Genomic DNA, 57671 nt, shown 5'->3' on the forward strand with positions numbered 1-57671 from the left:
GGCAATTGTACTGATTCCGGTTCATGGAAAACCCCGTTTACTGGCCAAAGTTGCAGGTTCTCGGGATATTCCTTCTGTCAGTGTGTTGACCTGGATTGACGATATTAAACCGGCACAAAACATCACCGGGGAGATTGAGCTGTTCGTTAGCGAAGTCGCAGAAGATGGGCAGCCCGTCATAGGAATTTGCGGGAAGGCGGAGATGAGGCATACCGTATATACAGAAATTGCGGCCGGATGCCAGGGGAATTCATTAAAGGACATGGATATCCCCTTTGATCAATTGTTACGACATAAACGCCCCCGTGAGATTAGTGTGATGCGTGAAGCCAGCGGGATCTTAAAATCCGTGGTGGAAGCGATGAAGGAGATTCAGCGCAGAGGCGGCAGTGTGGTTACAACAGCTGTGGAAGCGGAACGTGTCGCCAGATATCTGGGAGCCCATGACGTGAGAGTGTTATACAGCACGAATCACGGGAAAACCTTAGAGCCTTTTGAGACGCTGTCTGATGTGCGTAACGATCGCCTGGTTAGCTATGTGGCAGTCGAATGTCTTGGATATTGGGTGGAAGCGATGGTGACATTATCACAGCAAGCTAGCCCCATTGATCTTCGAGCTGCTGAATTACTACAATTCTTAACCCAGTCATTAAAGCCAGGTGCGAAAGTCGGGGATTTGGTCCATCAAGCAGAGAAAATGGCTCAGCCCTATCAACTTCATCCGCTGCTTCAAAATGGATTTGGACACAGCATTGGATTATCGATAGTAGAAGCACCGTTGCTACATGCATCCCGTTCAGAAAATAAAGTTGAAGCAGGAACCGTCTACTCCTTGCACGCTGGACTGACAGACAACAAAGATAATAACGTATTGCTATCGTCTATGATGCTGGTAACAGAAAATGGAAATGAAATCTTGTGGTCGTCGGTAGGGCAGTGAGGTGCTTTCATGACAAAATTACATTCTCTTGCTGAATATGTGGTTCATGCACAGTTCTCTACCGAAAGGAGCGAGCTTTCTGCCCATATCCTAGATACCGTGACAGCGTGGATTTGTGGTCAGGCTACTCCTGAGGGAGAACAATTAGGCAAGAAATTAAATGAAGAGCATCCCATTTTGCGGGGGGTGCTTCAAGATGATGTTTTGAACCAAGTCATAGTGAACTGCGCGATTACGCGTTTATCAGAGATTGATGATATCCATCTTGCTTCCTGTATCACCCCGGGCTCCGTGATTATCCCTACGGCATTGACCCTATGTTCTAATTTAAAGGTAGACTTTTCGCTTACAACCTTTACGGATGCGGTAATTGCAGGGTATGATCTCATGACAAGATTAGGAAAAGCAATTAAGGGTACGGAGCTGCTGTACCGGGGGATTTGGCCAACTTATTTTTGCGCAGCCTTTGGAACTGCAGCAACGAGTGCCCGAATACTTGGATTATCGGAAAAGGAAACGGTCCATGCCCTTGCTCTCGCCCTCAATTTATCGACCGGTGGAATAAGCAGGGGGAGTGAAATGCCATTTCGCTGGTTTACTCTTGGTTATGCAGCGAGATCCGGGTGTATGGCATCTTTAATTGCAGCGAAAGGATTTACTGGAAGTTCGCAAATGCTGGAGGGGAATTGGTTTGAACACACATACGGGATCGAAGCGGATACTGCGGCTATAGTTGAGGATCTTGGCCAGGATGGAATCTTAAAGAGGATCAGCATGAAACCGTTTTGCTCGGCAAAACAAGTAATTCCTTCGATTTATGGATTTACCAAATTGCTAGATCAGGGGATTTCACTGGATGACATCACGGAGGTTAACTTATTTGTTCCCCTTCCGTTTGTATCAATGATTAAGAACCGACCGACCAATAGACTCTCATCTCTATCAAGCGCACCCTATCAGTTAGCGGTAGCAGCGTATCATCCTGCTGGATTATATGATATTTCCCGCAATGAAATCCTTAATTCCGAGGAAATTCGATCGTTTATGGATAAAGTTCATGTTATTGGAGATTCCACTTTACTTTCGTATTATCCTGAAAAATGGCCTACAAGGATCGAAATCAAGACTTCTTCACATGGAATAGCAAGCGAGATGGTTACGGACTCACCCGGGGACCCCGAAATGAAGTTAAGTTCAGAGGAAATAAAGCGAAAGGTTCATTCTTTTCTCGATCCGATTCTTGGAGCCCGGCAAGCAGCAGAAGTGATCGAATTTGGCAGGAATTCCGTGTTTGATAAATGCTCCCTTTTAAACTTATACAAAACCATCAGGCGATAGTTTAAGGGTGTAACTTTCTGTCCTATCCATTCAGCACCTCATGACTTGGACCAAAGAAAAAAGAGACTCTCCGGAGTCTCTTTTTTCCTGTTCTGCAATGGCTTTTATCGCGTTCTATTCCGTTTTCCAACCTCACTGAAAACGTAATCAATTCAGCAATCCCTAGGCTGCCGGCATGTATTGGCACTCTCGTTACGCTAAAGGGCAGCAGCATAGTTGAAAAGATACCTTCGCTGTTTATAATATGACATAAGTTGGCATATTTAAGGTTTATAATGGGCGGTAGATCAACGAAAGGAGTGACAGATCATGAAACCTCTAATTGGAAAAGTGGCTTTGGTGGCAGGTGCAACACGCGGCGCTGGTAGAGGAATAGCTATCGAATTGGGAGCAGCAGGGGCCACTGTTTATGTGACAGGACGCACGACACGAACACGACGCTCCGAGTACAATCGTCCTGAAACTATTGAAGAAACCGCTGAACTTGTAAGTAATGCGGGTGGTCGAGGAATAGCGGTTCAAGTGGATCATCTGGATCCTTATCAGGTTCAGGCTCTTATTGCTCGCATTGAGAATGAACAGGGGAGACTGGACATCCTGGTCAACGATGTGTGGGGGGCTGAATATTTGGCACAGTGGAACGTGCCCGTGTGGGAGCATTCCCTTGAACGGGGGCTTCGCATGCTTCGGCTTGCGATTGACACGCATATTATTACAAGCCACTTTGCAATACCCCTGTTAATCCAAAACAAGAATGGACTGGTCATTGAGATAACGGACGGCACGGCAGAATACAACGATAAAAACTACCGTTTATCACTGTTCTATGATCTAGCCAAGACGTCTGTCATTCGTATGGCTCAGTCTTTAGCCCATGAACTTTCACCATACAAATGCACCGCAGTAGCAGTGACTCCGGGTTGGATGCGTTCTGAAATCATGCTTGAACACTATGGTGTTAAGGAAGAAAACTGGCGTGACGCCACTGTGAAGGAACCTCATTTCAGCATCTCGGAATCGCCTCGTTTTGTAGGGCGCGCCGTTGCCGCGCTAGCTGGAGATCCGGAAGTTGCCCGATGGAACGGTGACTCTGTTTCAAGCGGTAAGCTCGCGCAAGTATATGGTTTTTATGATCTTGACGGCTCACAGCCAGACTGTTGGCGGTATCTCGTAGAAGTTCAGGATGCAGGCAAACCGGCGAATGCTGCTGGTTACCGTTAATATTCAATAAAATAGACCGGATTCAAGGTTCTATAGGAAGAGAACCTCACATATTGACATTATATCTTGTGGTAACTATAATGGTTACAACGGTGGTGATACAAGTGAAGCAAATCAGTACGCGCTTTTCGATTGCAGTGCATACCCTTTCCCTAATTGCCGTCAGCCCGAAGGATTGCACCGGGGACTTTATCGCGAGGAGCGTTAATACGAATCCCGTGGTAATCCGGAGAATTATGGGGATGTTAAAAAAGGCGGGGTTAGTGGACGTTCGCCCAGGCGTAGGGGGCGCTACCTTGCTTAAGGATTCCGACCGGATTACGCTTCTTGATGTTTATCGTGCCGTGAACGCGACAGAGGAGAATCAACTGTTTCGCATTCACGATAACCCAAATTTCGATTGCCCGGTTGGGCGGAATATCGAGCAAGTCCTTCAAGCGGAATTGAGAGACGCCCAATCCGTGATGGAACAAAGGCTGGCACAAACGACGTTAGACCAACTAATCGAAAAGTTCAAATAAAAGCTCCCATCAGAGCTTTTATTATATGCACTTGTTGTAATAATAATTGTTATAACAGTAGTGATTACAAAAAAATGGAGGAAACAGCGATGAAAATTTTAGTGACTGGTGCAACAGGGAAACTGGGAACGAAAGTAGTGAACACGTTATTGAAAACCGTACCGGCGAATCAACTAGCTATCAGTGTTCGCAATCCGGAGAAAGCGGAAGACTTTCGCGCGAAAGGCGTCGATGTTCGGCAAGGAGACTTTGATCGTCCGGAAACTTTGGATGCCGCCTTCGCGGGGATTGATCGGATCTTGATCATTTCCGCTGACGGGGACAATGACACCCGAATTCGTCAACATACGAATGCAGTAGAAGCCGCTGCCCGTGCGAAAGTCGGTTTCATTGCATATACGAGCATCGCGAATGCAAGCGAAAGCAAGAATCTCATGGCTCCGCCGCATCAAGCCACGGAAAAGGCCATTCTGAAAACAGGAATTCCTTACGCATTCCTGCGGAATAATTGGTATCTGGAGAATGAAATTTCGAGCATTCAAGGCGTACTGGCAGGAGCGCCTTGGGTGACGTCCGCAGGTTCTGGAAAGGTAGGCTGGGCCCTCCAGCAAGATTATGCGGATGCAGCAGCAACCGTTCTTACAGGAAACGGACATGAGAATAAGACTTACGAGTTGTCCGGCAAGCCGCTCACGCAGGAACAATTGGTGTCTGCTCTTAGCTCTGTACTGGATAAGGAAGTTCCCGTGCAGCAAGTCGATGATGGCGCCTATGCCGACATCATGAAAAATGTTGGTGTACCGGACTTCGTCATCCCGATTCTTGTCGGGATCCAACAAGGAATTCGTGAAGGCACATTGGATGTCGAAAGCACCGATTTCGAAAAGCTGCTTGGTCGGCCGCTAACGCCAATTCACGAGGCGCTTAGCCAACTTGTACGAGCAAATTCCTAAACACCGTAAGGAAATTGACACGACCGACCTCTTCTGGAAGCAAGAGAGGTCGGTTTTTTACGCGGTAACTAAGTCCCGTCGAGGTCAACGGTAAGCGGGGCCACGACTTCCCGGCGATCGTCGTAGCCGAAGGGGATGGGGTCAAGCTCCGCTTCTGGCACGGACGAGGCGCCGAGCACCCGATGCCATCCTTGACGGAACGGGCAAACAACTCCCATTCGATTTACAAATTTTATGTTCCGGGTATTGACGTGGGTAACTTCAGATACTATTGTAGCAGAGAGCGGACCGAATACAGGGTCTCGTACAAATAGACATTTTTCTGATGAGGAAGTGGGAGCGATGAAGAAACAATACAACACGCGGGCCATCATGGCGTCGCTGCTCATATGCGGCTTCGTCGGCATGTTCAGCGAGACGGCGCTCAACATCGCGATCAGTAATTTAATGGACGTGTTCCGAATTTCTGCCGCGACCGCTCAGTGGTTGACGACAGGGTTCCTGCTGACGCTCGGTATTCTGATGCCGATGACCGGGCTGCTGCTGCAATGGTTTACGACGAGACAGCTGTTCATCGGCTCGCTCGTGAGCTCGATCATCGGCACATTGATCGCGGCGCTCGCGTTCAATTTCGAAATGCTGATGGTCGCTCGCGTACTGCAGGCGGCCGGTATGGGCTTGTTGATCCCGCTCATGTTCAATACGATTCTCGTCGTCTATCCGCCGGAGAAGCGCGGGGCTGCGATGGGCTTTGTCGGTCTCGTCATTATGTTCGCGCCGGCGACCGGCCCGACCGTGGCGGGTCTCCTGATCGAATATTTAACATGGCACTACATCTTTTGGCTCTCGCTGCCGTTTTTGGTCATAGGGCTGTTGATAGGGCTGAAGTATTTGGAAAACGTCACCGACGTTACGAAGCCCCGCATCGATCTGCTGTCCGTCACATTGTCCACGATCGGCTTTGGCGGCGTCGTCTTCGGCTTCAGCAAGGCAGGCGAAGGCGAAGAAGGCTGGACCAGCGCGATCGTGGTCACATCGATCGTTATCGGGCTGGCAGCGCTCGCGCTGTTCACGTTGCGGCAGACGTTTATGCGCGAGCCGATGATGAACCTGCGCGTCTTCAAGTACCCGATGTTCTTAGTGGGGCTGCTTATGGTGCTGTCGTGTATGATGATTATTTTGTCGAGCATGATTATTCTGCCGATGTATCTGCAGAACGGCATGAGACTTTCCGCGTTCGCCGCCGGGCTCATGCTGCTGCCGGGCAGCGCGCTGAACGGCATCCTGTCGCCGCACATGGGGCGTTTGTTCGACAAATATGGGCCGAAGTGGCTCGTCATTCCCGGCCTCGTCGTCGTTGCAGCGATGTTATGGTTTTTCTCCGGCATTACGCCGGCGTCTTCGGTCGGTTTCATTGTCGCCTTGCATATCGGCCTAATGGTCGGCATCTCCATGGTGTGGATGCCGGCGCAGACGAACGGCCTGAACCAGCTGCCACCGGAGCTGTATCCGCATGGCACGGCGGTCATGAACACGCTGCAGCAGGTCGCAGGCGCGATCGGCACGGCGATCGCGATCAGTATCCTTATGAGCGGCATGGAGAATTATTTGCACGACTCCCCCGCGCCGACCGAGCTGACCGAGATGGCCAACGCGATGACGTTAGGCTCCCAGAACGTGTTCTTGTTCGCGATGATTGTGACGCTGATCGGTCTGGCCACGGCGTTCTTCATCCGCCGCGTCGTCGTCAACCATGCGTCGATGAATCCGATGCATTGATGTTACGAAAGGGTACCCCTGCAAAAATCCGGTATTCCTGAAGGAAAACATATTTGGAGGATTCCCGGTAAGCGGAATATTTATGGTGTGTCTGTTCCGCATCTTGACACAAGATTTATCGAAAATAAAAAATCGTTGCTATTTGGACCGTTATAGTATTGATTGGATTGGACTAGATTATCTAGTCCTTTTTATTTTACAAATCCCAAACAGGGATCTGGCACTTATTTTTTACTAAATCAAAATAGCACTAATATTTGTGTATAACAATATAAGAAGAAGGCCAAGACATATGTGCAAATACAATGTAACACCTATTTTTACAAAAACTAGCTATAGTGGAAGCTGATTTGCACGCTATAAGGATTATCCGGTAAGGTTTCTTTGCCGCACTTCTTGTCGTATACCTTATAACTATCATATAATAGTATATAAATATTTTAATCTATAGGATTATAATCGAGACAGAAAAGGTGTATGACTAGATCGCGCCTTGGCTTGGTGTGACTCCTAAGCAGGAGCGCCTGCATCCTTTCTGCGAATTTTAAAGGTATAAGGAAGGTAAAAATGAGCAACAGAGAAACTAAAACAGACGTTATCTTAATTGGTGCCGGAATCATGAGTGCGACTTTGGGGACACTTCTGAAAGAATTAGTACCGGACTGGGAAATTACAGTATTTGAGAAGCTCTCAAAATCAGGAGAGGAAAGCTCTAACGAATGGAATAATGCGGGAACGGGGCATGCGGCACTGTGCGAGCTTAACTACACGGTCGAAAAACCGGATGGATCTGTAGATATTAGTAAAGCTATCAAAATTAATGAACAGTTTCAGGTTTCAATGCAGTTCTGGTCTTATCTTGTAAGCAGCAAGCTGATACATAATCCACAGGACTTTATCATGCCATTGCCTCATATGAGTATGGTCCAAGGGGAACAAAATGTAACGTTTTTAAAGAAACGTTTTGAAGCGATGTCAAATAATCCTCTGTTTCAAGGGATGGAATTTTCCGATGACCCTGGAAAACTGATGGAATGGATTCCGCTTATTATGCAAAACCGTCCATCGAATGAACCTATAGCGGCAACAAAAATCGACTCTGGAACTGATGTCAACTTTGGTGCTTTAACGCGTATTTTGTTTGACCACTTAAAGAGCAAAAACGTCGATATAAACTACAAACATAGTGTTAATGATATTAAACGTACTAGCGACGGCTTGTGGGAATTGAAAGTGCGGAATCTCGATAGCGGTAACGTCGAACGCCATACTGCAAAATTCGTCTTTATCGGAGGCGGGGGAGGAAGCCTGCATTTACTGCAAAAATCCGGTATTCCTGAAGGAAAACATATTGGAGGATTCCCGGTAAGCGGAATATTCATGGTGTGTAATAATCCGGAAGTTGTAGCGCAGCATCATGCAAAAGTATACGGCAAAGCTAAGGTTGGAGCCCCACCAATGTCTGTACCGCATCTTGACACAAGATTTATCGACAATAAAAAATCGTTGCTATTTGGACCGTTTGCCGGCTTCTCACCAAAGTTTTTAAAAACCGGTTCCATGTTTGATTTGGTAACTTCCGTAAAACCGGATAATCTCGTAACTATGTTGTCGGCAGGTGCAAAAAACATGTCATTGACAAAATACCTGATCGAGCAAGTAATGTTATCGAAAGAAAAGCGCATGGAAGAGTTACGAGAGTTTATCCCGAACGCCAAAAGCGAGGATTGGGATTTAGTAGTAGCGGGCCAACGTGTGCAAGTTATCAAAGATACTGAAGCTGGCGGCAAAGGTACACTTCAATTTGGTACGGAAGTTATTAGTGCCGCCGATGGCTCGATTGCAGCATTACTAGGTGCTTCTCCAGGTGCTTCTACTGCTGTTCACGTTATGCTTGAGGTAATAAAAAAATGCTTCCCGCAACATATGAAAGAGTGGGAACCGAAAATTAAAGAAATGATTCCTTCTTATGGCGTGTCACTAATGGAAAATCCAGAGCTTCTGCACGAAATTCATACTTCAACAGCAGAGACGCTTGGTCTAAGCAAAAAAGAGCTAGTCTATAGTTAATTATTTGGATGTAGAAACAAAGGGAGTTAATGAAAAAGTTTAACCAACATTTTTTATCAATGGACAATCGTTTCTCAGAAAGCAAGAGCACGACATAATGAGGCTGCCGCGGAATCATGCTGTAGCCTCATACTCGTTTAAGGTAAACATTTGTTCCCTAAACAAACGAACGAAAAGCTGCAGCGCTAATCCCCTGGGCCTTACCTACTGTAGGGTGACAAGAACTTTATCCCATTCCCGATGGAAGTAAATGAATTCCATAACCTGTTAAGGTCAAAGCTATTTGTAGGCATACGCTTTCTTGGATGCAGTACGATACTTGGCGGGTGAAACGCCCATATGTTTTCGAAACAGTTGGCAAAAGTAAGAGTCGCTATTAAGACCGACTTCTCTGCTTATTTCCTTTATGGATAAAGAGGTCGTCGACAAGAGCAAGCATGCCTCTCTCAATCTTTTCACCATAATATACTCGGTAATTGAGCAGCCCATTTCTTCACGGAAAAGATGAGAAATATGGTAAGGGGATAAATGAAGTTCGGAAGCGAGCCACTCAAGCGCAAACTCTTGCCTGTAATGTGCTGAGACCCATTCCATGATCATTTCCGAATGCCGCGTTTCCCGCTTTTTGGAGGAAGCAGTGTCAAGCTTAGGCCCGATAATACCGCGCAAATACCGTAATAAAGATATCAAAAATATAACCATTTCCTCTTGCTGTTCATATGCACCGGCCGTTTCCAATCTGTCCCGGAATTCGGTGAACAGCTCAAGTACTTTATCGTTCTCGTGCAAGTCTATGAATTGCATGGAAAGCCGCTTTTTCCAAAGATACTGAAAGAAAGCACGCAAGGATGGAAACGGTTTCAAATAGGGGTCGGCGATGACGGGGTCGAACACAAAAGTGGTCCGCACGTAAGGCGAATCCGGACAGGTATCCATGTTGATTTTATGAAGCTGATACGGCTGGTAGTACACCAGCATTCTGGATTGAATACGGTGTATGTTTTGATCCAATATAATGTGTCCGTCGCCTTGATGTATATAGTGGAATTCGATTCCCTGATGGGCGTGAAACATTTCCCACTGATTTTCCGTTGTTTCATGCTGGTAAGAAAGAACAAAACAATTGCGTCCCAGCTCCAAATTTTCAATCAGTTTCAATAGACGTTCCCTCCATTCACGAACCGCAATCTAACGACATTTTACCACAACCGATTAATATGCGATATTGGCTATACTTGAAACAAGGAAAAACACCAACTGTAGGAGAGGAGCAACTTCAATGGATGAGAAAATTGTTTTGACCGAAGTTGAAAATGACATGTTCGACCCCATCGCATATAAAGACAGCCGCTTCTTAAGACCTACCGATACCGTCGAACATTTAAAACAATTGTTGTGGTTTGAATTCGAGCTTTCGCGGATGACTGCAGGATGGGTGCCGGGTGTGTCGAACTACGAGATGAAACTCAAACTGGGCCGTTTCTCTTATTTGCACAACCGCAATGTAAAATGTCTTCATACCCGCATCAGCGAGCTGCCGGGTTCGTTCAACGATGCGCAAGGTTCGCCGCCGGTCGTGCGCGAAGCGTTCGAGCGACTGTCTACGGCGGAAAACCATGATCAGTTTTTGTTAAGCTATTTATTTGTTTTGCAGCGGCTGCATGCGGAATATGACGAATTCATGCAAAAGCTCGATCCGCTGATCGACGCTCCGACCGTAGATCAGCTGAAAATCGTTTATATCGAGCTGCCTGACATGCTGAACTGGGCAAGTGAACAAGTCCAGATTGCGCATGTCGACTATAAGGGAGGGGATAACAAAACGCAGTTATGGGGAGAGTATGTCGCCGTCGTCTGGCATCTTTTACGGGTGTCTGAACAGAGGGGGGCCGGTGAGACCGCGTGGCCGGCTCATCCGGTGGAAAATCCGGCCGGTCCTATACCCATGGATTCGGCGTGGGATCCGAGATTCCCTATATATAAACCGCAAACGCGGAACGAAGATAAAGCATTCGAAGGAGCGCTTCAGCCGAACAAAAACTTTTCCGACCCGCTGATGTCTCCCATTTTTGATAGCGTCAAACAGATGATCTACATTAACTCCACGGAAATCGGTCCTGCCGAAGCTCTGTGCTATGCGTATTACGGCTTTCAGAACATGCCGCTCGATTTTTATTACGATTTGGCGCGCCACATATGGGATGAAATGCGTCATTCCGAGATGGGCGTCAGAAGACTTAAACAGCTAGGATTTTCCACTGAGGAGTTCAGATATGTGAAAGGTTCGCCCGGCAAGGAAGTGACCGATGAATGGTTGTCGGACATGTATTCCGGCTTAACGATGATCGCCGAGCCGTGCTCGTTTCTCAAAAAACGGAAAAGCGCAGAGTCTTTTTGGAAATTCGGCGATGCGCTCTCTGCGATTCAGACGGAATTTGATATCGCTGATGAAAGAATGCATGTCGATTTCGGCAGGAAGTGGGGGCCGGAGCTCTACAAACAGCTTGGACAAATGGTCACTGCGAAGGAATTGGCGGAAAAAACGAGAATACGCCGTCTTGAAGAACTGGCGGCAGTCTCATCGGAAGAGATCAAAAAGGTCGTCAAAAATTTCCCGATGTTCTGCGGGTTTTCCACGCAGGAGTTAAATTACGGCAATTATTGAAAGACGATTGGACTGCATAAGGTGCAAGGGCCTTTGATCCTTTTCATCGTATTTTTTGCTTGAACCAAAAAACAGTTGTGAAGTTGCACAAACCGCAATTTCACGGCTAGTTTTGGAAAACCGAAACTGCAGTCGCCAGAAAGGCAACGCTTGGCGGCTGCATACAGCAAAATGTAATCGGGATTAAAGTATGTACGAAGAGAGTTGTTGCTGTATTTTCACCATTTTATGAAAGCGCTTCCAATTATATTTGTGATCGTCTAACATTATTTTGTTTGAGCACAGCCAAACAAAAAAATATTTAAGTTGGGGGAGGACTTACGAATGACTAAAAGATTGGCTATAGTTGCTACAGTGATTTTGGCAATGCTGCTCAGCGCCTGTGGTGCCAGCTCCACAATGAAACCGGATAACGTGAGAGCTGAAGAATCTGCAGGTTCCGGTAGCGGTGGCGGGGTATCTGACTCCGGCAAAGATCCCATTGTTATTGGAGGCCTGCTGTCCTTGTCGGGTCCTCAAGCTTCGCCGGGGGAAAGCGCCAAAAATGGCATCGAGCTGTATTTTGCGCAGCATAACTACATGATCGGCGACCGCAAGGTGGAACTTAAGTTCGAGGACGACGAAGGCAATCCGCAAGTAGGAGTAAGAAAGTATCGCCAACTGATTGAGAGCCATAAGGCGGACGTCGTTCTCGGTCCCTTGTTGAGCAACGTGGTTTACATTCTGACCGAGGAAGTAAAAAAGGCGAAGAAGCCGATGATTATCGTTACTGCGGCGGCCAACGATATTTCTTGGTCGAAAAAGAACGACTACATGATCCGCACTTCCATCTCCAACTGGATGAGCGGTACGCCTGCAGGCACCTACTTCGCCAAGCATGTCGGCAAAACGGCTTATATCGTCGCTAGCGATTACCCGGCGGGACGCGAGGTTGCCCAAGCTTTTAAAGACGCTTTCGTCGCGGACGGCGGTAAAATCGTGGAAGAAGCGTATCCACCGTTAGGGGCGAATGACTTCGCCACTTATTTGAATCAAATCAAGCTGGCGAAGCCGGAATTGGTTTTCAACTTCATGCCAGGCGCGGACGGCATCCGGTTTATCAAGCAATACAAAGAGTTCGGGCTGAAGGGCAACATTCCGCTTACCTCTTCGGGGGAATTCGGCGATGTGCTCATCACCGAACCGACCGGAGCGGATTCTGAAGGGATTTTAAACACGATCCATTATTACCCTGAATTGGACAATGAAACGAATAAAAAATTTGTCGCCGACTTTAAAGCCAAATACAACAAGCTGCCGGATTTTTATACGGTATATGGGTATGATGCGGCTCAAGCGTTCGCCGAAGCGGTCAAAAAAACGGGTGGAAGCGTCAAGAGCGATGATTTATTGAAAGCGTTTAAAGGCATTGCGATCAACAGCCCGCGCGGCACCATTGTGATCGATCCGAAAACAAATAACCCGATTCAAACATTCTATGCCGGCAAAAACGTGATGAAAGACGGCAAAGTAAAATTTGAATTGATAGAGAAAGTCGGCGAGTTCACCATGCCGGAAAAAGATCCGGCAAAACAATAAAGCGACTTCATACATATCTCCATTCACGTTGCCACCCGTCGACACGAAGGCATGAACGGGTGGCATGTTTGGTACGTGAATGGGATCCGTCTTCCGCATCGATTGCCGATTTTAGAAAAGAACATATGTTAAACTTTCCCACGGAGTAAATGGCCGCCGCAGGTTAAACGCTATGCGGTCGATCAAGGTCTAATAAGAAGTGAAAAATAAAACAAGAAAAACATAACAATAGATTGTGACACAAGACAAGACACATACATAGAACTACTGTCGGACGACACAAACGTGATCCGATTTTCGTTTTGCGACACAAACATTATCCGTTTTTCCATGAGTTAGAGGAAACGTCGGAGAGAGGTCGTCCGCGCTTGTTAAGCTCCATTTTTTTATACGCCATTTTCGAGAACTGGCCATAGCTTGGTTCTCACTTATTGTAAAGGCAGCTGATTGACGACGGATGACAAAACAATCGCTATTGGCACAAAAGAAGGGCTATATTTGTCGAGCGATTCCGGAAATTATTTCGAAAAGGTTTTGCCGCAGCTAATGATCATTGCACTATCATTCGGAAATAACGGTGATTTGTTAGTCGCGGAGGCAAATTCCCAATCGATTTTACAAATATCTAAAGTGAAGAGAAATAAAATTATGGCAACAGAAAACAAATATGCCGGCGATAATCAACTAAAATCAATCGAAGCTATGGAGGAAATAAAGTAATGAGATTTATGTTCTTGTCACCCGACACGACACAAACATTATTCCCTGCTACTTACTGATAAAAACATATCAAATATGCCTATTTATCAAGTATATTTTTATTTGTAATATATGCTTGTGTTAGCCGATTTTTTTGGCTGGCATTTATATTAATCCAGGCAAGCAAGAATCTCATTTGAAAAGGAATTTTCGTGAAGCTTAAATAATAGTCGCGGCTTTTGTATTTTATGGGATCAAGTTCTTGTCACGAGCCAATGACAAGAACTTGATCTCAATCCCGATTTTGACAAGAACTTGATCTCATTTCCGACGGAATCGATTTAAGAAATCTTTGGTAACGCAGAACGATAGTTAAAAATAAGGTAACAGATTGCCGCGGCAGGCAACTGTTCCTTTTTACAAAAAAGTAACGAGGCAGTTATGCTCAATCCGTTTATGTTATGCTATGGATATAAGATTAATATCTACAGTCCTGATTGCTGACATGGGAGTTTGGGCTTATCGCAGACATGTTCCGCTTAGAGACTTTCATTTAATAAAAATAACGGAGTTGCCTAGGCTTCTCACTGCAAATACAGGCTTACAACTTCTTGACGTACGTGATTATATGGAATATGAAAAAGAACATTATCCAAGTTCAATCAATATATCCTCGTCCCGTTGATAATGACCGCGCCTGCTTATTATAGCCTATCCAGTCTTTCATTGAAGTATATAAGGAGCTTGTTCATTTTTCACTCTATGAATGATTCTTACATATTCCCTCGGAGAAAAGGGATAGGAGAGGTCTATCGTAATTGTAGAATATCTGGTTGAATAGATGTTAAACGTGTAATTGTAGGGAAACATATAAGTTCCATTGGAGCGCTGTTTGGTCATACGATGGTTCCATGCGCCTCCCGCCATGAGGATGAGTACAAATACGATAGCTGAAACGGTTATTTTTCGCGTTAGCATGAGGTTCGTCTCCTTTCTTTCCTAAGAGTAATCCCCTATATCTCCATCTTTCATTCCTCAGACGTAAAGATATTTTTGACAACACGAGGTTGGGACGATATACTTAGCAACAGCAAATAAAAAATTAAATATAAGTTTTAATCGGAGGAGCCTGCCAACAACGGGCTCTTTTTGCGTTTTTTAGCTGTTCGACAGTATAGATTTACTTTTACTCAAAGCTGGAAATGATAAATACGTATAACACGCTTGATTAAGGAGGATGAACTTTGTATTTGTTGCATCTTGTTATTTTTTTGCCTTTTATTTTCGCGTTAGGCAGCCTGATTCTGAATAAAATGATGCCGCACATCCATACCGGATGGTTTATTTTGCCTGCACCCGTTTTGATATTTATTTATTTTCTGGTACGGTTGCCAGAGGTTCAGGATGGGGAGCGATTAACGGCCGCGGTACCGTGGATCCCTTCACTAGGAGTGAATTTTACCGTTTATTTGGATGGGCTCAGTCTGCTGTTTGCGCTTCTGATTTCGGGGGTCGGTTCCTTAGTTATTCTGTATTCGATCTTTTATTTGAACAAAAGAAAAGAAGCGATCGGTCAGTTTTACATTTACTTGCTCCTATTCATGGGAGCTATGCTCGGGGTAGTGCTTTCCGATAACCTGATTGTGCTGTACGGATTCTGGGAGCTGACAAGCATTTCGTCTTTCCTCCTGATCGCTTTCTGGTACCAAAGGGAAAAGTCGAGGTACAGCGCTTTAAAATCAATGCTAATTACCGTGTTCGGGGGCTTGGCGATGCTAAGCGGGTTCGTGCTGCTCTACGTTATTACAGGAACATTCAGCATTAGGGAAATTCTCGCGAATGTAAACACGATAACGGAGCACAGCTTATTTGGTCCTGCGATGCTGCTTGTTCTGCTGGGGGCCTTCACGAAGTCTGCACAGTTCCCGTTTCATATTTGGCTGCCGGATGCAATGGAAGCACCAACGCCGGTAAGCGCGTATTTACATTCCGCAACTATGGTTAAGGCGGGATTGTATTTGGTGGCACGGCTTAGCCCGATATTTGCTGGCGAAGCAGTCTGGTTTTGGCTTGTTTCCGGAACGGGGATCGTGACCTTGATTTATGGATCTTATCGAGCGCTCAAGCAGACAGATTTAAAATCACTGCTTGCCTTTTCAACGATCAGCCAACTGGGACTAATTATGAGCTTGCTCGGTCTTGGTTCGGCAGCAGCCATTTATTCCGGAACAAGCGAGTCTTTGTTTTACGTGAAAGCTACGATGGCGGGTATCTTCCATCTTATCAATCATGCGATATTCAAAGGCGCCTTGTTCATGGTTGTGGGTATCGTCGACCATGAGACGGGAACGAGAGATATCCGTAAGCTGGGCGGTTTAATGTCGGTCATGCCGGTGACCTTCTCCATCGCTTTGATCGGGACATCCTCCATGGCCGGACTACCGCCGTTTAACGGCTTTTTGAGCAAGGAAATGTTTTTTACGGCCGTCCTTAACATTCTGAAGTTGGATGTTTTTAATATGCAGTTTATAGGCGTGTTCTTCCCAGTTATTGCTTGGATTGCGAGTATCTTCACGTTCTTATACAGTATGTTATTGTTATTCAAAACGTTTACAGGGAAGCGGCAGTTTGACAAGCTGGAGAAAAAGCCGCATGAGGCTCCGCTTGGCATGCTTCTTCCTCCTGTTGTTCTGGCATCGCTCGCTGTCGTTTTCGGCTTGTTTCCAAATTTATTGTCGTACACACTAATCGAGCAGGCAATGGCAGCGATTCATCCGACCCTGCTACTGCCAGGACAACAATTCGATACGGATATTCATATGTGGCATGGCTGGACGACTGAAGTATTTATGACGATAGGCGTTGTCGTATCGGGAATTGTACTTTACCGCCTGTATCATCGCGTAACGTGGCTTAACCGGCCGTTATTTAGCGGGGTATCCCTAAATAAAACCTATGATGGCGGGCTTAACATGCTGGATAAAGGAGCAAAAGGTCTAACAGATCGTTACATGACGGGCTCCATTCGCCATTATTTGATTTATATCTTTGCGTTTTTGATTGTCTCTATTACGATTACAATGGGCGGCTCTGCGAATATGCGGTTTGACTTCTCCGAATATGCGCCGATGTCGTTATATGAAGCGGTTGTGATTTTCGCGCTTATCTTATCAGTGATTGCCGTTCCGTTCGCCCGCACGAGAATGCTTGCAATCATATTGACAGGTACGGTCGGTTATATGGTCACCTTGTTTTTCGTCATCTTCCGTGCGCCGGATCTGGCGCTGACCCAGATGATCGTGGAGACGGTATCCGTTACGTTATTCCTTCTGTGCTTCTACCATCTGCCTAAACTGAAGAAAGAGATTGAGACATTGAGCTTTAAACTGCCGAATTTCGTAATCGCGCTTGGGGTGGGCGTGGTAATGACCTTACTTGCTCTAAGCGCAAGCAGCAACCGATCGTTTGAATCGATAGCGGATTTTTATATTAAGGAAAGCTACAACCTCGCAGGGGGTAAAAATATAGTTAACGTCATCCTTGTTGATTTTCGCGGTTTTGATACGATGCTGGAGATTGTTGTGCTTGGTATTGCATCCTATGGGATCTATGCTCTAATCAGATTGAAGATAAAACATGAGGAGGAACCCGCTACCCCTGGTTATTGGGAGAGTGGAGGTAAGCTTCCGATCAATGGAATTCGAAGCAATGATGTAATTTTGAAGACACTATCCAAGGTTGTTATATTTATCATTTTGACGTTTTCCTTGTACCTGTTTTTCTCCGGACATAATGAGCCTGGCGGCGGTTTTATTGGAGCGCTGATGACGGCTGCCGCATTCGTACTGTTAGCAATGGCGTTTGGCATCAAGACGGTTAGTGAAGTCATTCCGATCGATTTCCGCAAGGTGAGTGCTGTTGGCATTCTAGTCGCTTTACTCACGGGTGTAGGCTCTTTCTTGTTTGATGTGCCATTTCTTAGCCATACCTTCGGCTATCGGAATCTGCCGCTGCTCGACCATACCGAATTGGCAACCGCAATGCTGTTTGATTTGGGCGTTTACCTAACCGTCGTTGGCATCACCATGACGATTATTTTGGCGATAGGGAGGGATAAGTAAAGATGGAACTATACATGTCACTTGCGATTGGCGCACTGTTCACCGTCGGCGTGTACCTGCTGCTGTCGAAAAGCCTGCTGCGCATTATACTGGGTACCTCACTCCTTACGCACGGTGTTCATTTGCTCTTGCTTACGATGTCCCGTTTAAAAACAGGGGCAGCTCCGCTGCTGGGGCAAAAGGCAGAGTCCTATGTGGATCCACTGCCGCAGGCGCTTATTTTAACATCCATTGTGATCAGCTTCGGCGTTACGTCCTTCTTCTTCGTGCTTGCCTATAAGGCTTATCAGAAACTGGGAACGGACGATATGGAGGAATTAAGGGGGAAGGAAGATGAATAATCTGCTTGTATTGCCACTTCTTATCCCTTTATGTACAGCTGCTGTCCTTATTTTTCTCAAAAATAAGATATCGCTTCAAAGGTGGCTTAGCAGCCTTAGTTTATTGGGCACAGCAGCCTCCGCAGGGATGATATTGTATCAAGTAAGAACGGAAGGCATTCAAACACTGCATATGGGAGGATGGCTCCCGCCACATGGAATCATATTTGTAGCTGATATGCTGGCTGCACTCCTTGTTCTTGTAACAACGATTGTTGGAGCCTTTTGTTTGTTCTACTCCTTCGGTACGGTCGGGGAGCAGCGGGAACGTTATTATTATTACACTTTCTTTCAATTTCTGCTTGTAGGGGTTAACGGCTCGTTCTTGACTGGAGATCTGTTTAACTTGTTTGTCTGTTTCGAGGTGATGCTGATATCTTCTTATGCGCTGATTGTACTTGGCGGAACGAAAAGGCAGCTGCGCGAAACGCTAAAATATATTTTAATCAATATTTTATCGTCCACGTTATTCGTAGCGGCTGTAGCTTATTTATATGGCGTTGTAGGTACGCTGAATATGGCGGACCTGTCCCTGCGGGTAGCAGAGGCAGGCCAAGAAGGCGTATTAAACGTCATCGCCATTTTGTTCATGATTGTTTTCTCGCTAAAGGCGGGCTTGTTTCTCTTCTTTTGGCTTCCCGGATCCTACAGCGTTCCGCCGGCAGCTGTGTCGGCATTATTCGGCGCTCTATTGACGAAGGTAGGCTTATATGCGTTGATTCGGACCTTTACACTCGTGTTCTACCACGACCCGGTTATTACTCATAGCTGGATTGCTTGGATGGCCGCCGCTACAATAATCCTTGGTGCATTCGGGGCCATAGCCTACTCGGACGTGCAACGGATAATAAACTATAATGTTGTCATTACAGTAGGGTTCATTGCTTTTGGGCTGTCAGTGACCACTAAGACTGCGATGGACGGAGTCGTCTTTTATTTATTGCATGACATGGTAGCGAAGGCGATGCTTTTTATTTTGGGAGGCCTAATCGTACATGTAACTGGCACGAGCCAGCTCAAGGAAATGGGCGGCATGATTAAGCGGCATCCGGCAATGGGCTGGATGCTCTTCATCACCGCTCTAGGGATTGCGGGTATTCCACCGCTTAGCGGCTTTGCGGGTAAGCTGCTCATCATTCAGGGAGGCTTACAGGAGCATTATTTCTGGCTGACTGGTATCGCGGTTGCATCCAGTTTTATCGTGCTTTATTCATTAGTCCGATTATTTATAAGCGCCTTTTGGGGAGAAGAGAAACTGTCGTCGAATCCTCAGACGGTTCTCTCTAAAGGGATGCTTTTATCGGCTGGGGGGCTGTTTATTATTATGATCTTGATGGGACTTGGCTCGGAGTGGGTATATCGTGTCGTATCGGAGGCTGGAAACACACTGATGAATCCGGAAATTTACATTAATGCGGTACTGAAGGAGTAGAAGAGATGGCCTTACAAATATTGTTAAACCTGGCGATTGCCTTCGTCTGGATGTTCTTATACAATGACTTCTCGGCTCCACGGTTTACGGTCGGGTACTTGCTCGGGATCATTTGCATTGGACTGCTTAGCCGATTCTGGCCGCATGACTTTTATATGAGACGATTATGGGCGGTTGTTAAGCTGCTTGTCCTCTTTACTAAAGAGCTAACTATTTCCAGTTTCGTGGTCATAATGCAAATTATCCGGCCCCGACTTGCCGTTCGACCAGGCATATTCGCGCTAGAAACGGAACTTAAATCGGATTGGGAAATTACCGTTCTATCCTGCCTCATATGTTTGACCCCCGGCACATTGACGTTGGATGTGGCGCGGGACGGCCAGACACTGTATATTCATGCCATGGATATCGAGAATGTGAATGAGCTGTCTAAGCAGATCAAAGGTACGTTTGAAAGGGCGATTATGGAGGTGACGCGCTCGTGATGTCTAGTTTGCTGCTATTATCGTTAGCCATTTTGTCACTTGCGATCGTTGGCTGTATGTATCGGCTACTGAAAGGGCCATCGATCTCGGACCGTATCGCCGCGCTGGACACGATCGGGGTTCTGCTGCTATCCATGATCGCGGTCATTTGCATGCTGCTAAAAACCTATGCATACTTTGACATCATTTTGGTCATAGGCATCTTGACCTTTATAGGAACTACCGCCTTTGCGCGATATATAGAAAGAGGTGTTGTCATTGAAAGCGGAGATGATGATTCAGATCGGTGAAATTCTGATTGGATTGCTGGTATTATCAGGCGCTTTGATAAGCGCACTAAGCGCATTCGGTCTGATCAGGCTGCCAGATGTTTATCTGCGTTCGCATGCTGCAACCAAAAGCGCAACGTTAGGCGTGCTTTTCATCTTAGTCGGCGCTTTTCTTTATTTTGCGTTATTTTTGGAGCATGTAAGCGCCAAGTTGCTGCTTGGCATCGTCTTTGTATTTATAACAGCACCTGTGGCCGGTCATTTGAATGGACGAGCGGCGTACCGCTCGGGCGTACCGATGTGGGAGCGAAGCGTGCAGGATGATTGGGCGAAGGACTTAAAAAAGAAGGAGAGCAAATAAGGGGAAAAGCAGTCTCACTTAGAGACTGCTTTTTTTGCTTTTTATGAGACATTCATGTTCTTATTTGCCACATCGATGCCTCTTTAGGAACAAACACTCACTCCTTCATGAGGTTCCAACAAGCATTTGAAGCGACCAATCGAATTCCTTTTGCGGATAACTGTTATCACAATGGTTACGAGTTTCCAATATTGATCTAATTTTGAGAAAAGCCCAGTCTGTGTTTCCTTCAATGGCTTATGCTTATTTTACTATTGATGTTGAGAGAATTTATTCAACTGAAAGTTGACGGACTTGAAACACTAATCACCGGTAAAGCCGTAATAGTAATTCGTAATGGGAGTTAATACCGGAAAATATGAAGAAAGTTAAATTATCGGTTGATAAACTAGAGCAAAGGCTTAGACAAGCCGGTATAGCCAATATTAGTGAAGTAGAGTGGGCGACGTTAGAGGTTAGTGGACAACTTGGGTGTCAATTGAAGGCAGAAAAACAGCCAGCGGGCAAAGAAGATATAAGGAGGGCATGACCCTCGCCCGCCAGAGCAACTACGGTAACTGTATGCAACGAGCTTATCTGATGTATTGGAGGTATCCGGTGATCTAAGCGCGTGGAACACGAAACTGTTATACTGGTGCATGCGGTGCAGATAAGGCTCTTAAAGACATGCAAAGTTCCGGAAACACAATCGATGAAGGCGAGGAAACATGTTTGTTTACATCCGGGGGCGCTCATGCGTGATAACTTTGGCATTTCAAGTCTCATCTCAAAAGGAACAGGTTAATGGCATTGCGATATGATCCCCTCATGACGATAGCGAAAAAAGTATCCGTTAAGACGGACTTACGTTGTTGACAGGAGGGGGATTGTTCTTCCGCTAAAATTGGTTAATACCTAAGTACGAGCCTTTTGTTTGTTAGGCAGCGAAGCATCCGTTTCATTATGCAAGGAGGTTTCGTTTTTCACAGGCCGGCCAGTTTTTGGAGCCATTTCAGAATGGAAAGATATTAGCACGGATACTGCCATAAGCAGGAGAATAATCGCTAAGGGTAAGGCGCTAACTATGATGGCTGTCTGAAATGCCGGTAATCCACCGGAAGACATCAGAATAACCGCTGAGGCCGATAAAACAAGGCCCCATATTACTTTAACGAAAGTCGGAGGATTTAAGCTGCCATAGGTCGTCTGCATGCCCAGTACGAAGGTGGCGGAATCAGCCGAGGTGATAAAGAACGTGCTAACTAAAAATAATGTCAAGATGACCAATAACATCGACATCGGAAGGTGGTCATAGATGTAAAACAATGCTGTCTCAAGAGTTTGACCTGAAACATTCAAGCCTAATACGTGCTCCATATAAATCCCGTTTCCCCCGAACACTCCAAACCAAACAGAACACACAATCGAGGGAATAATTAAAGCCGCGATCACAAATTCCCTAACAGTTCTCCCTTTGGACACCCGCGCAATAAAGGTGCCTACGAAGGGGGCCCATGCAATCCACCAGGCCCAATAGAAAATGGTCCATGATCTGAGCCATTCGGCATTGCGTTCATTAAAAGGAGCGAGACGCAATCCCATAGACAATAAATTCTGAACATATCCCCCGAACGTCGTAGTGAATAAATCCAACAGGAATACGGTAGGACCAAGAAATAAAAAACTGATGAACAAAATAATCGCCAAAAACAAATTGGCATTGCTTAAATATTTAATGCCGCGATCTAAACCGGTGCCGGCCGATAGAATGAATAGAACGGTGACTATCGCGATAATGATTAGCTGCACGGAAAAATTATTAGGAATACCGGTTAAATAGCTGATACCGCCGTTAATTTGCGCGGCTCCTAAACCTAATGAGGCAGCAACGCCGAATATGGTGGCAAATACCGCAAACGTGTCTATGAGTACACCGAGTGGTCCTTTGATTTTTTCACCGAGCAATGGATATAAAGTGACACTGATTAAACCAGGTAAATCTTTTCTGAATTTGTAGTAAGCCAACGCTAATGCGATTGTTGCATAAATGGCCCAAGCATGAAAACCCCAATGTAAATAAGTGTATTGTAAGGCGATCTTGGCACTCTCATTTGTCCTGCCTTGACCAATAGGTGGATTTGCGTAATGTGAAATAGGTTCCGAAACACCGAAAAAGAGCAGACCAATCCCCATACCGGCACTGAATAACATCGCAAACCACGTGGGCCGGCTGAACTCTGGGCTATCATTGTCCTTACCTAATCTAATTTTTCCGTAACGGCTAAAGATTAAAAACACCGCCAAGAAAAGAAAAAAGCTGGCCGTTAGCTGATAAAACCATCCAAACCGCACTAAAAAGAAGACTTGGAGCTGGTTCATGATCTGAATCAGACGTTCAGGCCAGACTGCGCCCCAAAATACAAAAAGAGCGGATATTATTATTGAAATCCAGAATACGCCGGAAATTTTCTTCATTAGTGATTCCACCTTTTTAGCTATTATTTGTGATTTTACAGAAAATTATGTTAAGTTTACGGTTAAAAGGAAATGTTTTTTATTGTGATTTGGCATAAATAAGGGATATGGGAAACAAGATATTCCCAAGGGGGGATTGAATGGTACAACTTAGAAATTACGATTTATGTGCTTGGTTTGAATCTGGTACTGCAATATTTAAACCAAATAGCGAGTCTTCTTGTATACGCGCTTGGTTACGCCATTGGAATACTGACCGGGGCATAGATAGAGGAGAAAATTGCCTTAGGCTATATTACGTTGAAGGTAATCAGCAATCGTTGTGATAGTAGCATGGCACAATTAATACGTGATCAGGGTTATGGAGTGACCTGTTGGACAGGGATGGGACTGGATGGCGAGAGACTGGTTATGGAAATACTGTCTAAGCGAAAAAATCAGGCCAGACTATTTAAAGTAATTCTTTCTATTGATCCCAAGGCATTTATTATAGTCATTGAGCCCAGACAATTTCATGGGGGTTTCTGGACAAGCGTAATCAAGAAATAAGATTGGTAATGTTGGAGGAAATGGCAAACGGATGAATGTTATACCGCTCATTCGTTTGCCATATGAAGCAATTATACAAAACTGTAAACTGATGGGCTAATCTAGTCGGGGTCATGCGATCAACCGTCCATCCCTAGCAATGTTGAAAGGAGTTTGAATGATTTCGGCTCCTTTTTCTGTGTGCTATGAGTTAAATGGGGCTAAGCTGGGTGGGATAAGGTTGGTTTTTAACGTTAATTTTCCCGCGTGCAGAACGGGTTGTCTGAATTTGTTTAAAAATGGCGAACTTTTGGTTTACCTTACCCAGAAAAGGGAGTATTCTAAATTCTATATCCAAGTTCTTGGATGATTATATAAACAAGGAGTAAGAAAATAAAATGCAAGAGATAGTAGGTTACAAGTCTATAGCACTTGATATAGCCCAAAGAATTGTAAGTGGAGAATTCCCGGTTCAAAGCAAAATCTCAGGAAGAACTCTTTTGGCAAGTCATTACAATGTATCCCCGGAAACCATACGCAAAGCGATTGGTTTGCTGAAGGACGAGAATATCGTTTCTGTCTCACAAGGAAAAGAGATTGTTGTTATATCTGATCAAAATGCTTATGAGTACGTTACCCGTAATAATTACTTGAAATCAGTTTATTCCCTGAAGCAGGATTTGCAGCAGCTTTTACTGCAGAAAAAGGAAATCGACAGCAAGTTTGAAGCCCTGCTTTCGGAGATCATCACCACGTCAGACCGCCTGCAAAATTTAAAGCCATACCATCCCGCAGAAATTAAAGTGAGTGAAAATTCTCATGCAGTAGGAAAGACTATTGCAAATCTTCAATTTTGGCAAAACACAGGAGCGACCATTGTCGCTTTGCGAAGGGGCACACAAGTATCGATTTCTCCGGGACCTCATGTCATTTTAGGCGCCAATGACGTAATCGTAGTTGTGGGCGATGGGCAAGTGCAGAAAAAGACCGAATTTTTTATCAACGTATTCCGACCGGAGGAATAAAATAAAGAGTATTTTAGAGAGACTGTCTGAAGGCATTAAATGCCCAGGCAATCTCTTTTTTTTTCTTTTCAAGAAAATAAACCATTTTCTAACTAACAACTTAATTTTAATTTAAGGGTTGTTAGATGTTGATTTGTTTGTTATAGTATGAACTACCTTATTGATTCTTCCTGAATCTTCCCTTGAATTGAATGCAGCACTTCGTGGTTCATACTCACTCGTTATTCAATCAAACGATTGCACCACATCCTGCAGTAATGTTGTTCAATTAAGTACAAAAGGAGGTTCTGTTATTGATTTGACTTGCCCTGGATGCGTAATACGTGTCAGCAAAATTTATAAGAGAGGTTGTCGTGCCGTATGAAAAAAAGTGTAGTCATGATGTTGTTTATAACTTTACTGCTTTCACTCGCAGCTTGTGGTAAATCCGATGACACTGGTTTGGCAGGGGGGACCTCGTCAGGAGGATCAGCGGGCTCAGTAGAAAGCAAAACTTTAGCCGAAGCCAAAAAACAGGGCTTTATCACAGTCGGTTTTGCAAATGAGAAACCGTATGCTTACAAAACGGAAGACGGGCAGTTAACTGGAGAAGCCGTAGAAATTGCGAGGGTTGTATTAAAAAATCTTGGTATTAACGAAATGAAAGGGGAGTTAACCGAATTTGGATCGTTGATCGGTGGGCTCCAAGCGAAGAGATTCGACCTGATAACAGCCGGAATGTTCGTTAATCCCAAACGCTGCGAAGCCGTCCTTTTCGCCGATCCGGAGTACAGCATCGGGGAAGCGATTGCAGTCAAAAAAGGGAATCCGCTGCAATTGTATAGTTATAAAGATATCGCAGGGAATAAGGAGGCTAAAGTAGCCGTTATGACCGGGGCTATTGAAATCGGATATTTGGAGGCATCCGGAGTGCCAAAGGAACGCATTGTGCAGGTTCCCGATCAAGCATCCGCTGTAAACGCGCTGCAAGCTGGCAGAGTTCACGCGATCACGATGACGGGACCATCGCTTCAAGCCATGTTGGATTCTGCAAAAGATAACAGTATTGATCGGGTCACTGATTTTGAACAGCCGGTTATTGAGGGTAAAAGCGTACGAGGTTATGGCGCCACTGCATTTCGCCAAGCCGATACTGAATTCCAAAAAGCTTATAACGCCGAGTTGAAGAAAATGAAGGAATCGGGTGAACTTTTAACTATTTTGAAGAAATTCGGCTTTACCGAACAAGAGCTTCCTGGTGATATGACGGCCGAACAGCTTTGTAAGCAATAATGCCGAAATCATGGATTGATTTTCTTCCGGCGCTGCTCCAAGGGGCAGAAATTACCATAAAGGTGGCTGTTTTTGCTTCGGTATTGGCACTTTTAACTTCATTTATTGCTGGTTTGTGTAAGTTGTCCCGTAAATGGTGGGTGCGCGCACTTACTGGGGTTTATGTCGAAATTTTTAGGGGAACTTCTCTGCTGGTACAACTCTTTTGGATGTATTTTGCGCTTCCTTTTGTAGGAATTGAACTCCCTAAAATGACGGCGGCCGTGATCGCGGTTGGACTTAATTTCGGAGCATATGGTTCCGAGATTGTACGCAGTTCGATGATTGCTATCCCTAAGGGCCAATGGGAAGCGGCGATAGCTCTTAATATGAAGCCTTGGCAGACGCTGATTCACATTATTTTGCCTCAAGCTTTTATACGAATGCTGCCGCCGTTTGGGAATTTACTGATTGAATTGGTGAAATCTACTTCGCTGGTCTACTTTATCACGATGGCGGATTTAACTTATCAAGCAATGGTCTTAAGAAATAACTACATCTCCTGGACATCGGAGATTCTGGGGCTCCTGCTTATCATGTATTTTGTCATTTCTGCTCTTGTTTCCTTTGGTGTTCGTATGCTGGAGCGGAAATTGACGGCGGGGAGGATGTAGTCGATGTGGGATTGGGAATTTGTTATTGAAATTTTACCTGAGCTTCTGAAAGCTTTGAAAATGACTATTACAGCTACGTTTTGCGGTTTTGCCGTGGCCTGTATCGGAGGACTGCTCCTTGCCGGTGCAGTACGGTCCCGATGGAGGATTGTGTCTCTTTCTTCAAAAGGGGTCATTGGGTTTATTCGCAATACGCCATTGCTGGTGCAAGTATTTTTCTTATATTACAGCCTTCCGGTACTGACCGGTATTTCGCTGTCGGCTTTTAGTGCGGGAATCTTAGGACTGGGCTTGCATTACAGCATGTATTTGTCCGAGGTGTACCGGTCGGGCATCGAGGCGGTTCCCAAGGGCCAATGGGAAGCCGCGGTAGCGCTTAATTTCTCCAGAATGAAAACATGGAAAAATATTATTCTTCCGCAAGCTATTCCACCGATTATTCCCGTTTTGGGAAATTACCTGATTGTTATGTTTAAGGAAACCCCGATCTTATCGGCGATCACATTGGTTGAATTGATGCTGACAGCCAAAAATATCGTAGCTGATTCGTACAGAGTTTTCGAACCATACACCATGGTCGGTATATTATTTTTGGCTATCAGTTACCCGGCTTCCTTACTCGTACGGAGACTGGAAAAACGAATGAATCTTCGAACAGGAAAGTAATTTTAGCCCTTATAAGTACTACGAAAGGTTTGATTTCAAGGAGGTGGCGGATTTGGCTATGCCCGTAGAGCAGCTCAGTTATGCTGCAGCCAAGCAACCGATTGTGAAATATACGAACGTGACTAAAAAATTTGGAGAACTGGAAGTTCTGAAAGGCATTGATTTGGAGATAAATCCAGGCGAAAAAGTGGCAATGATCGGGCCAAGCGGTTCTGGAAAAACGACACTTGGCCGCATGCTGATGACATTGGAGGAACCTACTTCAGGAATGATCGAACTAGGCGGGGAACTTCTCTGGCACAAGCGCGTTAGGGACCAGTTGGTTCGCGCCGATGAGAAACATTTACACCAAATGAGAATGAATGTGGGAATGGTGTTTCAGCACTTTAACCTCTTTCCCCATATGAATGTGCTTCGCAATGTGACGGAGGCTCCTCGCAAAGTGCTTGGGTTGTCCAAAGAAGAGGCTGAGCAGCGGGCGGTGTCAATGCTTCGCAAGGTGGGATTGGATGACAAGCTAACTGTCTATCCATCGATGCTCTCAGGTGGCCAAAAGCAGCGTGTTGCCATTGCCCGTGCACTGGTTATGCGCCCTAAAGTGATGGTATTTGATGAAGTGACCTCTGCTTTGGACCCCGAGTTGGTTGGAGAGGTCCTTGAAGTTATTCGAGAAATTGCTGCAGAGGGAGAAATGGCGATGATGCTGATTACTCATGAAATGGATTTTGCCAAAGAGATCGCCGACCGAGTTATCTTTGGTGCCGATGGAAGAATTGTGGAGCAGGGTCCGCCTGAAGCGATCTTTGATGATCCTCAATCCGAGAGATTGCAATTGTTTCTTAAGCGTTTTCGATCTATTTGAGAATGAAAACGGAAGGAGTGCTCAAGTCCATGCAAGTAGACTGTGTTACAAGGTTTCGCGTTCCTGGAGCAGAGGATGGAGCAAAGGTATGGGAATTAATCAGGCAGGCAGGATCATTGGACCTCAACTCTCCATACAGTTATCTCATGCTGTGTGATTATTTCCGAGACACTTGTGTTGTAGCGGAGGATAACTTCGGCATTGTCGGTTTTTTATCTGCATTTCGTTCTCAGAAAAGGGAAGACACGTTATTTATCTGGCAAGTGGCTGTGGCAGGAACCCATCGTAAAAAAGGACTGGCTAAATCAATGATCCAAACATTGCTGGGACGTGATATTTGCAGAAACATCTCTTATATCGAGGCAACGATATCGCCGTCTAATACACCCTCTCGTCAATTGTTTATGAGTTTGGCAAGAGAGCATGAAGTGCACTGTGATATGGAACCGGGGTATGACTCTTCCTTATTTCCTCCCGTTAGCATGCATGAAGCTGAAAATTTGTTCCGTATCGGTCCGTTTTCTGTTCATAAGAGCTGATATTAACCATTGCTAACCAGCTCTAAAATATAAAACTGGAGGTCAAATATGGGAACTCAGTTACTGGAAACATCAAATTTGGACGTATTCGACAAGCTGGAATCGGAAGTAAGGAGTTACTGCCGCACATTCACGACAGTTTTTAATAAGGCTAGGAACGCCAAACTGTGGGACACACAAGGAAATGAATATATTGATTTTTTTGCCGGAGCCGGGGCTTTGAATTATGGGCACAACAACGAAAAGATTCGCGCCAAACTAATTGATTATTTGCTGCAGGACGGGATCACGCACAGCTTGGATATGGCGACCAGTGCCAAAGAAACCTTTTTAACCAGATTTCATGACGTCATCTTAAAGTCTCGCGGATGGGATTATAAAGTGATGTTCCCTGGTCCGACTGGAACGAACGCAGTTGAGAGTGCGATGAAAATCGCACGTAAAGTTACAGGACGTTCGACCATAATGTGTTTCACCAACGCATTCCACGGGATGACGCTTGGTTCACTTGCCGTAACGGGAAATGCCTTCAAAAGAAAGGGTGCCGGCGTCGAATTGCACAATTCCATCTTTATGCCATACGACGGCTATTTTGGCAAGGATGTGGATACGGCCGATTACATTGAAAAGCTGTTAGATGATCCGGGAAGCGGGGTACCCTTACCGGCAGCGGTAATATTGGAATCCCTCCAGGGAGAGGGCGGGTTGAAGGCGGCAAGTGCCGATTGGCTGCAAAAAATAGAACGTCTTTGTAAACAGAAAGGTATACTTCTCATTCTGGACGATATTCAAATGGGATGCGGAAGAACAGGATCGTTTTTTAGCTTTGACCATATGGGAATCGAACCGGACATTATCTGCCTTTCCAAGTCCATCGGGGGTTATGGACTTCCGATGGCGATCACACTGTTGAAACCGAACATTGATGAATGGCTGCCGGGGGAGCACAATGGTACATTTAGGGGCAATAATCTTGGCTTTATCGCAGCTACTGAGGCGCTAGGTTACTGGGAATCGGATGATTTTGAAATCAGTATTATGCGTAAGGCGCAAACCATCCAATCGGCGCTTGAGCAAATGGTAAGTCAGCATCCCGGGCTTAAAGGAGAAATTCGGGGGCGAGGACTGATTCAGGGTATTGCTTTTGAGATAGACGGCTTGGCTGAGAGACTGTCCGAAATTGTCTTCAGGCAAGGATTAATCATGGAAACATCCGGGCCGCGTAGCGAAGTCGCCAAGCTGATGCCGCCTTTAACAATAGAAGATACAACACTGGAACAAGGACTCAAAATTGTTGCAGCTGGTATGGAACAATTGGCAGCATATGTTCTGCATGAAAATAAGATATCTAATAGTTAAATGGAGGTATGAAAATGATCGTTAAGCATCTGAATGACGTTTTGAATACAAAAGATGATGTGGACACGGAGACATGGAATTCCAGAAGACTTCTGTTAAAGAAAGACGGTATGGGTTTTTCTATGAATGATACATTGATCAAGGCCGGCACAGAAACCCTCATTTGGTATCAAAATCATGTAGAAGCGGTGTACTGCATCGAAGGAGAAGGAGAAATTGAGGCCATCGGCGGGGAGACGTACCCCATTCGTCCCGGAGTTTTGTACGCGCTTAACGGAAATGAAAAACATTATCTGCGCGCCAAATCGCAGCTGCGAATGATTTGTGTATTTAACCCGCCATTAACAGGTAGAGAAGTACATGACGAAAAGGGCACCTATCCACTGCTCGCTCATTCCATGGATTAAGGAGATGAACTAATGAACAATGATAATCTGATGATAAAACAAGAAAAAATGGTGGATTTATACCCTTCAAGAATAAGCAATCAGCCCGAAATCATTCCGCGTAAAGATCCCGTTATTTATTCCGATTGGACACCGGAGAGTTCGCTCAGTCAGGAACAATCCAATTTTTACGAACAAAACGGTTACTTATTCATCGAACAGTTTTTTACCGAAACAGAAATCAAAAGGTTTCAGGAAGAAGCACGTCGTCTCCAGATTTCCGCCCGAACTAATAAAACGGATGTAATTATTCGTGAACCTGAGAGCGACGAAGTCCGATCGGTGTTTGCGATTCATCACATTAACGCTGTCTTTAAAGAGTTGTCACGGCATCCGAGGTTGCATGCTATTGTTGAGTATATCTTAGGCAGCCAGCCATACATCCATCAGTCCAGAATTAATTTTAAACCGGGCTTTACCGGTAAAGAATTTTATTGGCACTCTGACTTTGAAACCTGGCATGTCGAAGACGGCATGCCGAGAATGAGAGCACTCAGCTGTTCCATTGCCTTGGAGGATAACTTTCATTTCAATGGTCCGCTTATGGTCATTCCGGGTTCCCATAAACACTTTGTTGCGTGTGTAGGAGAGACCCCGGAAAACCATTTCAAGCAATCGTTACGAAAGCAGCAGTACGGGGTGCCAGACCATGGAAGTCTAACTGACCTAGCCAAACAAGGCGGGATCGATACGCCGGTTGGAAAAGCGGGATCGATTGTGTTGTTTGACTGTAATATTATGCATGGCTCTAACAGCAACATTACGCCGATGACTCGCAGTAACGTTTTCATTGTATACAACAGCGTTGACAACAAAGTGGGAGAGCCATTTTCGGGACAAAGGGACAGACCGGAATTCATCGCCACCCGAAAGGGATTATGATTTCTCTTCCTCTAATCGGTTCAATCATCGGTATAAACGTTGTATTGTATATGTATCGATCTTCACGCTGCGCCTTATTCTTGTCATCAAAGGAAAAAGGGGATTGGCGTCCTTCCTGGCCATGCTCGAAGTGTTTATTTACTTGATGGGTCTTAACTTGGTGCTGCAAAACGTGAATAATCCATATAATATGGCCGCATACTGTATCGGTTTCGGGATTGGGGTTTATATGGGCAGCCGAATCGAAGAATATTTGGCACTGGGGTATCTGGTAGTGCAAGTTATCGTTGACTCCTTGGAAATGGAGCTTGCCGCTCAACTAAGAGAAAAAGGATACGGGGTTACGTCTTGGCCAGCAGATGGAAGGGACGGTAAGCGACTGGTCCTGCAAGTACTGGTCAAAAGAAATAACGAAAAGCGGTTAATGCAAATCCTTCAAGGATTATCTCCGAGTGCATTTGTTATTTCCCATGAACCGAAAAACTTTAAGGGCGGGTTTTGGATAAGACTTACAGAGGGTTTGAAAAGATAAAATATATTCCTGATATCCATTTTAGTGAATGAAATGCCAGAATATAGGAGTGGCTTACTCTATAGGTTGACTAGAAAAACAACCACCTTTGACGGCTGGTTGTTTTTCTAGTTTCCGTAATAAAATTTAGTACCTACCATAGAAAACTCTAACACTTATAAAACATGAAAAGTAAGGTGTTATTTAAGTGTTACAAAGATTATCAGACAAGGAGCTAATTGATACTTTTTTAAAATCGCTTGAAAACAAGGAATATGAGTCGGCATTAGAATTAGAGGCCTGAATTAACATACAAGGGGTTTTATCGATTTATATACATTTGTACAAAATACGGGTTTTGTGAATATGTCATGGAATAAAGTTAGTATGACTCTTGTTGCTTGTTGAATTTTTTCATTCCGTCAATTACCCACACCAACACCCGCCCCGTCGGACGACACAAACTTATCTTTATCTTTTTAATTCAGTAGCCGAATGTCGTCCTAAAATCAAAAAAATAAAAAGCGTATGCCGCATAAGCGCAATACGCTTTTTATTAACCATCGGAACCCGTTGGTACAAGCTTTCGATGTTTGCCTAGAACATTCCCATCCGGCCCGATATACACAATTGAATTGTATAAAGTGCCTCTACTGAATTCCTGATCCCGCTCCACAATGCCTATGACAAGATATACCCCAGTCCTTTTTCAAGATAGTTCAATTAATCCTTGCTAATAGCCAATCGTATTGCATCAACCATTTACAGGTATGAACGCCGATACAGAACATAGGCATATTATCCAAGAAGAAAGATTTGAAATGATCGTCTGAGATGACGATAATGACATCTGGCTTTTGCTCATCCAATTGTTGTTTAATATAATTGAAACCGCTCAAAACCAGGTTAGCTTTGTCCTGATCGGCTTTACCAAATGAGGTTAACATTAACGGACTGTGGGAAGCTGCATATCCACCAACAATATGTGCCATTACCTATCACCTTCATTCAAAAAGTTAATATGAAGTTCATTGAATTCATTTGCTTGTTCATATTGCGGCCAATGTCCCGCGTTTTCAATTACCTTCATTCGGGCATTAGGAATAGCCTTGGCAAAACGTTCTCCTACTTCGATTCCTGCCGTCGGATCATGGGAAGTCCAAATAACAAATGTCGGCGCTGTTATTTTTGCTAAATCCTCCTCAGAGAGCATATTCTTAACCCTAACTTCCATCTCCTGCAGCACTAATATATTTTCAACAGCTTTACGCATTTCCGGCTGGGAATATATTTCGTAGCGGATATCAATCAATTCATCTGTAACACTCGTCTTACTGAGCATTAAAAATTCCAATCTAATTTTTATAAACTCCCGGGTTGGTTGTTCAACCGCTTGCCTTGTAAGCGTTCTCAAACGTTCCATGACTTTAGGATCTGCAATAAGCCCACCCGCCGTATTTAAAACCAACTTGGCAACGCGATGCGGATGATGAATCGCTAGCCACGTACTTACCCATCCGCCCAGAGATTCACCCGAAAGATGCGCCTTTTGAATGCCTAAAGCATCCATAAATTTCAATACATGATCCGCATATACCGGAATGGTATAAGGCACATCCGGTTTATCTGAATACCCTATAGCTTAATCACCCCCCTATTTATTCCTGGCAGCAGGCCGCTCTCATGCAGACATGAATCTGCATCGGGGCGGTTGTATTTATTTGCGGGTGATTTTATCTTCTTGCGTTTTCTTATATTGTTTATTTGCCTTAAATGCGAAATACAGATATGTCATTATCATAACCGGAAAGATTAGCCAGAAGAAGCCTCTAAACAGGGCGAATGGCGTTTCGAAAAGAAAGCCCCTCCAGAAAGCCGCTCCGTTTAAATCCCATAATCCCGGAGTATAATATAGCGATTTCGGATCAAGCAATACTCCTGGATCGATCGCGTCAGTAGAAATGAGTGCCGCCAGTATAGGAATGAAGGAACAAGCTAACGTAGCCCACATATCCGACAGCCGCTTATACCGGCCGGCTTTGGAATCGACATCCGAAAAGATCTCTTCACTTCCCTGTTTGTCTGCTTTCTTAAAATATTGATATCCCGAGCTTTTCGTTCCCGTGATATGTTCCCAGCCGCTATCCTCAAATAAAGCACAGTAATCCTCGAAATCCTCCCGCTTTTTAAAGGTGCGGTAATCCATTTTTATCGTTGCATTCTCTGGCTTTTCAGGTTCAAATTCATAACCGAACGACGTCTTTTTTGTGAATCGATAACCCTGCCTTGCCATGTCATTCAACCAGTTTTCTTCTTCGTCGAAGTTAGTAAAGAACTTATATTTTTTCATTCGCGGTTCCTCCATTCTCATTTCAATCGATCTGTCGTCACAGCAATCATGTGCTTCATTCGCTCAAGGTCAAGGAGCAGAATCTCCAACCCTTTGTTGGTAATGGCATACACCTTGCGGCGGCTGTCCTCGCTGGCCACAGGCTGAATGAAATTCAGCTTTACCAGATTCTCAATCGCGCCATACAGGGTACCCGCGGCCATTCGAACTTGCCCGCCGCTGAGCTCCTCCACCTTCTGCATGATTAGATAACCGTGCGCCGGTTCGACCACGGCCAACAGAATGTAATAAACGGTTTCGGTCAACGGCAAGTGTTTATCTCTTTCCATGCTTACCCTCCTGGTAAAAAACTTTATATCGCATGACTATATATAGTATAACTATATAGTTATACTATATACAGTTATACTTTATATTGCAACACAAAAAAACGGCAATCGAATCATCTTCACGATTAAGGATCTATGTTCGTGTCGCCTTACACCATTGACACAAATTAACCCTCAATAATGAAACAATACTGCCCCCATCATTTTCCTGACACAAAAGCCCCCTCAATCCATTCATGAATTGAAAGTGTGTGTTCGTTGACACAGGGTGTTATGATACTCGGATTCACTTGATTTTTAACTTAAGCTGAGACACATTTTCAAATAATAAACCTCTCGGTGCAGCTTGAGGTTAAGCAAGCTGCTTCCCGAGAGGTTTTTCCACATTATTTGATTCAATTAGCATCCTTCAGCAAGCGGTAGATGACCGCAGCTGTCCCAGCACGAGTTATGCTCGCTTTCGGTTTTGCGCGCTCAAGACCGCAGGTTCGACGGTCTGGCAGGCGGCTTCGGTTTGCGGCCGGAGAAGACAGCATAGATGATTCGATGATTCGACAGCTGTTGACAATGAGAATCATTTTCAAATATAATGTGGTGAAAATAAGCGTTCCTACGCAAGATGCTTGACGAGGTGGATACTTGTGAAAACAATCGAGAGGATGGAAAGCTTTCTGGTCCTCGCCGAATGCGGTTCCTTTACGGAGGCGGCCAAGCGGCTTCACTGCTCGCAGCCTACGATTAGCCACCATATTTTGCAGCTGGAGGAGCAGTTCCGCGCGCCGCTGTTCCAGCGCAAAGGCAGACAGGTACAGCTGACGGAGCAGGGGAAAATCGTGCTGGATTACACTAGACAAGTGACCCGTCTGCTAAGGGAAGCCGGCGAGAAGGTCCAGCAATCCCTTCGAAGGCAGGAAAGCATCCTGTCCGTCTATATCAGCCAGTACATTGCCAACTACTACCTGCCGGACATTTTGTCGCATTATCACAAGGCGTTTCCGGAGCAGCTTCTGGAGGTCTATGCCAGTTGTTACACCGATTTGCAGCGGGCGCTGCTGGAGGGCAAAACCAACGTCGCCTTCCTCCCCATCTATCCCGAGGACGAGGCCGTATACAGCCGTTTCGACGCCTACGAGCTGTTCGAAGACGAGCTTCCGCTCGTCATACCGGCCGGCCATCCGTGGACCGAACGGAAATTGCTGTACAGCCGCGATCTGCATCAGACTACGGTCCTGCTGCCGCAAAGCTTTTATATCAGCGAATATATTCAAACCCATCTGGAGCGTTTCAACGTCCAGGTGCGTTTTTTGCAAATGAGCAATTTCACGGTCATTTTGCAGGCGATCAAGGCCGGACTCGGCATCGCGTTCCTTCCCTATCCCGTCATCCGGGAGGAAGTGAGGCGGGGCGAGCTCGCCGTCAGCCAGGTCGCCTCCATCCAGATTCGCCGCAAGAACGGCTTTGTGATCCGCAAGGACGCCCGGCTTACCGAGGCTGAGGAGTCGTTCTGCCGCGAAATGCAGCAGTACTTCGCCCCCAAGCAGCTACGGGTATAAGCAGGCAGCCAGCAACTGCTTTGTATAGGCTGATTTCGGCGCCTCCAGCACTTTCTCCGTCTCCCCTGTCTCGACCACCCGCCCGTCCTTCATGACCGCCAGACGATCGGCGAAGCCGCCGATCGTCTCCAGCCGGTGCGTGATATACAGGATCGACATCCGTCGTTCGTCTCTTAGCGCAAGAAGCAGCTGCAAAATCTCCCGTTCCGTCCCGGGGTCCAACGCCGAGGTAATCTCGTCGGCGATTAACAACCGCGGGGACAAGGCCAGCGCGCGCGCAATCGCGACGCGCTGCTTCTGGCCGCCCGAGCATTCGGCAGGCTTCCGATCCAGCAGCGCCTGCGGGAGGCGGACCTGCTCCAGCAGCTCGCTGGCCCTGGCCGCAGCCTCGGTCCGGTTTACGCCATTAAGCAGCAGCGGCTCGGTGACAATGCGCTGTACACTCCAATACGGATTCATCGATCGATCCGGATTCTGGAACACAATCTGCACCCGGGACCGCGCGTTTGCGGATGCCGCTCTTCCGGCGTACAGACACGCAGACCGTTCGGAGCAACGGCCTGCCGCCTGGCTGTCCGGCGCGCGCTCCGCCGCTGCTTCCTCCCGCCAGCGGACGACGCCGCGGGTCGGCTGCTGCAGACCCACGATCAACTCGGCCAGTGTCGACTTGCCCGAGCCGCTTTCCCCGATCAGCGCGAAGATTTCCCCCCGCTCCACAGACAGGGAAACGTCCATCAGGGCGTCCGTGCCCTGCTTGCGCCCCTCAAAGCGCTTACTTACCTCGATCACATCCAGCATCGTCTTCCGGACTCCTTTCCTTTTACTTCCGCCTGCACTGTCACACTGCCGGAAGAAACCGCGCTGCGCGCGCCTTCCCCTTTGCCTGTCCTATCCCCGTTTCCAACGGACAGGCGAGGAAAGGCGGACACCTCCGGCCCGGCGGAGGAAGGAGCTTCATGCCTCTAGCCGAGCTTCCGTTCCACGCGCCGGTCTTCGGTCAGCTCCCCGCCGGCAAGCGTCAGGATGCGGTCCGCTACCGCTTCCGCCGCCTGAAGATCATGGGTGATCAGCAGCAGCGTCATCCCGTGCTCCCGAACCTTCGCCGTCAACAGCTCCAGTATTTCCCGCTTCACAATCGGGTCGAGCGCGCCTGTCGGCTCGTCGGCAATGAGCACGCCCGGCCTGTTGATCAGCGCAAGCGCGATGAGCGCCCGGCTGAGCATGCCCCCGCTCAGCTCATGCGGGTAGCTTCCCAGCAGCTTCGGGTCCAGCTGTACCTCGCGCAGCGCGGCGGCAGCGGCAGCCTGCGCCGCCTTCTTCCCTTCGCGGCCCTGCGCCGGATTCCTCCGCATCGCCTCGGAAAACTGCGCGCCGAGCGTAAGCAGCGGATTGAAGCTTTGGCGAGGGTCCTGAAAGATGAAGGCCGCATCCGTCCAGCGCTTCATCGCCGGCCCTTCCGCGATTCCGTAGATAGGCCTGCCGGCGATCCAGGCCTCCCCCTTCAATGCCTCAGCGGGAAGGAGGCCATACAAGGCGCGGGCCAGCGTCGTTTTGCCCGAGCCGGATTCGCCGATCAGCGCGGCGACACTTCCGGCGGGCAGCGCGAAGCTGACGCCGCGCACAATCGCGCGGCCTCCGGCCCCGACGCTCAGCCGGTCCGCGGCGAGCGCGCTATGCCGCCGCGGCGGGACGCCCGCTTGCCCGGCCGCGGCGGCGGCCTTCCCGAAGGCAGCCTGCGCCGCTTTGCGTCCGCGCGGCGAACCGGCTTTCGTCAGCGCCGCCTCTGCAGATTTTTCCTCCCCGGCCAGCGCCAGCCCGACCGTGACCAGCAGCACCGCCAGCGTCGGCGGCAGCACGGTCCACTGCCAGACGTCCGATATCCACGTTTCGTTGCGGCTGAACGCCTGCTGCAGCATTTTCCCCCACGAGGGGCGGTTCGCGTCTCCAATGCCGATAAAGGCCAGACTCGCCTCAATCGTCACCGCCTGCCGAAACGACAGGATGAACTTCGTGCGCAGCAGCGGCCACAGGAACGGCAGCAGGTGATGGCGCAGCACATAGAAGGTGCCGCCGCCGAACAGCCTGGACGCCCTGACGAACTCCCGCTCCTTCAACGACAGCACCGAAGCGCGGATCAGCCTCATGAAGGACGGCCAGGTCAGCAGGCCCAGCGTCAGGATCAGCTGCCAGGTGCCGCCGCCGGTGAACGAGGCGACGATCAGAATAAGCAGCAGCGGCGGCAGCACCAGCAGCATGTTGGCCAGCGCATTCAGCACGGGATCGAGCCGCCGGGAATAGCCGGCGATCAGGCCCAGCAGGCCGCTCAGCAGCGTGCTGAGCAGCGAAACGCACAACCCGACCAGCAGCGTCGTTCTCGCCCCGTATACAAGTCCGCTGAACACATCCTGCCCCAGGGAGTTCGTCCCCAGCCAATGCCCGGCTGACGGAGGCAGGAAGCGGTCGGCGTCGATCTCGAAGGGCGACGAGGAGACGAGCAGCGGCCCTGTGAGTGCGGCGACGGCAAAGAGCAGCAGAACAGCAAATCCGATCCAGCGCGCTTTGTTCATAGACTCTCCCCCCGTCTGATGCGAATGCGCGGGTCCAGCCGCGGGTATATGAGATCCGCGAGCAGGTTCAGAAGCAGCACAGCTACCGTAATCAGCAAAAACAGGCCGTGCAGCAGCGGGTAGTCCCGCGCCAGGATCGCTTCCTGAAGCAGCTTGCCGATCCCCGGGTACGCGAAGACCGTCTCGGCCAGCACCGAACCGGCCACCAGTCCGCCGATGCGCATCACAATGACCGTGACCAGGGGCAGCGCCGCATTGAGGGCCACATGCCGCAGCAGCAGCGCCCGTTCCCCGATGCCCTTGGCCTCGGCAAATTCCACGAAAGGCTCCCGCCGTACCCGGATTGCCTCGTTGCGCATCAGCAGATACAGCCCGGACATATTGGTCAAGGTCAGCGTCAGCGTGGGCAGCGCTGCGTGCCGTGCGATATCCACGGCATGCCCCCACCAGCAGCTTGACCGCAGGAAGGCAGTCTCCGCCCCGCCCAGCGGCATGAGGCCCCATTGGACGGAGAGGATAATGAGCAGCAGCATGCCGATAAGGAATTCCGGGATCGCGCTGAGCGTCAGCATCCCGACAAACCAGCTCCGATCGCTCCGCCCCGGATGCCACCAGGCGGACAGCAGACCGGTGGCCAGGCCGGCCGCCGTCGACAGCACCGTGGATGCGCCCACGATCAGCAGCGTCCAGGGCAGATGCTCGGCGATCACCTCGATAACCGGTTGCTTGTAGCTGATGGACAGGCCGAAGTCAAAGGTGAACAGCCCCCGGATATAGCTTGTGAACTGGGCCCACAAGGAGTCGTCCAGATGGTAATATGCCAGCATCGCCTGCTTCTGGACCTCCGTCAGGAAAATCGCGCCGTCCTCCCCGCCTCCGGTCAAAAAATCAACAGGGCCCCCCGGCATAAGCCGAGGGAGCCAGAAGTTCAGCAGCAGCACGAAGATCAAGACGCCTGCATAGGTTAGAGCCTGTTTATTTGCCGCCATCGATGAACGCGACCTTGTTATCCCAAAGTGGAATGCCGTCCGCTATGCCGCCGTACGTGTTGAACCAGCCGTCGAACACATTTTTCTTATACATAAAGTAGAACGGGCGGTGGTACAGCACCAGCGTCGGCAGCTCCTCGGCCAGCACGTTCTGCAGCTCGTCCACGATCGCCTTGCGCTTCGTCGGGTCCAGCTCGGCCTTCTGGCTTTCGGCGAGCTTCTGGAATTCCGCATTGTCGAACGTCTTGCCCCGGGCGGCCAGCGTGTTGTTCGCCTTGCCCAAAAACCACAGCCGCAGGAAGTCCGGGTCTCCGCTCAGACCGATATGGCCCGTAATCGCCATGTCGTACTTGTTCTCTCCCATCGCCGTCGAGAACGTCGCCGCATCGACCTGCTGCAGGTTGAGCGCAACGCCGACCTTCTTCAGCATTTCCTGCATCACCTGAGCCTCGGGAGAGGTCGAGGAGACCATGACGTTCAGCTTCAGATCGGCCCGCACGCCTTCCGCGTTTTTCTTGTAGCCCAGCTCGTCCAGCAGCTGCTCCGCCTTCGCCGTATCATAGGCGTAGTTCTTCACCTTGGGGTTGTACCACGGCGAATCCGGAGGAATGATCCCGGCGTTGCCGACGATCGGCTCCCCGCCCGTCAGCTTGCGCGCCATCTCCGAGCGGTCGAGCGCATAAGCGATTGCCTGGCGGAGCTTCTTGTCCTTGAGCTGCGGATGCTCCAGATTGAAGGTGACGCGCAGAGCGCTTCCGGTAGGCGCGCTTTTGATTACGTCCAGCCCTTCCTTGGTCATCTTTTCCACATCGGCGTAGCTGAGGGAATAGCTGGCGTCGATTTCATCCTTCTGCAGCGCGAGCAGCTTGTTGGCCGGATTCAGGTAGGCGACCTCCTTCACCTTGACCTTGCCTTTAAAATAGCTGTCGTTGGCCTGGTACAAATATTGGCCCGACTTGGAGTCATACTCCTTCAGCGTGTAGGGGCCCGTGCCGACCAGCGCGGACGCGTCGCGGAATTCGACCGGCTTGTCCACCTTTTCCCAGACATGCTTCGGAATGATCGGCACGATGCCGACCAGATCGCTCAGGAAGGGCGCGTACTTCGAGTTAAGCTTGAACGCTACCGTGCTATCGCCGGTTTTGCTGACGGATGCGATCTGGCTGATGTCCCCGGTCCACATGAACGGGAATTTCTTGTAGTAGTCGAAGCTGAAGACCACATCGTCCGCGGTGAACGGCTGGCCGTCATGCCATTTGACCCCCTGCTCCAGCTCGAACGTATACGTCAGCCCGTCGTCCGACACCTTCCACGATTTGGCCAGCCACGGGATCACGCCCTTCTCGTCCTTCCATGTCAGCGTATCGAACAGGAACGAGTTGCGCAGGAACCCGGCCGGACCGGAGGCGCTGAACGCAAACGGGGACGGATAGCCGCTATTGCCCCATGCGAGGCGAAGCGAAGGAATTTGGACCGAAGCCGCGGCGTTCACGCTCTTAGCGGCATCGGCCGGCGATTTCGAAGCGTCGCCTGCGGAAGACGCCGGGGGCTGGCTGCCGGAGCAGCCTGCGACAACCGCCGCCAGGCAGATGAGCGAAGCGAAGGTACTGATTTTGGTGTGGAACAGCATGTCATACACTCCTCTTATTGGCTTTTATCGTAATCGTGTTGAGACGGCGCGTAGCCGTGGTCGCCTTCTGCCAGCCAGGGGAAAAATCCGTCCAGAAACCGCTCGGTGGCGGGCATGAAGTACGAGCCGTAATGAAACTCGGGGTCCAACGTTGTCATAATGAGCGTGCCCGGCGTCGTCACCTTGTCGAGATACAGAATGGCTCCGTCATTCCGGACGCTGATCAGCGTCTGCGCCCCCGCCGGCGGCCTAAAAATGCCGTGATAGTGCCAGGTCGCATCCTGCAGCGTCAAAAAACGGAACAAATCATGCCCCGGCTCGTTCAGAACGAGTCCGCTGTCGGCCTTCGGATCGAGCCACCACCAGAAGTTGGTCGGCCTGAATTCCCAGCCGTGGCCGGGCAGCCAATCGAGCGGCTGCGCGCCGAACGCCGCTATCGTGCCTCCGCAATCGGCGAAGGCGCGCAGCTTGCCGGACGAGGCCGATACCATCCGCTGATGCAGCTGGGAAGGAATAAGCAGCACGTCAAGATCGTCCAGCGACGCGCGGTGCAGCTCCGGCAAATAAATCAGCCGGTGCACATAAGTCTTGTACTTGGACTCCCGAAAGGTCCGGTGCTGATGCGCATTGCCTCCATAGAGCACCCCGATCCTTCTCATCCGTGTCCCTCCTTCCGGCCGATCCGGCCGATCTCCGCGCGCGCCCACGCTCTGAGCTGGCTTCCGATGCGCTCCGGCTTGCTCTCCGGGGGACCGTAGGTGAACAGGCTGTTCCCGGCATGGGCCAGTATCGTTCCGCCCGTGCTCATCCGGTCGATATAGGTGATTCCTTCCCCGCCGGGCAACGTCAACAGCACCTCCGCCCCGGGCGGAGGCGGGTTGTGCCCCCGGGCGAAGAACCCGGCCACTCCCTTGTTATACGTCAGCTCCTCGGACGTCAGCCCGGTAAAAATCGGGTGTGGCTTGTGGAACAATACCGTATAATCAAGGTGACTGCGAATGGTGCGCGGCACAAATAGAGAGCCGCCCGGCAGCCAATCGCGGAACAGATGGCCGCAGAAGATCAACAGCTTGCCCTGATCGAGAAAACGGCGGATCAGATCCCGCTGCCGGTACAGCCATTCCTGATCGGCGAAGGCATCGATCACCAGGCACGGATAAGGCGCAAGGTCCGTCTCGGCCAGCTTGTACTGGTCCAGTACGAAGCATTCCGGCCGGACCTGCAGCGCTTCCGCGCTTTCCATGCCGAAGAAGCAGCCGGAATCGAGAACGACAAATTCCGCGGCGCCCGCCTTAAATCCGTCCGCCCTGCTCATCCGATTTTCCGCACGTCCAGCAGCTCCTGCTCAGGCAAAGCCAGCGCCCGTTCGGCCAGTTCCAGCTTGAGCCTGCCGAATACCTCAGCATCCTGCTCCGTTGTCGTCCCTTCACGGCCCTTCTTCAGAAAATCATAAAATTCCCGCGGCAAAAAATGCTCCTTCAGCACAACCTCGACAGCTCCGGCACCCTCACCCTTGATCACGAAGGCGTAGCTCTGCGGACGGTAAGGATCGTATTGGCCGCGCGGATAGTCCGTATCCACCTGATAAGCCCCACGACTCACCGCCCGCGTGACATATTCGAACGCATCCCGAAAGCCCGGACCGGCATGCCCTGACACGACGGAGATCGCCTTGCGCTCGACCGCGCTGTCTCCATATAGCACGCGAAAGGCCGCCTGCTGGCTGCGAAAGCCGACCGCAACCGCCATCAGCGCCAGCTCGCCGTGATATTTGCGAATATCCTCAAACCTCACTTCCCATACATCCTTGCCATCCCGAACCTGTATTGCTGACATCTCATACACCCCTGTAGTCCCTTAATTTTTTGTACATGTGTATGGTAATACAAATGATAATGATTATCAATATCGACAAAATTCGCACCCGGCCATATCCCTTTGTCCCGGGCGGCTTGGCACGCTATTATAAAATTATTGAATGGATACGTAAGAAAACTGAATAGTGATCTTCTTCAAATTGCCGCCGGAGATGCGCGAGCTGATCTGTAGCGCGAATGTGATCAACAGCTGCCACCGGCAACTCTGCAAGGTTACGAAGGGCAAGATCAACTCAATTCGACATATACGTAAAGCGCCTCCTGCCATCTTTCGGCTTGAGGCGCTTTATGTTATTTATCCTTGGACTAGTGCTGTGACGATGTTATTTTTAAAGAATAGGCAATCATGAGAACCAGAATGACGAAGGACAATATCAAATTTTCCATGGGATGATCACGGTTAACAATAATAAAACGCAGGGTACCTGTTATACCAATGTATAAAAGATAACGTATAGGAAAATGGTAATTCTCTCTAAAATATTTGACGATCATAGACACAAAAGCAAAATAAAGGAAGAAAGCGAGTATCTCCTGTAAAATAATATGAATGTCCAGAGTGGTCTGGATCGTAGATAACAGAATAACCCATAGTTCACGGATCATTAAAAACGTTAAAATGATACCTAGAAGAATTAAGGAACCGTTAAGTATAAATTGGAACGTATTCAAAATCCGGTTGTTCATGTAACCCTCCACGTGTTTACCAAGGCCATTCGCTACCTTGATGATCTTCTAATAGGAGAACATCCACGTACGTCCCTTTTTCATATCCTCTTGTACCCCCCTGAAGAACAATCAGCGCATTGGCTTCTGCTAATGAAGAAACAGCACTGGACTTGTCAAAACCGGATGGGGAAACAATCAGTGATCCTTCATCATACGTGAGTTTTGCTCGTACGAACCTCATAAATGGATTAGGTTTTGGAAAACTTTCTCCTAGAATTGCTTTTACTTTTTTCAAATGCGGTTTTCCATGAAATAAATAAGTGCGAACGATCGGACGTACAAATAACTCAAAGCCAACGTAACAAGCTGAAGGATTGCCTGACAACCCGAATAATAATTTGTTATCTAAATGCGCTACGGTCGTCACGCTTCCTGGACGCATGGCTACTTTGTTAAAAAGAACGGCTGCCCCTAATTTTTCATAGACAGCCGGCAAATAGTCATAATCGCCTACCGAGACGCCCCCGGTTGTAATTAACATATCTACCTGACTTAATGATTCTTTCACTGCGGAGCAACACATATCCAAATCGTCATTAAGTTTTCCGAAGTATTTGGCTTCTCCCCCAGCTCTTTGGATTTGAGAAAGAATCATATACGTATTGCTATTTCGAATTTTCCCCGGCTTAAGCGGCTCATTTACATCAAGAAGCTCACTTCCAGTCGCAATGATTCCGATGACTGGTTTTCTGGCAACAGGTACTTGACTATAGCCAAATGTAGCAAGAAGGGCCATGATCCCCGGATTTATGTAAGTACCTCTCTTCGCTAGAATCATCCCTTTTCGTGCCTCTTCACCTTGAAATGAAATGTTGTCTCCATGTTTAAACGACCTTTTAATCTCTATATAGGCTTGACCGTCCTCTTCAAACGGGCGTGTTAATTCAAGCATGACAACGGCGTCGCAGCTTTTCGGAATTTCCGCACCTGTCATAATGCGGACCGCTTGGAAGGGTCCAACCTGATCACGGTATACCGAGCCAGCCCCGATTGTACCCGTGACTTCGAAGGTAATTGGATGGTCCTTGCTTGCCCGAACCGTATCCTCGGATCTAATCGCAAAACCATCATAAGGAGAACGGTCAAAGGACGGAATATCATGATCCGCTGCCAAATCTTCAGCTAAATAACGCCCGTCTGCCAATTCAAGGGCAACCATTTCTTTTAAACCAAAACTGGCATATGCCATCAGATTACGAACGGCTTCTCCTACTGGAATGGGTGTCCTTCTCTCTACCATTTCTCTCACTCCTTATATCCCTTTTTCCTTTAAACTTTTTTGGAAAGAAAAGAAATAAGCAAACCCGACAAATACAGCACCGCCAATTGCATTTCCTATAAAAGCAGGAACAATATTCCCTGCAAAATCTGTCCATGAAAAATGCCCCGCAAAAATTGCTGCCGGAATCACAAACATATTTGCGACAACGTGCTGAAAGCCAATGGCGACAAAGGCCATGATCGGAAACCACATCCCGACAATTTTCCCAATGATATCGTCCGCCCCATAAGCGATCCAAATCGCAAGGCAAACAAGCCAGTTGCAACCAATTGCAGAAATTAACGTTTGTCCAAAAGAGTCCTGTAATTTCGCCTGGGCTATGGCCACGGTTTTACCCAAATAGGGCCCGGACTCGGTCAATCCGACCACGTGTCCGAAACAATAAGCAACAAAAAGAGCACCGGCAAAGTTAGCCAATGTTACCCAAAACCAATTATTCAGTAACTGTTTCAAAGAAATTTTCCGCGCGTAAAGTGCAATTGACACGGATAACATATTTCCTGTAATGAGTTCTCCGCCTGCCAGAATAACTAATATGAGTCCCAAAGGAAAAACGATGCCTCCCAGCAAATTGGACAGGCTCCCCCAATGTTGCGGCAAATTGCCGATTACCCGAATATCAAGCAAAAAACCTAATGAAATGAATGCTCCTCCCAAAAAACCAAGCATAAGCATCGTAGGCAGAGACAGCCTCGTCTTTTGGACTCCTGCCTCAATCGCCATGCCGGCGATTTTTCCGGGTACATGAAATGACATAGCCAAACCAATCCTCCATTTTTAAATAAAAAAGCAGCACCAAGAATCCCTACACAAGGTACGGGTTCTCGAATGCTGCTTAATTTCCTTGCACACGTTCTCCTACAAGGCTATCAATCATCACTGTCGTTAGAATAGAAAATATACAGAACTTGCATACCTTCCATTCCTCATATACAAACGTATATGCAGGCGTTGTTCATCATAACAAAAAATGAAGATAACGGCAATCCTCTTTGGACATTTTCCTATCCCCCGATATGCGACATTTCCACTTTAGGAGATACCTTAGGATGGGTATGACTTAATCGTTCGTCTGAGTAGCGATCGGAACGATGATTCCAAACTGCCGAGATGGCGGCGGCAATCGTTTGATCATTTTGCCCGGAATGGAGCAGTTCTCTGAGATCATAGCCTTTGGAAGCAAATAAGCAAGTATAGAGTTTTCCTTCTGCCGAAAGGCGGGCCCTTGTGCAGGATGAACAAAAGGAATCTGTCACGGACGAAATAATTCCCATTTCCTGATCACGATCTGTATAACGATACCGGGTCGCCACTTCTCCGTTATAATTAGCAGGAATTCGTTCAATGGGCATCCGCTCGTTAATCGACTCGATAATCTCTTGTTTGGACACCACTTCATCCAATTTCCAATCATTGGAATTCCCGACATCCATGTATTCAATGAAGCGCAGGGTATATCTCTTCTCTTTGAAGTATTGTGCCATCGGGATGATGTCCTGGTCATTTTTTCCTTTTTGGACCACCATGTTTACTTTAACTTTCATTCCCGCTTCTGACGCGGCCTGCATGCCTTCAAGAACCGTTTTCACCCTGCTTCGATTTCCGTTCATATAAGCAAAACGCTCTTCATCCAGCGAATCCAGACTTACCGTCACACGGGATAAGCCGGAATTGTATAGATCACCTGCAAATTTCTTAAGTAATGAACCGTTAGTGGTTAAGGCAATGTCCTCTACCCCATCGATTAGCTTCAGTCGCTTGATAAGTGCGGGGAGATCTTTGCGCAGCAAAGGCTCTCCTCCGGTAATACGCAATTTTTTTACGCCTAAAGTGACGAAAATTCGTGACAATCTTTCAATTTCATCAAACGATAAAATGTTATCATCAGACAAAAAAGCATAGTCCGGACCGAATATTTCCTCCGGCATGCAATACCGGCAGCGAAAATTGCAGCGATCGGTAACCGATATCCGCAAATCCCTTAAGGGGCGCTGCAGTTTATCCAACACAACATCTTCCATGTGGATGTCCTCACTTCTGTATATCAAATAGTTAGAATCCGATTCGGACACGTATACACATTTAGCGAATGATTACGGATAAAGCCTATTGTGGTAATTCCCAACTGTTCAGCCAGCTGTAATGCCAATTCTGTCGGAGCTGACTTTGACAATATCACTTCGCAGCCTATTTTTGCAACTTTCAATAAAATTTCGGAGGAGATACGACCACTAAAAACGATGATTTTGTCACCGATGGAAATGTCATTCTTCAAACAATAACCATAAATTTTGTCCAAAGCATTATGTCTTCCTATGTCCATCCGGCTTAAAACAATTCCGTTCGCATCACATAAAGCCGCATTGTGGACCCCGCCAGTATGATGAAAAGTATCCGCAGATTGCTGCAGATCATTCATTAACCGAAAACAATCGTCGATGGAAATTTTTACACGAATATCCTCCATCTTCTTGGCGGTCAACGCATCGTTTACAAAAACAAATCCTTGTCTGCTCATCCCGCAGCAGGAGGTAATATATCGTTTGCTTTGAAAATCACGGTAATACGAATTGACTTTGGTTGTTGTCACGTGGACAAAGCCTTCTCTTTCTTGTATCCATATTTTGTCAATATCCTCGTATTTCCTGATAATCCCTTCAGACGCCAAAAAACCGATGACCATATCTTCTATAAATTCTGGCGTACAAACCATCGTAACAAATTCCTGTCCGTTAATTTTCACCGTAACCGGATATTCCGTTACAATGCTGTCCTCAACTTTCTCGGCATGACCATTAACAAAACGAAGGACTTCCCTTTTCACCTCGATGGGTTTCATGCTCTTTACCCCCTCTCCACTTCGATGTTTTTATCAAAGACAAAAACGGAAACGGCAATATCTTCTTCTACCTTCATATCCGAAAACAGGTGAACCAATTTGGCGCCCACGATATCCTCCAAGCCTTGTGGAAGATTATTCGAATACACTTGTTGAATCATTTTAGTTCTGGCGATATGGACCATATCCGTACCGTCCGGTGTTCCTGCAATAAACTTCTCTGTAGGCGTCAAATTTCCGTACAGCGTGGAAACGGCCATGTTCTCGACAAATACGGTATGAATACGCTCCGGCCCCTTGCCAAACAAATCTTTGCGAAGCTTTCGAATAATATCATTAAATTCATGAACCATTTTTGACATGACACCATTCTCCTTGTTCAACGATTGATATAAAATTTTACTGTTGGCTTTTTATTAATTTTCTTATCATAAATCAACACTTGAGAAAAAAAAAGAGCGGCGTCCGAAACTGCGTATTCCAAAAAATAGTTTTTTGTATTGTTAATACGCTAACTAAGCGCTATAATAGTAACCGATAAAGATGGAGTCATGATATTTACCCTGTTATGATTCTATTATTTCATTCACTTATTATGGATTGGTGTGTTAGCAAGATCTGCTAATGAACTATTCCACCATGATCGTACACAGTACCTGTTACCTCAGGCGTGTTTGATCATGGTGGTTTTTTTATTTGTCTAAAAGGAGGAAGTAGAACCATGAACGATAACATGGTTAGAATTACAATTGACGGCAAAGGGTATCAAGCCGCTCCCGGTTCAACCATCCTGGAAATCATTAATCAAAATGGGATCGAGCATCCGCAAATCTGTTACGTTCCAGAAGTAGATCCCATACAAACTTGCGATACCTGTATCGTAGAAGTCGACGGAAAGCTTGTGCGTTCTTGCTCCATGGTTGCTATGAACGGTATGAACATTGAATTGTCATCGAAAGGCGCCAAAGAGGCTCAAACTGAAGCGATGGATCGCTTATTAGAAAATCATCTGCTCTACTGTACGGTATGTGACAATAACAACGGAAACTGTAAGTTACATAACACGGCTGAGCTGATGGAGATTGAACACCAAAAATACCCCTATACCCCAAAAGCAGACGTATCTGAAGTCGATATGTCCCACCCGTTCTACCGTTATGACCCTAACCAGTGTATCGCCTGCGGTCAATGCGTTGAGGTTTGTCAGAACCTTCAAGTCAATGAAACTCTGTCCATAGACTGGGAAGCGGAGCGTCCCCGCGTGATATGGGATGATGGAGCGGCAATTAACGATTCTTCCTGCGTTAGCTGCGGGCAATGTGTCACTATTTGTCCATGTAACGCGTTGATGGAGAAATCGATGCTGGGCGAGGCCGGATTTATGACTGGATTGAAAGAGGACGTTCTCGAACCGATGATCGATCTGGTCAAAGAAGTTGAGCCGGGCTATAGTGGTATTTTTGCCATTTCGGAAGTAGAAGCGGCGATGCGCGATACGCGTACGAGAAAAACCAAAACCGTATGTACCTTCTGCGGCGTAGGCTGTTCATTCGAAGTTTGGACGAAGGGTCGCAAGATTCTTAAAGTTCAACCTACTTCCGATGCACCGGTCAACGCCATTTCAACTTGCGTAAAAGGGAAGTTCGGCTGGGACTTCGTTAACGCTGAAGAACGTCTCACTAAGCCGTTAATTCGTAAAAACGGCGTATTCGTCGAGTCCACCTGGGATGAAGCGCTTGATTTAGTCGCAAGCAAATTAGGCGCGATTAAACAACAATACGGAAATCGCTCCATTGGCTTTATCTCTTCTTCCAAGATTACGAATGAAGAAAATTATGTGATTCAAAAGTTAGCACGTCAAGTTTTCGAAACGAACGACGTCGATAACTGCTCACGTTATTGCCAATCTCCTGCAACAGACGGTTTATTCCGGACGGTAGGTATGGGCGGCGATGCAGGTACGATTAAAGATATTGCGCAAGCAGGTCTGGTTATCATCGTTGGCGCAAATCCGGCAGAAGGTCACCCGGTATTAGCCACTCGTGTCAAGCGTGCACACAAGCTTCATGGGCAAAAACTAATTGTTGCGGATCTTCGCAAAAATGAAATGGCTGAGCGGTCTGATATCTTTATCAGTCCTAAGCAAGGTACAGACCAAGTATGGCTTATGGCGGTTACCAAATATATCATCGATCAAGACTGGCACGATCAAACCTTTATTGATGAGAATGTTAACTTCTTCGATGATTTCAAGGCTGTGCTTGAGAAATATACGCTCGAATACGCAGAAGAAATTACGGGAATTTCAAAAGAAACGCTTATTCAAGTAGCTGAAATGATTCGCGATGCAGACGGTACTTGCATTCTTTGGGGTATGGGCGTCACCCAAAACACGGGCGGATCCGATACTTCCGCCGCGATTTCGAACTTGCTGCTTGCGACAGGAAACTACCGTCGTCCAGGCGCCGGCGCCTACCCGCTTCGGGGCCATAACAATGTACAAGGCGCTTGTGATATGGGGACTCTTCCAGGCTGGCTCCCAGGATATCAGCACATCACCGATGATGCAGCCCGTGCCAAATTTGAACAAGCATATGGCGTGAAAATCGATGGCAAACCAGGTCTCGATAACATTCAAATGCTTCATGCGATTGAAGAAGGCAAGATGAGAGCCATGTATCTTGTTGGCGAAGATATGGCGCTTGTCGACTCCAATTCCAATCATGTGCACGATATTTTATCCAGTCTTGATTTCTTTGTCGTTCAGGATATTTTTCTTTCCAAAACAGCACAGTACGCAGACGTTGTACTGCCTGCAACTCCATCTCTTGAGAAAGATGGGACATTTACAAACACCGAACGTCGTGTACAAAGGTTGTATCAAGCCCTTCCTCCGCTGGGAGATTCCAAGCCCGACTGGTGGATTGTGCAAGAGGTCGCAAACCGTCTGGGCCAAAACTGGAACTACAGCCACCCAAGCGAAATTTTTGCAGAAATGGCAAGCTTATCTCCAATTTTCGGAGAAGCCAATTACGAAGTGCTTGAAGGCTGGAATAGTTTCTTATGGGGAAGCCTTGATGGTGTCAGCACGCCGCTTCTTTATGTCGATGGATTTAACTTTCCGGATAAGAAAGCCCGCTTTGCCCTATCTGATTGGGTGCTCCCGGCCGAATTCCCGGAAGAGTACGACCTTCACATCAATAATGGCCGTATGCTCGAGCATTTCCACGAAGGTAATATGACGAACAAATCAAAAGGCATTCAATCCAAAGTGCCTGAGATTTTCGTTGAGGTTTCTCCGGAGCTTGCGGAAGAACGCGGAATTAAAGACGGTTCGCTCGTTCGTTTGGTATCCCCATTCGGAGCGCTTAAATTACATGCTCTTGTAACGGATCGCGTGAAAGCAAATGAAATCTTCCTGCCGATGAACTCGGTAGATAAGGAATCAGCGATTAATTTCTTAACCGGTCCTGCGGTCGACCAACGCACCAATACACCTGCATATAAACAAACCAAGGTTCGTCTGGAAGTGCTGCGTGTAGACGGAGAAAACCCTCTGCCGCGCACGAACCCGCGCAACAAAAAACGTCATCCCCAAAATGGCGTCGAGGTTCAGCGCAAGTGGGATCGCCCGGGGTATGTCCACTTAACCAATAACTAGACAGGAGGAACGTATATGGCAGCACCAATTACAGCCATTCAAAAGCAAGAATGGACCGATGAAGAGCGGCGGCAGCAAAGGCTGGAAGATTTAAAAACACTGCTTGCCGATAACGAACAAGCCATAAACAAAATATTGGATATCGTTGGTGAACTGAACGACATCGGCGTATTTGAAGCTGCAAACGCTATGCTTCAGGCCAAAGAAAAAATCGCGAAAATTGCCCTGGGACAAATAACCCGTGAACCCGTAACGAATATGATCAATAATCTTATGGGTGCGGCAGGCGCATTAACCAGCCTTGATCCGGAACTGACAAAAAAACTGGCAGGCAGTTTGTCATCAGGCTTGGATGAAGGCAGCAAGCACTTGCAAAGCAATAAAAAAATAGGCATGCTTGACCTTGTAAAAGTATTAAATGATCCGGATATTAACCGTGCAATCGGATTCGGTATTCATTTCATGAAAGGTTTAGGCAAAGGATTAAAAGAAGAATAAATTAAAAAATAATTGTTAAATCCTGCTTGAAAGGAACCTTTTCGTCTTATTTAGACAAAAGGTTTCTTTCATAAATTGGATTTGACCCCTTCTATTAGAAAAGGAATGATCGTATGCTGACAAACGAAAATGTTTTAGAAGCCCTCAGGCATGTAGAAGATCCTGAGCTTCATAAAAGCATTGTTGATTTAAATATGATAAGAAATATCAAAATCGATGGTGTCCGAATTGGACTGGAAGTTGTATTAACCATCCAGGGCTGCCCTTTGAAAGCTAAAATTGGGCAAGATATCGAAGAATCTCTCAGACGCATCGGCGCTGCAGACATTTCCTTATCATTCAGTTCGATGACGAATGAAGAGCGCGCTGCCTTAACCCAGTCGTTAAAAAAAGAATCTACATCTGAAGGAGGAATGCCCGCAATGTTACGTCCGGATTCCGGTGTAACGTTTATCGCTGTAACTAGCGGAAAAGGCGGTGTAGGAAAATCAACGGTAACGATTAACCTCGCAGCCGCATTGGCGCGATTAGGCAAAAGAGTAGGCATATTAGATGCAGATATATACGGTTTTAGTATCCCGGCCATGATGCAAATCAGCCAGAAGCCAACCATGATTGACCAGACGGCGATCCCTCCCGTTAGTCACGGTATTAAAGTCATGTCAATGGGATTTTTCGCACCGGATAACGATGTAGTGATGTGGCGCGGGCCTATGCTCAACAAATGGATCCGGAATTTTCTCGGGAATACCCACTGGGGAGAATTAGATTACCTGCTTCTTGATTTACCTCCCGGTACGGGTGATGTCGCGATTGATGTAGCTGCCATGATTCCTCAAGCCAAAGAAATCATTGTGACCACTCCACATAATGTAGCTTCTTTTGTCGCTTCAAGAGCAGGTGCCATGGCGAAGCATACCAAACATGAAATTATAGGCATCGTGGAAAACATGTCTTATTATGAAGACAAAGCTGGAACGAAGAATTACCTTTTTGGACGAGGTGGCGGCGAAACACTTGCGTTGGAGCTGCAAACCGAGGTAATCGCCAAAATTCCTTTTGCACAGCCAGAGGAAAATACCGGTTCATCTGTTTATGAGGAAGATTCTCTCCTTGGGGAGGTCTTCTCACATTTAGCGGAAGAGCTTGTCAACAAAGGTAAATAACTTTTTCGAGGGCGGTCGTAGACGTCTCTAGCAAGATAGGATAAAAAAAGAAGCGATCCTCACCGACAATGTAGCCCTATTTCATATCGTTGTCGCTGAGGACGCAGAATATGCAGCACTCTCGTGCATTCAAAAGTTAAAAACTATGGATGGGTCTTCAACCGGGCATCTTCATTTCCTATTCACATCAGCCGTTCCAGTAGGCATCCGTCAATAGTTGTTCAATCCTATCCTGCAGATCCAATAAATCGATATCTTCTTGATCCAACGGGGATTCCGTCGTTAGAAATACGCCTTTGTTTTTGAACGCGGAGCCAAAGCCGACGATCGGCAAGGAGTCCGAAGCTTCAGACCAGAAGTCTTGTTTCAGCGGAATTCCGATCGCCCCCCGTATATTTTCCCCGCCCGAATGGGGATGTAACGAACAAATGCAAGCGTCCGCCCCCAACGATGTGAAGGGAAACCGATTTCCTTCCGTCTGTTGAGGACTCCTTAATACCCCCGGCAGATTAAAATGTCTTATGACGTTAAATATCGGTTTGTATACCCCCGATAAGGCGACTAAACTTTCTTGTGAAGCGCCGCTGCTCCCTTCATTTACAATAATTCCGTCTACACCCGCCTCCGCATACTCCCTGCATAAGGCAATCACAGCTTGAACAACGGTTTCCAGGTGCGGAAGATCGGATAGATCAGCCCCTTCGTCGCTTCCCGCTTGCCGGCCGTAAAGCCCGCTCCAAACCGATAACGGACCGGAAACGGACGCGAACAGAGGAATTTGCTTGCCTTCAACCTGGGCATACCGTGTGGCCGCTTCGATAAAGACCGGGACTCTCCCCCGTCCAAGCCAGGCCTCGGAGTCAAAGGGAGGGGGCTCCTCCCTGGAAAGACGCCCCCCGATCTCCGGCTTTCCGCCGTCCCACCGCACCGGCAAACCGAAAGCTTCGGCTTCCAGCGATGTGTCGAGCGGCATCACGACCGCATCGTAATTCAATAATTGCTGCGTATTTCGCAGCGCTTGATGCAGAAGCCCCGGATCACTCCATGTATCCTTCAGAGAATATTGATCGACCCTCGTCAAATACGAACCGATGAGCGGGATGAACGGTGGGCGAGGCACTTTGCGGCAGCGCAGCGCGTTTTTTACCAACTCTTTGACGTTCATACGACTCCTCCCCCGATGAACATTCAGATTCTCACGATCTGACGGGTAGGCTCTGCGTTAGGCCAAGCGCCATAATAGGATAGAGCATCTTCTGACGGTTTATGTTTCGACCATTCCGCCACGAAATCCTCATACCTCTTGCCCCGTCTCTTGCGCGCGTCCCTCTCTTCGTTCCGCGCTTGCACAGTGGCTTCTTCGTCGACGGCCCATGTGGATGAATTATACACGAGCTTATACAAGCGCTTCGCCACCTCTTCTGAAATCATGCCTTTGCGCAAATCCGAAATGACGTCTTTCGGATCGCGATCGAGCACGTCGCCATAACCGCTGCCTCCGGAAGAGCTTCCGATAAAAATGTCCCCGCGTCCGAATACTTCGGCGAATCTTATATTTCCTTCGACCTTATAATCTCCTTGAATCGTGCGGTCTTTTACAAGCTCCATGACGTCGGACGGCAAATCTCCATCGCCGCGCTCCGCTTTTTCGAAATAGTCCGTATTTTTCAAGGATAAACCGGGGTGGGTAGCGGGAGGATACCCTCCGAACAAGCCAAGCGAGGTCGGAACTTTATGGTTTTTGCTGTTCGATTGATACACTAGAGCGGGCACACTCTGTACAGCCACGCCGATCGTCGCGCCGGAACCGCCTCTGTACTTGCCGAACCCCATGGAGTTTTGCAGATGCTTGAAGAACAGATGCAGGTGAGGCTGTTCATTTTCCATATCCTCCACATCCGGCCCTTTGCCCCAGCATCCCCATGGGAATCCCCAGCTGTCGATTCCGTCCCGATCTGAGCGTGCTCCTCCTCCCTCGCTATTAAAGACGTTAGCCAGGATGTCGGCAAACGACACGCCCCATTGATTCACTCCGGCCACGACAAAACTGGATCCCCTGCAGCCGTAAACGGCTGTCGCAATATCATGCTGCCCGCTGGCAAACAGCAGCTTCGCCATGGCGTGCCCGATGACGGCCATGGTTCCGCTGTTGCTGACCGGTGAATTCGCAACGGAAGCATCCCAGTTGGCATTGAGGTAGGTGCCGAGCGGCACGACAAAGTCAATGGGCGAAAAGATGCCTGAAGCCGTCGGCAAATCGGCGAACGGCACGCCGAACAAGTAAATCGCGCTGTGTGCCCTCACGATATGGGCGAAGGAGTTGAACGATCCGTCGTTTTCCGGGGAGCTTCCCGTAAAGTCAAAGGTTAGTTTGCCGCCCACCTTCTTCAAGGTAAGGAAACAGCGAATCAAAGAATCTTGCGTGCCGATGGTGTCGAAGAAAGCGACGGACCTGTATGTTCCGTCTTCCCAGCTTTCCAGGCGCTTGTAGACGGCTTCCTCGGCCACTTCAATCATCTTCCGCATCACGCCGACTACGACATGAATCCCTTTGTCCTTAATCAGCTCTTGAATCCTCACCCGTATGCGGTCGCAGCCAACCACCCGAGCCTTCGTATCGATCACTTGCATTCTCGGCGCACGGGACACCATGTTGGCCATCATTTCTAAAATATCGTTGCGGATTTGATAATTTTCTCCGATTTTCATCGGCGGCAGCTTCATGCCTTCATCGTATCGGGTCCGGGCGGTAACCGGCATTCCTCCCGGTTCGATGGCACCCGTTTCCGGTTGATGTACGGCGGTGGCGGCCCAGGCTACCAGTTCCCCCTCATGGAAAATAGGCATGACGGCCGCCTGATCCGGATTATGCACGCCGCCATACAGCGCCTCATTGGCGTAAAAAATGTCCCCTTCGCGAATCCCGACGGTCGGATCGTCCTTGAAGTATTTCAGAATATATTTGATGGCAATCTGCGTCGTTACGGAGTGGAGAAACACCCCGCAGTAGGCTGTGACCAAGTCTCCCTTGGCCGTGTAGAGACCGACAATCAGGTCCCCCGAATGGAAGAAGCCGGAGACGCCGACCCGCGTAAGTATTTCCTTGCCCTCCAACACGATATTGTTCAGCTTTTCACTGTAGATCTCATATTCTCCGGGCTGCAGCCGTTCCATGCATTCCGTTTCGAAATCTGTCCGCGGTTCAGGCTTGAACCTCTCATTAATCTCCAAATCAAGCGGCATTGTCTGTTCCCCTCCTCATCATAATGGTTCCGTTACACGATGGAGATGCGATCCGCCGAACGAATGGCATCCGGTACAGCGGCATCGGTCTTCGTAATGAGCCCGTTAAGATACTTGTCGACGGTATAGGCAGCGCCGGGCGGCAGCACCACGGTCGTGTTGCTGGATTCAATAATCGCCGGACCGCTGACGACATTGCCGCAGCTCAATTTCTCCATCTGGTAAATATCCGTATTGCGGTATTCCTTCAGCTCCTCCCAATACGCTTCCCGTTTTCCTTTCCAGGCGGCGCTCGGATCGGTGCCTTGAGGGACCGCTTCAGGCAGTTCATATTTCGGCTGAACTACGATAGCATGAAGCACAATATTCTCGATTTCGACGCCGCCTTCCGGATAGACCCCTAACGGACTGTACGCATTGGAATATTCTTTGGTGAATTGATCCCATAAGGCTTGCACATCTTCCCGGCTCTCCAGCGTCAAAACTGGAGATTTCGTTCGCTTCACATTGAGCTGTCCTCCGAACTTCATATCCGCTTCCAGCTCAAATACCACCTGTTCCTCTTTGAAGCCTTCGCCGCGAATATCGCGCAGCGCTTTGTCTTTCAAGCGATATACGACTTCATTGAAGCTGTCATAATCCGCCAGAAATTCCTTGGTTCCCGGCTTCAGCAAAATAATATGTTTGGATTCCTCATAGATGTGCTTGATATCCATCAAGCTGGAAGAAAACGCGCAAAATACAGGAGATTGCTGCATGACGACAATGTTGGAAATGCCGGCGTGAAATCCGTATCCGCAGCAATGCGTCGCTCCGGCTCCGCCCATGGCAAACAGGACAAAATCTTTGGGGTCGTAGCCTTTAAGGGCCGTTTCCTTGTGAATGATATTCCCCATATTTCCATCTACGATCTTCTTAATCAACGCCGCCGCTTCAACTACGTCGATTC

General features: G+C 47.7%; 55 protein-coding genes and 3 pseudogenes (2 of these 58 cut by a window edge). 35 read left to right on the top strand and 23 right to left on the bottom strand.

Going from position 1 to position 57671, the window contains the following annotated elements; genetic code table 11:
- The 8 genes and pseudogenes from ACZ439_RS25995 to ACZ439_RS26030 form a co-directional block, all read left to right on the top strand.
- Positions 1-940, top strand: the 3' portion of a protein-coding gene (locus ACZ439_RS25995) for a M24 family metallopeptidase (protein WP_464621171.1). Its footprint begins 194 nt before the window's first position; 940 of the gene's 1134 nt are visible here — the last part of the coding sequence; its start codon lies off the left edge, out of view; it ends in the stop codon at positions 938-940.
- A gap of 9 nt (positions 941-949) precedes the next feature.
- A complete protein-coding gene (locus tag ACZ439_RS26000) occupies positions 950-2278 on the top strand; it encodes an MmgE/PrpD family protein (RefSeq protein WP_464620382.1) in 1329 nt (442 codons plus the stop codon).
- Positions 2279-2587: 309 nt separating this feature from the next.
- Positions 2588-3499, top strand: a complete 912-nt coding sequence (locus ACZ439_RS26005; RefSeq protein WP_054796217.1) for an SDR family oxidoreductase — start codon at positions 2588-2590, stop codon at positions 3497-3499.
- A gap of 104 nt (positions 3500-3603) precedes the next feature.
- Complete coding sequence (locus tag ACZ439_RS26010) at positions 3604-4020, top strand: Rrf2 family transcriptional regulator (protein ID WP_127609810.1); 417 nt, start codon at positions 3604-3606, stop codon at positions 4018-4020.
- 89 nt (positions 4021-4109) lie between these two features.
- On the top strand, positions 4110-4973 hold the full coding sequence (locus ACZ439_RS26015) for an SDR family oxidoreductase (protein ID WP_054799309.1): 864 nt from the start codon (positions 4110-4112) through the stop codon (positions 4971-4973).
- 342 nt (positions 4974-5315) lie between these two features.
- Positions 5316-6752, top strand: a complete 1437-nt coding sequence (locus ACZ439_RS26020; RefSeq protein WP_054796216.1) for a DHA2 family efflux MFS transporter permease subunit — start codon at positions 5316-5318, stop codon at positions 6750-6752.
- An 18-nt stretch (positions 6753-6770) separates the two neighbouring features.
- A pseudogene (locus ACZ439_RS26025) lies at positions 6771-6902 on the top strand (malate:quinone oxidoreductase); the annotation flags it as partial.
- 417 nt (positions 6903-7319) lie between these two features.
- Complete coding sequence (locus ACZ439_RS26030; RefSeq protein ID WP_464620383.1) at positions 7320-8822, top strand: malate:quinone oxidoreductase; 1503 nt, start codon at positions 7320-7322, stop codon at positions 8820-8822.
- Between the two features lie 279 nt (positions 8823-9101).
- On the opposite strand, the gene ACZ439_RS26035 is transcribed toward ACZ439_RS26030, so the two are convergent.
- Positions 9102-9980, bottom strand: a complete 879-nt coding sequence (locus ACZ439_RS26035) for a helix-turn-helix transcriptional regulator (RefSeq protein ID WP_054796215.1) — start codon at positions 9978-9980, stop codon at positions 9102-9104.
- Positions 9981-10101: 121 nt separating this feature from the next.
- On the opposite strand from ACZ439_RS26035, the gene ACZ439_RS26040 reads away from it, so the two are divergent.
- From ACZ439_RS26040 to ACZ439_RS26090, 11 genes are all read left to right on the top strand, one after another.
- Positions 10102-11487, top strand: a complete 1386-nt coding sequence (locus ACZ439_RS26040) for a hypothetical protein (protein ID WP_464620384.1) — start codon at positions 10102-10104, stop codon at positions 11485-11487.
- A 324-nt stretch (positions 11488-11811) separates the two neighbouring features.
- A complete protein-coding gene (locus ACZ439_RS26045; RefSeq protein WP_464620385.1) occupies positions 11812-13065 on the top strand; it encodes an ABC transporter substrate-binding protein in 1254 nt (417 codons plus the stop codon).
- Positions 13066-13512: 447 nt separating this feature from the next.
- Complete coding sequence (locus ACZ439_RS26050; RefSeq protein ID WP_054796212.1) at positions 13513-13785, top strand: hypothetical protein; 273 nt, start codon at positions 13513-13515, stop codon at positions 13783-13785.
- A 484-nt stretch (positions 13786-14269) separates the two neighbouring features.
- Positions 14270-14449 carry a rhodanese-like domain-containing protein gene (locus ACZ439_RS26055; protein WP_464621172.1) on the top strand — a complete coding sequence of 60 codons (180 nt, stop codon included), beginning with the start codon at positions 14270-14272 and terminating at the stop codon, positions 14447-14449.
- A gap of 559 nt (positions 14450-15008) precedes the next feature.
- Positions 15009-17885 carry a Na+/H+ antiporter subunit A gene (locus ACZ439_RS26060; RefSeq protein ID WP_464620386.1) on the top strand — a complete coding sequence of 959 codons (2877 nt, stop codon included), beginning with the start codon at positions 15009-15011 and terminating at the stop codon, positions 17883-17885.
- A 2-nt stretch (positions 17886-17887) separates the two neighbouring features.
- The gene (locus ACZ439_RS26065) at positions 17888-18226 is read left to right on the top strand and encodes a Na(+)/H(+) antiporter subunit C (protein WP_054796211.1); all 339 of its coding nucleotides are present in this window, start codon (positions 17888-17890) and stop codon (positions 18224-18226) included.
- On the top strand, positions 18219-19697 hold the full coding sequence (locus tag ACZ439_RS26070) for a Na+/H+ antiporter subunit D (RefSeq protein ID WP_054796210.1): 1479 nt from the start codon (positions 18219-18221) through the stop codon (positions 19695-19697). The genes ACZ439_RS26065 and ACZ439_RS26070 overlap by 8 nt, the downstream gene beginning before the upstream one ends.
- 5 nt (positions 19698-19702) lie before the next feature.
- Positions 19703-20182 (top strand): Na+/H+ antiporter subunit E, encoded by a 480-nt coding sequence (locus ACZ439_RS26075; protein WP_464620387.1) that lies wholly within the window; start codon positions 19703-19705, stop codon positions 20180-20182.
- Positions 20182-20472, top strand: a complete 291-nt coding sequence (locus ACZ439_RS26080) for a Na(+)/H(+) antiporter subunit F1 (RefSeq protein ID WP_464621173.1) — start codon at positions 20182-20184, stop codon at positions 20470-20472. The genes ACZ439_RS26075 and ACZ439_RS26080 overlap by 1 nt, the downstream gene beginning before the upstream one ends.
- Complete coding sequence (mnhG, locus tag ACZ439_RS26085; protein WP_464621174.1) at positions 20456-20812, top strand: monovalent cation/H(+) antiporter subunit G; 357 nt, start codon at positions 20456-20458, stop codon at positions 20810-20812. The genes ACZ439_RS26080 and mnhG overlap by 17 nt, the downstream gene beginning before the upstream one ends.
- 358 nt (positions 20813-21170) lie before the next feature.
- Positions 21171-21341, top strand: a complete 171-nt coding sequence (locus ACZ439_RS26090) for a YetF domain-containing protein (protein WP_464620388.1) — start codon at positions 21171-21173, stop codon at positions 21339-21341.
- A 365-nt stretch (positions 21342-21706) separates the two neighbouring features.
- Here ACZ439_RS26090 and ACZ439_RS26095 read toward each other — a convergent pair whose 3' ends face one another.
- The gene (locus ACZ439_RS26095; RefSeq protein WP_464620389.1) at positions 21707-23266 is read right to left on the bottom strand and encodes a glycine betaine uptake BCCT transporter; all 1560 of its coding nucleotides are present in this window, start codon (positions 23264-23266) and stop codon (positions 21707-21709) included.
- Positions 23267-23434: 168 nt separating this feature from the next.
- Between ACZ439_RS26095 and ACZ439_RS26100 the strand changes: the two genes are divergently transcribed.
- The 12 genes and pseudogenes from ACZ439_RS26100 to ACZ439_RS26155 all read left to right on the top strand — a co-directional run bounded on the left by ACZ439_RS26100 (position 23435) and on the right by ACZ439_RS26155 (position 32030).
- Complete coding sequence (locus ACZ439_RS26100) at positions 23435-23533, top strand: hypothetical protein (protein WP_464620390.1); 99 nt, start codon at positions 23435-23437, stop codon at positions 23531-23533.
- A 144-nt stretch (positions 23534-23677) separates the two neighbouring features.
- A complete protein-coding gene (locus ACZ439_RS26105; protein WP_464621175.1) occupies positions 23678-23815 on the top strand; it encodes a DUF2179 domain-containing protein in 138 nt (45 codons plus the stop codon).
- A 377-nt stretch (positions 23816-24192) separates the two neighbouring features.
- Positions 24193-24819 carry a TrkA C-terminal domain-containing protein gene (locus tag ACZ439_RS26110; protein WP_464620391.1) on the top strand — a complete coding sequence of 209 codons (627 nt, stop codon included), beginning with the start codon at positions 24193-24195 and terminating at the stop codon, positions 24817-24819.
- 360 nt (positions 24820-25179) lie between these two features.
- Positions 25180-26091 (top strand): ectoine/hydroxyectoine ABC transporter substrate-binding protein EhuB, encoded by a 912-nt coding sequence (gene ehuB, locus ACZ439_RS26115; RefSeq protein ID WP_464620392.1) that lies wholly within the window; start codon positions 25180-25182, stop codon positions 26089-26091.
- Positions 26091-26744, top strand: coding sequence for an ectoine/hydroxyectoine ABC transporter permease subunit EhuC (gene ehuC, locus ACZ439_RS26120; protein WP_054796207.1), 654 nt, complete (start codon positions 26091-26093; stop codon positions 26742-26744). Before ehuB ends, ehuC begins: the two co-directional genes overlap by 1 nt.
- Before the next feature lie 3 nt (positions 26745-26747).
- Positions 26748-27410, top strand: a complete 663-nt coding sequence (ehuD, locus tag ACZ439_RS26125; RefSeq protein WP_054796206.1) for an ectoine/hydroxyectoine ABC transporter permease subunit EhuD — start codon at positions 26748-26750, stop codon at positions 27408-27410.
- Positions 27411-27468: 58 nt separating this feature from the next.
- Positions 27469-28272: an ectoine/hydroxyectoine ABC transporter ATP-binding protein EhuA gene (gene ehuA, locus ACZ439_RS26130; RefSeq protein WP_464621176.1), complete on the top strand. Its 804-nt coding sequence runs from the start codon at positions 27469-27471 to the stop codon at positions 28270-28272.
- Positions 28273-28301: 29 nt separating this feature from the next.
- Complete coding sequence (ectA, locus tag ACZ439_RS26135) at positions 28302-28811, top strand: diaminobutyrate acetyltransferase (RefSeq protein ID WP_464620393.1); 510 nt, start codon at positions 28302-28304, stop codon at positions 28809-28811.
- 48 nt (positions 28812-28859) lie between these two features.
- Positions 28860-30170: a diaminobutyrate--2-oxoglutarate transaminase gene (ectB, locus tag ACZ439_RS26140; protein WP_464620394.1), complete on the top strand. Its 1311-nt coding sequence runs from the start codon at positions 28860-28862 to the stop codon at positions 30168-30170.
- Between the two features lie 14 nt (positions 30171-30184).
- Positions 30185-30577, top strand: coding sequence for an ectoine synthase (locus ACZ439_RS26145; protein ID WP_054796205.1), 393 nt, complete (start codon positions 30185-30187; stop codon positions 30575-30577).
- Positions 30578-30589: 12 nt separating this feature from the next.
- Entirely contained in the window at positions 30590-31498 is a 909-nt protein-coding gene (gene thpD, locus ACZ439_RS26150) for an ectoine hydroxylase (RefSeq protein WP_464620395.1), read from the top strand.
- A pseudogene (locus ACZ439_RS26155) lies at positions 31495-32030 on the top strand (DUF2179 domain-containing protein). Before thpD ends, ACZ439_RS26155 begins: the two are co-directional and overlap by 4 nt.
- A gap of 541 nt (positions 32031-32571) precedes the next feature.
- Here ACZ439_RS26155 and ACZ439_RS26160 read toward each other — a convergent pair.
- The 5 genes and pseudogenes from ACZ439_RS26160 to ACZ439_RS26180 form a co-directional block, all read right to left on the bottom strand.
- Positions 32572-32718 (bottom strand): annotated as a pseudogene (locus ACZ439_RS26160) (nitrilase-related carbon-nitrogen hydrolase); the annotation flags it as partial.
- A gap of 10 nt (positions 32719-32728) precedes the next feature.
- A complete protein-coding gene (locus ACZ439_RS26165) occupies positions 32729-33001 on the bottom strand; it encodes a DODA-type extradiol aromatic ring-opening family dioxygenase (protein ID WP_054796204.1) in 273 nt (90 codons plus the stop codon).
- Entirely contained in the window at positions 33001-33588 is a 588-nt protein-coding gene (locus tag ACZ439_RS26170) for an alpha/beta fold hydrolase (RefSeq protein ID WP_464620396.1), read from the bottom strand. The genes ACZ439_RS26165 and ACZ439_RS26170 overlap by 1 nt, the downstream gene beginning before the upstream one ends.
- Before the next feature lie 138 nt (positions 33589-33726).
- Positions 33727-34359, bottom strand: a complete 633-nt coding sequence (locus ACZ439_RS26175; RefSeq protein WP_155614074.1) for a DUF2812 domain-containing protein — start codon at positions 34357-34359, stop codon at positions 33727-33729.
- 17 nt (positions 34360-34376) lie between these two features.
- The gene (locus tag ACZ439_RS26180; protein WP_054796201.1) at positions 34377-34688 is read right to left on the bottom strand and encodes a PadR family transcriptional regulator; all 312 of its coding nucleotides are present in this window, start codon (positions 34686-34688) and stop codon (positions 34377-34379) included.
- A gap of 641 nt (positions 34689-35329) precedes the next feature.
- On the opposite strand from ACZ439_RS26180, the gene ACZ439_RS26185 reads away from it, so the two are divergent.
- On the top strand, positions 35330-36241 hold the full coding sequence (locus ACZ439_RS26185) for a LysR family transcriptional regulator (RefSeq protein ID WP_236595889.1): 912 nt from the start codon (positions 35330-35332) through the stop codon (positions 36239-36241).
- Here the strand turns inward: ACZ439_RS26185 and ACZ439_RS26190 are convergent.
- The 13 genes from ACZ439_RS26190 to ACZ439_RS26250 all read right to left on the bottom strand — a co-directional run bounded on the left by ACZ439_RS26190 (position 36230) and on the right by ACZ439_RS26250 (position 48516).
- A complete protein-coding gene (locus ACZ439_RS26190) occupies positions 36230-37039 on the bottom strand; it encodes an ABC transporter ATP-binding protein (protein ID WP_141336248.1) in 810 nt (269 codons plus the stop codon). The genes ACZ439_RS26185 and ACZ439_RS26190 overlap by 12 nt on opposite strands.
- Positions 37040-37203: 164 nt before the next feature.
- Positions 37204-38808: an ATP-binding cassette domain-containing protein gene (locus ACZ439_RS26195; RefSeq protein WP_464620397.1), complete on the bottom strand. Its 1605-nt coding sequence runs from the start codon at positions 38806-38808 to the stop codon at positions 37204-37206.
- On the bottom strand, positions 38805-39797 hold the full coding sequence (locus ACZ439_RS26200; RefSeq protein ID WP_464620398.1) for an ABC transporter permease: 993 nt from the start codon (positions 39795-39797) through the stop codon (positions 38805-38807). Before ACZ439_RS26200 ends, ACZ439_RS26195 begins: the two co-directional genes overlap by 4 nt.
- Entirely contained in the window at positions 39784-41427 is a 1644-nt protein-coding gene (locus ACZ439_RS26205; protein WP_054797067.1) for an ABC transporter substrate-binding protein, read from the bottom strand. Before ACZ439_RS26205 ends, ACZ439_RS26200 begins: the two co-directional genes overlap by 14 nt.
- A gap of 14 nt (positions 41428-41441) precedes the next feature.
- On the bottom strand, positions 41442-42086 hold the full coding sequence (locus ACZ439_RS26210; RefSeq protein WP_464620399.1) for a hypothetical protein: 645 nt from the start codon (positions 42084-42086) through the stop codon (positions 41442-41444).
- Positions 42083-42742, bottom strand: coding sequence for a hypothetical protein (locus ACZ439_RS26215; protein ID WP_054797066.1), 660 nt, complete (start codon positions 42740-42742; stop codon positions 42083-42085). Before ACZ439_RS26215 ends, ACZ439_RS26210 begins: the two co-directional genes overlap by 4 nt.
- Positions 42739-43263: a hypothetical protein gene (locus tag ACZ439_RS26220; RefSeq protein ID WP_127610754.1), complete on the bottom strand. Its 525-nt coding sequence runs from the start codon at positions 43261-43263 to the stop codon at positions 42739-42741. Before ACZ439_RS26220 ends, ACZ439_RS26215 begins: the two co-directional genes overlap by 4 nt.
- 347 nt (positions 43264-43610) lie before the next feature.
- Positions 43611-43991: a phosphate-starvation-inducible protein PsiE gene (locus tag ACZ439_RS26225; protein ID WP_054797065.1), complete on the bottom strand. Its 381-nt coding sequence runs from the start codon at positions 43989-43991 to the stop codon at positions 43611-43613.
- Between the two features lie 16 nt (positions 43992-44007).
- Positions 44008-45273 (bottom strand): molybdopterin molybdotransferase MoeA, encoded by a 1266-nt coding sequence (locus ACZ439_RS26230; RefSeq protein ID WP_464620400.1) that lies wholly within the window; start codon positions 45271-45273, stop codon positions 44008-44010.
- Positions 45274-45285: 12 nt separating this feature from the next.
- Complete coding sequence (locus ACZ439_RS26235) at positions 45286-46071, bottom strand: formate/nitrite transporter family protein (protein WP_464621177.1); 786 nt, start codon at positions 46069-46071, stop codon at positions 45286-45288.
- 248 nt (positions 46072-46319) lie between these two features.
- Positions 46320-47336: a GTP 3',8-cyclase MoaA gene (gene moaA, locus ACZ439_RS26240; RefSeq protein WP_464620401.1), complete on the bottom strand. Its 1017-nt coding sequence runs from the start codon at positions 47334-47336 to the stop codon at positions 46320-46322.
- A 23-nt stretch (positions 47337-47359) separates the two neighbouring features.
- Positions 47360-48154: a formate dehydrogenase accessory sulfurtransferase FdhD gene (fdhD, locus tag ACZ439_RS26245; protein WP_127608959.1), complete on the bottom strand. Its 795-nt coding sequence runs from the start codon at positions 48152-48154 to the stop codon at positions 47360-47362.
- A 5-nt stretch (positions 48155-48159) separates the two neighbouring features.
- The gene (locus tag ACZ439_RS26250) at positions 48160-48516 is read right to left on the bottom strand and encodes a Na-translocating system protein MpsC family protein (RefSeq protein ID WP_127608960.1); all 357 of its coding nucleotides are present in this window, start codon (positions 48514-48516) and stop codon (positions 48160-48162) included.
- 359 nt (positions 48517-48875) lie between these two features.
- Here ACZ439_RS26250 and fdhF point away from each other — a divergent pair, with 359 nt between their 5' ends.
- The 3 genes from fdhF (at position 48876) to ACZ439_RS26265 (ending at position 53479) form a co-directional block, all read left to right on the top strand.
- Positions 48876-51815 carry a formate dehydrogenase subunit alpha gene (fdhF, locus tag ACZ439_RS26255; protein ID WP_464620402.1) on the top strand — a complete coding sequence of 980 codons (2940 nt, stop codon included), beginning with the start codon at positions 48876-48878 and terminating at the stop codon, positions 51813-51815.
- A gap of 15 nt (positions 51816-51830) precedes the next feature.
- Positions 51831-52313, top strand: coding sequence for a helical membrane plugin domain-containing protein (locus tag ACZ439_RS26260; protein ID WP_141336020.1), 483 nt, complete (start codon positions 51831-51833; stop codon positions 52311-52313).
- Between the two features lie 113 nt (positions 52314-52426).
- A complete protein-coding gene (locus tag ACZ439_RS26265) occupies positions 52427-53479 on the top strand; it encodes a P-loop NTPase (protein ID WP_464620403.1) in 1053 nt (350 codons plus the stop codon).
- Positions 53480-53666: 187 nt separating this feature from the next.
- On the opposite strand, the gene ACZ439_RS26270 is transcribed toward ACZ439_RS26265, so the two are convergent.
- The 3 genes in view from ACZ439_RS26270 to ACZ439_RS26280 are tightly spaced (at most 32 nt apart) and all read right to left on the bottom strand, a layout consistent with a single transcriptional unit that may run on beyond the window.
- Positions 53667-54644, bottom strand: a complete 978-nt coding sequence (locus ACZ439_RS26270) for a uroporphyrinogen decarboxylase family protein (protein WP_464620404.1) — start codon at positions 54642-54644, stop codon at positions 53667-53669.
- 23 nt (positions 54645-54667) lie between these two features.
- Positions 54668-56722 carry a hydantoinase B/oxoprolinase family protein gene (locus ACZ439_RS26275; protein ID WP_464620405.1) on the bottom strand — a complete coding sequence of 685 codons (2055 nt, stop codon included), beginning with the start codon at positions 56720-56722 and terminating at the stop codon, positions 54668-54670.
- 32 nt (positions 56723-56754) lie between these two features.
- A protein-coding gene (locus ACZ439_RS26280) for a hydantoinase/oxoprolinase family protein (RefSeq protein ID WP_155614061.1) crosses the window boundary here: on the bottom strand, positions 56755-57671 show its end. Its footprint extends 1285 nt past the window's final position; the window shows 917 of its 2202 coding nt (coding positions 1286-2202); its start codon lies beyond the right edge, outside the window; the stop codon is at positions 56755-56757.

The organism is Paenibacillus sp. JCM 9796, from assembly GCF_055379675.1.

What these genes read in the sequence shown, in the direction of transcription:
- ACZ439_RS26000 (WP_464620382.1), top strand. Translation starts at nt 950, where the DNA reads ATGACAAAATTACATTCTCTTGCTGAATATGTGGTTCATGCACAGTTC.
- ACZ439_RS26005 (WP_054796217.1), top strand. Translation starts at nt 2,588, where the DNA reads ATGAAACCTCTAATTGGAAAAGTGGCTTTGGTGGCAGGTGCAACACGC.
- ACZ439_RS26015 (WP_054799309.1), top strand. Translation starts at nt 4,110, where the DNA reads ATGAAAATTTTAGTGACTGGTGCAACAGGGAAACTGGGAACGAAAGTA.
- ACZ439_RS26020 (WP_054796216.1), top strand. Translation starts at nt 5,316, where the DNA reads ATGAAGAAACAATACAACACGCGGGCCATCATGGCGTCGCTGCTCATA.
- ACZ439_RS26030 (WP_464620383.1), top strand. Translation starts at nt 7,320, where the DNA reads ATGAGCAACAGAGAAACTAAAACAGACGTTATCTTAATTGGTGCCGGA.
- ACZ439_RS26040 (WP_464620384.1), top strand. Translation starts at nt 10,102, where the DNA reads ATGGATGAGAAAATTGTTTTGACCGAAGTTGAAAATGACATGTTCGAC.
- ACZ439_RS26045 (WP_464620385.1), top strand. Translation starts at nt 11,812, where the DNA reads ATGACTAAAAGATTGGCTATAGTTGCTACAGTGATTTTGGCAATGCTG.
- ACZ439_RS26055 (WP_464621172.1), top strand. Translation starts at nt 14,270, where the DNA reads ATGGGAGTTTGGGCTTATCGCAGACATGTTCCGCTTAGAGACTTTCAT.
- ACZ439_RS26065 (WP_054796211.1), top strand. Translation starts at nt 17,888, where the DNA reads ATGGAACTATACATGTCACTTGCGATTGGCGCACTGTTCACCGTCGGC.
- ACZ439_RS26070 (WP_054796210.1), top strand. Translation starts at nt 18,219, where the DNA reads ATGAATAATCTGCTTGTATTGCCACTTCTTATCCCTTTATGTACAGCT.
- ACZ439_RS26075 (WP_464620387.1), top strand. Translation starts at nt 19,703, where the DNA reads ATGGCCTTACAAATATTGTTAAACCTGGCGATTGCCTTCGTCTGGATG.
- ACZ439_RS26080 (WP_464621173.1), top strand. Translation starts at nt 20,182, where the DNA reads ATGTCTAGTTTGCTGCTATTATCGTTAGCCATTTTGTCACTTGCGATC.
- mnhG (WP_464621174.1), top strand. Translation starts at nt 20,456, where the DNA reads ATGATTCAGATCGGTGAAATTCTGATTGGATTGCTGGTATTATCAGGC.
- ACZ439_RS26090 (WP_464620388.1), top strand. Translation starts at nt 21,171, where the DNA reads ATGAAGAAAGTTAAATTATCGGTTGATAAACTAGAGCAAAGGCTTAGA.
- ACZ439_RS26095 (WP_464620389.1), bottom strand. Translation starts at nt 23,266, where the DNA reads ATGAAGAAAATTTCCGGCGTATTCTGGATTTCAATAATAATATCCGCT.
- ACZ439_RS26105 (WP_464621175.1), top strand. Translation starts at nt 23,678, where the DNA reads ATGGAAATACTGTCTAAGCGAAAAAATCAGGCCAGACTATTTAAAGTA.
- ACZ439_RS26110 (WP_464620391.1), top strand. Translation starts at nt 24,193, where the DNA reads ATGCAAGAGATAGTAGGTTACAAGTCTATAGCACTTGATATAGCCCAA.
- ehuB (WP_464620392.1), top strand. Translation starts at nt 25,180, where the DNA reads ATGAAAAAAAGTGTAGTCATGATGTTGTTTATAACTTTACTGCTTTCA.
- ehuC (WP_054796207.1), top strand. Translation starts at nt 26,091, where the DNA reads ATGCCGAAATCATGGATTGATTTTCTTCCGGCGCTGCTCCAAGGGGCA.
- ehuD (WP_054796206.1), top strand. Translation starts at nt 26,748, where the DNA reads ATGTGGGATTGGGAATTTGTTATTGAAATTTTACCTGAGCTTCTGAAA.
- ehuA (WP_464621176.1), top strand. Translation starts at nt 27,469, where the DNA reads ATGCCCGTAGAGCAGCTCAGTTATGCTGCAGCCAAGCAACCGATTGTG.
- ectA (WP_464620393.1), top strand. Translation starts at nt 28,302, where the DNA reads ATGCAAGTAGACTGTGTTACAAGGTTTCGCGTTCCTGGAGCAGAGGAT.
- ectB (WP_464620394.1), top strand. Translation starts at nt 28,860, where the DNA reads ATGGGAACTCAGTTACTGGAAACATCAAATTTGGACGTATTCGACAAG.
- ACZ439_RS26145 (WP_054796205.1), top strand. Translation starts at nt 30,185, where the DNA reads ATGATCGTTAAGCATCTGAATGACGTTTTGAATACAAAAGATGATGTG.
- thpD (WP_464620395.1), top strand. Translation starts at nt 30,590, where the DNA reads ATGAACAATGATAATCTGATGATAAAACAAGAAAAAATGGTGGATTTA.
- ACZ439_RS26165 (WP_054796204.1), bottom strand. Translation starts at nt 33,001, where the DNA reads ATGGCACATATTGTTGGTGGATATGCAGCTTCCCACAGTCCGTTAATG.
- ACZ439_RS26175 (WP_155614074.1), bottom strand. Translation starts at nt 34,359, where the DNA reads ATGAAAAAATATAAGTTCTTTACTAACTTCGACGAAGAAGAAAACTGG.
- ACZ439_RS26180 (WP_054796201.1), bottom strand. Translation starts at nt 34,688, where the DNA reads ATGGAAAGAGATAAACACTTGCCGTTGACCGAAACCGTTTATTACATT.
- ACZ439_RS26190 (WP_141336248.1), bottom strand. Translation starts at nt 37,039, where the DNA reads ATGCTGGATGTGATCGAGGTAAGTAAGCGCTTTGAGGGGCGCAAGCAG.
- ACZ439_RS26195 (WP_464620397.1), bottom strand. Translation starts at nt 38,808, where the DNA reads ATGAACAAAGCGCGCTGGATCGGATTTGCTGTTCTGCTGCTCTTTGCC.
- ACZ439_RS26200 (WP_464620398.1), bottom strand. Translation starts at nt 39,797, where the DNA reads ATGGCGGCAAATAAACAGGCTCTAACCTATGCAGGCGTCTTGATCTTC.
- ACZ439_RS26205 (WP_054797067.1), bottom strand. Translation starts at nt 41,427, where the DNA reads ATGCTGTTCCACACCAAAATCAGTACCTTCGCTTCGCTCATCTGCCTG.
- ACZ439_RS26210 (WP_464620399.1), bottom strand. Translation starts at nt 42,086, where the DNA reads ATGAGAAGGATCGGGGTGCTCTATGGAGGCAATGCGCATCAGCACCGG.
- ACZ439_RS26215 (WP_054797066.1), bottom strand. Translation starts at nt 42,742, where the DNA reads ATGAGCAGGGCGGACGGATTTAAGGCGGGCGCCGCGGAATTTGTCGTT.
- ACZ439_RS26220 (WP_127610754.1), bottom strand. Translation starts at nt 43,263, where the DNA reads ATGTCAGCAATACAGGTTCGGGATGGCAAGGATGTATGGGAAGTGAGG.
- ACZ439_RS26225 (WP_054797065.1), bottom strand. Translation starts at nt 43,991, where the DNA reads ATGAACAACCGGATTTTGAATACGTTCCAATTTATACTTAACGGTTCC.
- ACZ439_RS26230 (WP_464620400.1), bottom strand. Translation starts at nt 45,273, where the DNA reads ATGGTAGAGAGAAGGACACCCATTCCAGTAGGAGAAGCCGTTCGTAAT.
- ACZ439_RS26235 (WP_464621177.1), bottom strand. Translation starts at nt 46,071, where the DNA reads ATGTCATTTCATGTACCCGGAAAAATCGCCGGCATGGCGATTGAGGCA.
- moaA (WP_464620401.1), bottom strand. Translation starts at nt 47,336, where the DNA reads ATGGAAGATGTTGTGTTGGATAAACTGCAGCGCCCCTTAAGGGATTTG.
- fdhD (WP_127608959.1), bottom strand. Translation starts at nt 48,154, where the DNA reads ATGAAACCCATCGAGGTGAAAAGGGAAGTCCTTCGTTTTGTTAATGGT.
- ACZ439_RS26250 (WP_127608960.1), bottom strand. Translation starts at nt 48,516, where the DNA reads ATGTCAAAAATGGTTCATGAATTTAATGATATTATTCGAAAGCTTCGC.
- fdhF (WP_464620402.1), top strand. Translation starts at nt 48,876, where the DNA reads ATGAACGATAACATGGTTAGAATTACAATTGACGGCAAAGGGTATCAA.
- ACZ439_RS26260 (WP_141336020.1), top strand. Translation starts at nt 51,831, where the DNA reads ATGGCAGCACCAATTACAGCCATTCAAAAGCAAGAATGGACCGATGAA.
- ACZ439_RS26265 (WP_464620403.1), top strand. Translation starts at nt 52,427, where the DNA reads ATGCTGACAAACGAAAATGTTTTAGAAGCCCTCAGGCATGTAGAAGAT.
- ACZ439_RS26270 (WP_464620404.1), bottom strand. Translation starts at nt 54,644, where the DNA reads ATGAACGTCAAAGAGTTGGTAAAAAACGCGCTGCGCTGCCGCAAAGTG.
- ACZ439_RS26275 (WP_464620405.1), bottom strand. Translation starts at nt 56,722, where the DNA reads ATGCCGCTTGATTTGGAGATTAATGAGAGGTTCAAGCCTGAACCGCGG.